55 protein-coding genes and 1 pseudogene (2 of these 56 running past the window's edge) are annotated in these 56,193 nt (G+C 71.8%); 36 read left to right on the plus strand and 20 right to left on the minus strand.

What is annotated here, in order from left to right:
* Positions 1–1,288, minus strand: partial view of a hypothetical protein gene (locus ADK57_RS12930; protein ID WP_053749561.1) — the 5' portion only. It extends 290 nt beyond the left edge of the window; only the first 1,288 of its 1,578 coding nucleotides appear in the window; it begins with the start codon at positions 1,286–1,288; its stop codon lies beyond the left edge, outside the window.
* A 171-nt stretch (positions 1,289–1,459) separates the two neighbouring features.
* Here ADK57_RS12930 and hisD point away from each other — a divergent pair, with 171 nt between their 5' ends.
* From hisD to ADK57_RS12980, 10 genes are all read left to right on the plus strand, one after another.
* On the plus strand, positions 1,460–2,785 hold the full coding sequence (gene hisD / locus ADK57_RS12935) for a histidinol dehydrogenase (protein WP_053749562.1): 1,326 nt from the start codon (positions 1,460–1,462) through the stop codon (positions 2,783–2,785).
* Entirely contained in the window at positions 2,782–3,888 is a 1,107-nt protein-coding gene (locus ADK57_RS12940) for a histidinol-phosphate transaminase (protein ID WP_053749563.1), read from the plus strand. The genes hisD and ADK57_RS12940 overlap by 4 nt, the downstream gene beginning before the upstream one ends.
* Positions 3,885–4,487 (plus strand): imidazoleglycerol-phosphate dehydratase HisB, encoded by a 603-nt coding sequence (gene hisB, locus ADK57_RS12945; protein ID WP_053749564.1) that lies wholly within the window; start codon positions 3,885–3,887, stop codon positions 4,485–4,487. Before ADK57_RS12940 ends, hisB begins: the two co-directional genes overlap by 4 nt.
* Before the next feature lie 2 nt (positions 4,488–4,489).
* The gene (locus ADK57_RS50435) at positions 4,490–4,654 is read left to right on the plus strand and encodes a hypothetical protein (RefSeq protein ID WP_053749565.1); all 165 of its coding nucleotides are present in this window, start codon (positions 4,490–4,492) and stop codon (positions 4,652–4,654) included.
* Entirely contained in the window at positions 4,645–5,301 is a 657-nt protein-coding gene (gene hisH, locus ADK57_RS12955) for an imidazole glycerol phosphate synthase subunit HisH (RefSeq protein WP_053749566.1), read from the plus strand. The genes ADK57_RS50435 and hisH overlap by 10 nt, the downstream gene beginning before the upstream one ends.
* Positions 5,301–6,041 (plus strand): bifunctional 1-(5-phosphoribosyl)-5-((5-phosphoribosylamino)methylideneamino)imidazole-4-carboxamide isomerase/phosphoribosylanthranilate isomerase PriA, encoded by a 741-nt coding sequence (gene priA / locus ADK57_RS12960; RefSeq protein WP_053749567.1) that lies wholly within the window; start codon positions 5,301–5,303, stop codon positions 6,039–6,041. The genes hisH and priA overlap by 1 nt, the downstream gene beginning before the upstream one ends.
* Positions 6,038–6,433 (plus strand): RidA family protein, encoded by a 396-nt coding sequence (locus ADK57_RS12965; RefSeq protein ID WP_053749568.1) that lies wholly within the window; start codon positions 6,038–6,040, stop codon positions 6,431–6,433. The genes priA and ADK57_RS12965 overlap by 4 nt, the downstream gene beginning before the upstream one ends.
* The gene (hisF, locus tag ADK57_RS12970; RefSeq protein ID WP_053749569.1) at positions 6,430–7,185 is read left to right on the plus strand and encodes an imidazole glycerol phosphate synthase subunit HisF; all 756 of its coding nucleotides are present in this window, start codon (positions 6,430–6,432) and stop codon (positions 7,183–7,185) included. Before ADK57_RS12965 ends, hisF begins: the two co-directional genes overlap by 4 nt.
* Before the next feature lie 122 nt (positions 7,186–7,307).
* A complete protein-coding gene (locus ADK57_RS12975) occupies positions 7,308–7,898 on the plus strand; it encodes an ArsR/SmtB family transcription factor (RefSeq protein ID WP_053749570.1) in 591 nt (196 codons plus the stop codon).
* A gap of 18 nt (positions 7,899–7,916) precedes the next feature.
* Positions 7,917–9,167 (plus strand): MFS transporter, encoded by a 1,251-nt coding sequence (locus ADK57_RS12980; protein ID WP_053749571.1) that lies wholly within the window; start codon positions 7,917–7,919, stop codon positions 9,165–9,167.
* 13 nt (positions 9,168–9,180) lie between these two features.
* On the opposite strand, the gene ADK57_RS12985 is transcribed toward ADK57_RS12980, so the two are convergent.
* Both ADK57_RS12985 and ADK57_RS12990 read right to left on the minus strand, forming a co-directional pair.
* Positions 9,181–9,579 carry a glyoxalase/bleomycin resistance/extradiol dioxygenase family protein gene (locus tag ADK57_RS12985; protein WP_053749572.1) on the minus strand — a complete coding sequence of 133 codons (399 nt, stop codon included), beginning with the start codon at positions 9,577–9,579 and terminating at the stop codon, positions 9,181–9,183.
* A gap of 26 nt (positions 9,580–9,605) precedes the next feature.
* Complete coding sequence (locus ADK57_RS12990) at positions 9,606–10,241, minus strand: TIGR03085 family metal-binding protein (RefSeq protein ID WP_053749573.1); 636 nt, start codon at positions 10,239–10,241, stop codon at positions 9,606–9,608.
* Between the two features lie 84 nt (positions 10,242–10,325).
* Between ADK57_RS12990 and hisI the strand changes: the two genes are divergently transcribed.
* From hisI to lgt, 11 genes are all read left to right on the plus strand, one after another.
* Positions 10,326–10,724: a phosphoribosyl-AMP cyclohydrolase gene (hisI, locus tag ADK57_RS12995; protein WP_053749574.1), complete on the plus strand. Its 399-nt coding sequence runs from the start codon at positions 10,326–10,328 to the stop codon at positions 10,722–10,724.
* Between the two features lie 11 nt (positions 10,725–10,735).
* Positions 10,736–12,214 (plus strand): anthranilate synthase component I, encoded by a 1,479-nt coding sequence (locus tag ADK57_RS13000; RefSeq protein ID WP_053749575.1) that lies wholly within the window; start codon positions 10,736–10,738, stop codon positions 12,212–12,214.
* Positions 12,215–12,265: 51 nt separating this feature from the next.
* Positions 12,266–12,907 carry a TIGR02234 family membrane protein gene (locus tag ADK57_RS13005; RefSeq protein ID WP_053749576.1) on the plus strand — a complete coding sequence of 214 codons (642 nt, stop codon included), beginning with the start codon at positions 12,266–12,268 and terminating at the stop codon, positions 12,905–12,907.
* 291 nt (positions 12,908–13,198) lie between these two features.
* Positions 13,199–13,450 (plus strand): HGxxPAAW family protein, encoded by a 252-nt coding sequence (locus tag ADK57_RS13010; RefSeq protein ID WP_053749577.1) that lies wholly within the window; start codon positions 13,199–13,201, stop codon positions 13,448–13,450.
* 91 nt (positions 13,451–13,541) lie between these two features.
* On the plus strand, positions 13,542–13,997 hold the full coding sequence (locus ADK57_RS13015) for a DUF2752 domain-containing protein (RefSeq protein ID WP_078973098.1): 456 nt from the start codon (positions 13,542–13,544) through the stop codon (positions 13,995–13,997).
* A gap of 166 nt (positions 13,998–14,163) precedes the next feature.
* Positions 14,164–14,973, plus strand: coding sequence for an indole-3-glycerol phosphate synthase TrpC (trpC, locus tag ADK57_RS13020; RefSeq protein ID WP_053749578.1), 810 nt, complete (start codon positions 14,164–14,166; stop codon positions 14,971–14,973).
* Between the two features lie 22 nt (positions 14,974–14,995).
* Positions 14,996–15,169 carry a tryptophan biosynthesis modulator TrpM gene (gene trpM / locus ADK57_RS48950; RefSeq protein WP_107091537.1) on the plus strand — a complete coding sequence of 58 codons (174 nt, stop codon included), beginning with the start codon at positions 14,996–14,998 and terminating at the stop codon, positions 15,167–15,169.
* A 134-nt stretch (positions 15,170–15,303) separates the two neighbouring features.
* Entirely contained in the window at positions 15,304–16,590 is a 1,287-nt protein-coding gene (trpB, locus tag ADK57_RS13025; RefSeq protein ID WP_053749579.1) for a tryptophan synthase subunit beta, read from the plus strand.
* The gene (gene trpA, locus ADK57_RS13030; RefSeq protein ID WP_053749580.1) at positions 16,587–17,405 is read left to right on the plus strand and encodes a tryptophan synthase subunit alpha; all 819 of its coding nucleotides are present in this window, start codon (positions 16,587–16,589) and stop codon (positions 17,403–17,405) included. The genes trpB and trpA overlap by 4 nt, the downstream gene beginning before the upstream one ends.
* 89 nt (positions 17,406–17,494) lie before the next feature.
* The gene (locus tag ADK57_RS13035) at positions 17,495–18,268 is read left to right on the plus strand and encodes a DsbA family protein (RefSeq protein ID WP_053749581.1); all 774 of its coding nucleotides are present in this window, start codon (positions 17,495–17,497) and stop codon (positions 18,266–18,268) included.
* A 96-nt stretch (positions 18,269–18,364) separates the two neighbouring features.
* Positions 18,365–19,324 (plus strand): prolipoprotein diacylglyceryl transferase, encoded by a 960-nt coding sequence (gene lgt / locus ADK57_RS13040; RefSeq protein ID WP_053749582.1) that lies wholly within the window; start codon positions 18,365–18,367, stop codon positions 19,322–19,324.
* A gap of 60 nt (positions 19,325–19,384) precedes the next feature.
* Here lgt and ADK57_RS13045 read toward each other — a convergent pair whose 3' ends face one another.
* The 7 genes and pseudogenes from ADK57_RS13045 to ADK57_RS13070 all read right to left on the minus strand — a co-directional run bounded on the left by ADK57_RS13045 (position 19,385) and on the right by ADK57_RS13070 (position 26,644).
* Complete coding sequence (locus ADK57_RS13045) at positions 19,385–20,209, minus strand: HpcH/HpaI aldolase/citrate lyase family protein (protein WP_053749583.1); 825 nt, start codon at positions 20,207–20,209, stop codon at positions 19,385–19,387.
* Positions 20,206–21,432, minus strand: coding sequence for a CaiB/BaiF CoA transferase family protein (locus tag ADK57_RS13050; RefSeq protein WP_053749584.1), 1,227 nt, complete (start codon positions 21,430–21,432; stop codon positions 20,206–20,208). The genes ADK57_RS13045 and ADK57_RS13050 overlap by 4 nt, the downstream gene beginning before the upstream one ends.
* Before the next feature lie 35 nt (positions 21,433–21,467).
* Positions 21,468–21,605: pseudogene (locus ADK57_RS49885) on the minus strand (ribokinase); the annotation flags it as partial.
* Complete coding sequence (locus ADK57_RS13055; protein WP_053749585.1) at positions 21,602–23,080, minus strand: ADP-ribosylglycohydrolase family protein; 1,479 nt, start codon at positions 23,078–23,080, stop codon at positions 21,602–21,604. The pseudogene ADK57_RS49885 and the gene ADK57_RS13055, both read right to left, overlap by 4 nt.
* Positions 23,068–24,246, minus strand: coding sequence for an ADP-ribosylglycohydrolase family protein (locus ADK57_RS13060; protein WP_053749586.1), 1,179 nt, complete (start codon positions 24,244–24,246; stop codon positions 23,068–23,070). Before ADK57_RS13060 ends, ADK57_RS13055 begins: the two co-directional genes overlap by 13 nt.
* A gap of 8 nt (positions 24,247–24,254) precedes the next feature.
* Positions 24,255–25,553, minus strand: a complete 1,299-nt coding sequence (locus ADK57_RS13065) for an ADP-ribosylglycohydrolase family protein (RefSeq protein ID WP_420711855.1) — start codon at positions 25,551–25,553, stop codon at positions 24,255–24,257.
* A complete protein-coding gene (locus ADK57_RS13070) occupies positions 25,550–26,644 on the minus strand; it encodes an ADP-ribosylglycohydrolase family protein (protein WP_053749588.1) in 1,095 nt (364 codons plus the stop codon). The genes ADK57_RS13065 and ADK57_RS13070 overlap by 4 nt, the downstream gene beginning before the upstream one ends.
* A 258-nt stretch (positions 26,645–26,902) precedes the next feature.
* Between ADK57_RS13070 and ADK57_RS13075 the strand changes: the two genes are divergently transcribed.
* The 4 genes from ADK57_RS13075 to ADK57_RS13090 all read left to right on the plus strand — a co-directional run bounded on the left by ADK57_RS13075 (position 26,903) and on the right by ADK57_RS13090 (position 35,916).
* Complete coding sequence (locus tag ADK57_RS13075) at positions 26,903–27,634, plus strand: VIT1/CCC1 transporter family protein (protein ID WP_053749589.1); 732 nt, start codon at positions 26,903–26,905, stop codon at positions 27,632–27,634.
* A gap of 368 nt (positions 27,635–28,002) precedes the next feature.
* Positions 28,003–32,595, plus strand: a complete 4,593-nt coding sequence (gene gltB / locus ADK57_RS13080) for a glutamate synthase large subunit (protein ID WP_078973099.1) — start codon at positions 28,003–28,005, stop codon at positions 32,593–32,595.
* The gene (locus ADK57_RS13085) at positions 32,588–34,051 is read left to right on the plus strand and encodes a glutamate synthase subunit beta (protein WP_053749591.1); all 1,464 of its coding nucleotides are present in this window, start codon (positions 32,588–32,590) and stop codon (positions 34,049–34,051) included. Before gltB ends, ADK57_RS13085 begins: the two co-directional genes overlap by 8 nt.
* 212 nt (positions 34,052–34,263) lie before the next feature.
* Entirely contained in the window at positions 34,264–35,916 is a 1,653-nt protein-coding gene (locus tag ADK57_RS13090; protein ID WP_053749592.1) for a cytochrome b, read from the plus strand.
* Here the strand turns inward: ADK57_RS13090 and ADK57_RS13095 are convergent.
* Both ADK57_RS13095 and ADK57_RS13100 read right to left on the minus strand, forming a co-directional pair.
* Entirely contained in the window at positions 35,894–36,934 is a 1,041-nt protein-coding gene (locus ADK57_RS13095; RefSeq protein ID WP_053749593.1) for an acyl-CoA dehydrogenase family protein, read from the minus strand. The genes ADK57_RS13090 and ADK57_RS13095 overlap by 23 nt on opposite strands.
* On the minus strand, positions 36,934–38,073 hold the full coding sequence (locus ADK57_RS13100) for an acyl-CoA dehydrogenase family protein (RefSeq protein ID WP_053749594.1): 1,140 nt from the start codon (positions 38,071–38,073) through the stop codon (positions 36,934–36,936). Before ADK57_RS13100 ends, ADK57_RS13095 begins: the two co-directional genes overlap by 1 nt.
* 47 nt (positions 38,074–38,120) lie before the next feature.
* On the opposite strand from ADK57_RS13100, the gene ADK57_RS13105 reads away from it, so the two are divergent.
* The 3 genes from ADK57_RS13105 to ADK57_RS13115 are packed head-to-tail and all read left to right on the plus strand — an operon-like array spanning position 38,121 to position 40,746.
* Positions 38,121–38,903: an SDR family oxidoreductase gene (locus ADK57_RS13105; protein ID WP_053749595.1), complete on the plus strand. Its 783-nt coding sequence runs from the start codon at positions 38,121–38,123 to the stop codon at positions 38,901–38,903.
* A 26-nt stretch (positions 38,904–38,929) separates the two neighbouring features.
* Positions 38,930–39,565: a TetR/AcrR family transcriptional regulator gene (locus tag ADK57_RS13110; protein WP_053749596.1), complete on the plus strand. Its 636-nt coding sequence runs from the start codon at positions 38,930–38,932 to the stop codon at positions 39,563–39,565.
* A 23-nt stretch (positions 39,566–39,588) separates the two neighbouring features.
* The gene (locus ADK57_RS13115; protein ID WP_053749597.1) at positions 39,589–40,746 is read left to right on the plus strand and encodes an acetyl-CoA C-acetyltransferase; all 1,158 of its coding nucleotides are present in this window, start codon (positions 39,589–39,591) and stop codon (positions 40,744–40,746) included.
* Positions 40,747–40,917: 171 nt separating this feature from the next.
* Here the strand turns inward: ADK57_RS13115 and ADK57_RS13120 are convergent, their stop codons facing one another.
* Genes ADK57_RS13120 through ADK57_RS13135 form a run of 4 tightly spaced genes read right to left on the minus strand, consistent with a single transcriptional unit; the run spans position 40,918 to position 44,322 of the window.
* Positions 40,918–41,967, minus strand: coding sequence for an NAD(P)H-dependent flavin oxidoreductase (locus ADK57_RS13120; protein WP_053749598.1), 1,050 nt, complete (start codon positions 41,965–41,967; stop codon positions 40,918–40,920).
* Positions 41,967–42,698, minus strand: coding sequence for a CoA-transferase subunit beta (locus tag ADK57_RS13125; RefSeq protein ID WP_053749599.1), 732 nt, complete (start codon positions 42,696–42,698; stop codon positions 41,967–41,969). The genes ADK57_RS13120 and ADK57_RS13125 overlap by 1 nt, the downstream gene beginning before the upstream one ends.
* A complete protein-coding gene (locus ADK57_RS13130) occupies positions 42,695–43,564 on the minus strand; it encodes a CoA transferase subunit A (protein ID WP_053749600.1) in 870 nt (289 codons plus the stop codon). Before ADK57_RS13130 ends, ADK57_RS13125 begins: the two co-directional genes overlap by 4 nt.
* Complete coding sequence (locus ADK57_RS13135) at positions 43,561–44,322, minus strand: enoyl-CoA hydratase family protein (protein WP_053749601.1); 762 nt, start codon at positions 44,320–44,322, stop codon at positions 43,561–43,563. Before ADK57_RS13135 ends, ADK57_RS13130 begins: the two co-directional genes overlap by 4 nt.
* 54 nt (positions 44,323–44,376) lie before the next feature.
* On the opposite strand from ADK57_RS13135, the gene ADK57_RS13140 reads away from it, so the two are divergent.
* Both ADK57_RS13140 and ADK57_RS13145 read left to right on the plus strand, forming a co-directional pair.
* Entirely contained in the window at positions 44,377–45,123 is a 747-nt protein-coding gene (locus ADK57_RS13140; protein ID WP_053749602.1) for an SDR family oxidoreductase, read from the plus strand.
* Between the two features lies 1 nt (position 45,124).
* Positions 45,125–46,033: an SDR family oxidoreductase gene (locus tag ADK57_RS13145; protein ID WP_053749603.1), complete on the plus strand. Its 909-nt coding sequence runs from the start codon at positions 45,125–45,127 to the stop codon at positions 46,031–46,033.
* 6 nt (positions 46,034–46,039) lie between these two features.
* Here the strand turns inward: ADK57_RS13145 and ADK57_RS13150 are convergent, their stop codons facing one another.
* Entirely contained in the window at positions 46,040–46,747 is a 708-nt protein-coding gene (locus tag ADK57_RS13150; RefSeq protein WP_053749604.1) for a response regulator, read from the minus strand.
* Positions 46,732–48,033 (minus strand): sensor histidine kinase, encoded by a 1,302-nt coding sequence (locus tag ADK57_RS13155; protein ID WP_053749605.1) that lies wholly within the window; start codon positions 48,031–48,033, stop codon positions 46,732–46,734. The genes ADK57_RS13150 and ADK57_RS13155 overlap by 16 nt, the downstream gene beginning before the upstream one ends.
* 241 nt (positions 48,034–48,274) lie before the next feature.
* On the opposite strand from ADK57_RS13155, the gene ADK57_RS13160 reads away from it, so the two are divergent.
* Positions 48,275–48,976, plus strand: a complete 702-nt coding sequence (locus ADK57_RS13160) for an ABC transporter ATP-binding protein (RefSeq protein WP_053749606.1) — start codon at positions 48,275–48,277, stop codon at positions 48,974–48,976.
* Complete coding sequence (locus tag ADK57_RS13165; protein WP_053749607.1) at positions 48,973–51,369, plus strand: ABC transporter permease; 2,397 nt, start codon at positions 48,973–48,975, stop codon at positions 51,367–51,369. Before ADK57_RS13160 ends, ADK57_RS13165 begins: the two co-directional genes overlap by 4 nt.
* Positions 51,370–51,396: 27 nt before the next feature.
* Here ADK57_RS13165 and ADK57_RS13170 read toward each other — a convergent pair whose 3' ends face one another.
* A complete protein-coding gene (locus tag ADK57_RS13170) occupies positions 51,397–52,278 on the minus strand; it encodes a hypothetical protein (RefSeq protein ID WP_053749608.1) in 882 nt (293 codons plus the stop codon).
* A 37-nt stretch (positions 52,279–52,315) separates the two neighbouring features.
* Positions 52,316–54,091 (minus strand): glycoside hydrolase family 35 protein, encoded by a 1,776-nt coding sequence (locus ADK57_RS13175; protein WP_053749609.1) that lies wholly within the window; start codon positions 54,089–54,091, stop codon positions 52,316–52,318.
* An 89-nt stretch (positions 54,092–54,180) separates the two neighbouring features.
* On the opposite strand from ADK57_RS13175, the gene ADK57_RS13180 reads away from it, so the two are divergent.
* The 4 genes from ADK57_RS13180 to pepN form a co-directional block, all read left to right on the plus strand.
* A complete protein-coding gene (locus ADK57_RS13180; RefSeq protein WP_053749610.1) occupies positions 54,181–55,071 on the plus strand; it encodes a helix-turn-helix domain-containing protein in 891 nt (296 codons plus the stop codon).
* Positions 55,072–55,082: 11 nt separating this feature from the next.
* Positions 55,083–55,433, plus strand: coding sequence for a chorismate mutase (locus ADK57_RS13185; RefSeq protein ID WP_053749611.1), 351 nt, complete (start codon positions 55,083–55,085; stop codon positions 55,431–55,433).
* A gap of 141 nt (positions 55,434–55,574) precedes the next feature.
* Complete coding sequence (locus ADK57_RS13190) at positions 55,575–56,126, plus strand: response regulator (RefSeq protein WP_053749612.1); 552 nt, start codon at positions 55,575–55,577, stop codon at positions 56,124–56,126.
* Between the two features lie 56 nt (positions 56,127–56,182).
* On the plus strand, positions 56,183–56,193 hold the beginning of the coding sequence (gene pepN / locus ADK57_RS13195) for an aminopeptidase N (RefSeq protein ID WP_053749613.1). The gene runs 2,491 nt beyond the window's last position; 11 of the gene's 2,502 nt are visible here — the first part of the coding sequence; its start codon is at positions 56,183–56,185; the stop codon falls past the right edge of the window.

The following is a 56,193-nucleotide window of genomic DNA, read 5'->3' on the forward strand; positions in this document are numbered from 1 at the left end:
AGGCGACCGTCCAGTCCTGGACGTACCCCCACAGCTTGGCGGCGATCGGCAGGCTCTCGCGTCGGCGGCGCTGTTTGGCGAGCAGCACCTCGCGGGCGTCCTCGTCCTCGCCGCCGGTGCGCAGCACGGCGGCGAGCCGCTCGTACGGCTCCGGGTTGTACTCGGCGGTCGCCGCCGCCACCCACTCCAGCCGCTCGTTCAGCGGGAACGGGCCGCGCGGCACCAGGTTCTCGTAGCTGAAGCCGCCCATGTGCAGCCGGCCCGGACCCGGCCAGGCGTCCGCCTTGTCCATCAGGTTGACGACCCGCGCCCCCGACAGCACGACCATGCCCCGCGTCGGCCGCTCGCCGAGGAAGCGCAGCTCGGGCGTCTGCACGCGGCGCAGCGACAGCTCCTGCTCGTCGGTGAAGGTGAACCGGGCCCCCTCCAGGTCGACCGCGTCCCCGAACCGCCCGTCGTCCAGGCGCAGCCCGCCATGGCACTCGAAGCGCTGGATGCGCGTCCCGCGCGCGGGCGTCGTGCCGCTGAGCAGGAGGCTGCCGACGCCCGCCGGGGTCAGGTACAGCGAGCGCTCCACGGTCAGTTGCGGGGCGTTCAGTGCCAGTCGTGAGTACGGGTTGACCAGCCGTGCGCCGCGCAGGCTCAGCGAGACGCCGATCTTGGCGCTGCGCAGGCTCAGCTCGCCGTGCGACTCCAGCATCTCGGCCTGGAGGTCCTGGCCGACGCTCATGCCGTCCGCGGCGATCGAGCGTCCGCTGCGGTCGCGGTAGACGATCGCCTGGTTGAGCAGCAGGTCGGTGCCGATCTGCGCGTCGGTGAGCCGGATGCCGTTCTGGAAGCGGCAGCGCGGCAGGTGCAGGTCGCCCTCGGTGTGCACCCGGGCCGCCTCCAGGCGCGGCACCGAGCAGTCCACCATCCGCATGGTCGTGAAGTGGGCCTCCGGCAGCAGGACGTCCCGCTCGAAGCGGCAGCCGCGCATCTCGACGTACGGCACCACGGTGCCGCCCGCGAGGTCCAGGGTGTCGCTGATCTGCACCCCGACGAGCTTCAGGGACGACACCCGGCCGGCGAGCGCGGGCGGTCCGTCCAGGAGCAGCCAGCACACGATGCGCGCCCGCACCGTCCGCTCGGGCCCCCACGGGTGCCCGCCGTGCGGATCGTCGACCACTGTGTCGCCGCTGCTCAGGTCGTACACCGTGCCGTTGCGGAAGGCCTGCCACATCCCGGCCTCGGTGGCGGTCAGATCGTCCGGCAGGTCTCCGTCCCGGATGCCGGCCCCTTCGGTCACGTCTCTTCCATCCCCCTCATCCACTCGTAGGTTCATACAACCCGTTCATGCCCGCTGAGTGACGCCCGGAACACTAGACGTGAAGGCGATCTTCCGGGTTCCCTCCGAGGTCTGTATCAGCCATTGATACGCGCGGACGACGCCCGATGCCGGTCTGAGAGAATTGACGACGTGATCTCCCGAATCGATCTGCGCGGCGACGCCCTTCCCGAGGGCCCCGCTCTGCGCGACCTGCTGCCCCGAGCCGACTTCGACGTCTCGGCCGCCCTGGAGAAGGTGCGTCCGATCTGCGAGGCCGTGCATCATCGGGGCGACGCGGCGCTGATCGACTTCGCCGAGAAGTTCGACGGAGTGCGCCTGGAGTCCGTGCGGGTGCCGGCCGAGGCGCTGACCCGGGCCGTTGCGGAGCTGGACCCGGCCGTGCGCGCGGCACTGGAGGAGTCCATCCGCCGCGCCCGTCTCGTCCACCGTGAGCAGCGCCGTACGACGCACACGACCCAGGTCGTGCCCGGCGGCTCGGTGACCGAGAAGTGGGTGCCGGTCGATCGGGTCGGTCTGTACGCGCCCGGCGGGCGGTCCGTCTACCCCTCCTCCGTGATCATGAACGTGGTGCCCGCACAGGAGGCCGGCGTCGAGTCGATCGCCCTCGCCTCCCCGGCGCAGGCCGAGTTCGACGGGCTGCCGCACCCGACGATCCTCGCGGCGTGCGCGCTGCTCGGCGTCGACGAGGTGTACGCGGCCGGTGGCGCGACCGCCGTCGCGATGTTCGCGTACGGCACCGAGTCCTGCCCGCCCGCCGACATGGTCACCGGCCCCGGCAACATCTGGGTCGCCGCCGCCAAGCGCTACTTCACCGGCAAGATCGGCATCGACGCCGAGGCCGGCCCGACCGAGATCGCGATCCTCGCGGACGACACGGCCGACCCGGTGCACGTCGCCTCCGACCTCATCAGCCAGGCCGAGCACGACCCTCTTGCGGCCGCCGTGCTCGTCACCGACTCCGTCGAGCTCGCGGACGCGGTGGAGAAGGAGCTGGAGCCGCAGGTCGCGGCCAGCAAGCACATCGAGGACCGGATCCGTCCGGCCCTCGCCGGCCGGCAGTCCGCGATCGTGCTGGTCGACGGCGTCGACGAGGGACTCCGGGTGGTCGACGCGTACGGCGCCGAGCACCTGGAGATCCACACGGCCGACGCCGCCGTGGTCGGCGATCGCGTCAGGAACGCCGGCGCGATCTTCATCGGCCCCTGGGCGCCCGTGTCGCTGGGCGACTACGCGGCCGGGTCCAACCACGTGCTCCCGACCGGCGGTTGCGCCTGTCACTCCTCCGGGCTGTCCGTGCAGTCCTTCCTCCGGGGCATCCACATCGTCGACTACACGAAGGACGCGCTGGCCGACGTGGCGCATCACGTGGTGACGCTGGCGGAGGCGGAGGACCTGCCGGCGCACGGTGCGGCGATCAAGGCCCGGTTCGGTTGGAAGGTACCCGAGAGCAAGTGACTGGCATCGACGATCTCCCCGTACGGGACGAACTGCGCGGCAAGTCCCCCTACGGCGCGCCCCAGTTGGACGTCCCCGTGCGGCTGAACACCAACGAGAACCCCTACCCGCTGCCCGAGCCGCTGGTCGAGCGGATCGCCGAGCGGGTGCGCGAGGCGGCCCGGAACCTCAACCGCTACCCCGACCGGGACGCCGTGGAGCTGCGCACGCAGCTCGCCAGGTACCTGACCGACACGTCCGGACACGAGGTCGGCCCGGCCAACGTCTGGGCGGCCAACGGCTCCAACGAGGTCCTCCAGCAGCTCCTGCAGACCTTCGGCGGACCGGGCCGTACGGCGATCGGCTTCGAGCCGTCGTACTCGATGCACGCACTCATCGCGCGCGGCACCGGCACGGGCTGGATCTCCGGCCCGCGCAACGAGGACTTCACGATCGACCTCGCCGCCGCCGAGAAGTCCATCGCCGAGAACCGGCCGGACGTCGTCTTCATCACGACCCCCAACAACCCCACGGGCACCGCGGTCCCGCCGGAGACGGTCCTCGCACTCCACGACGCCGCGCAGGCCGCGAAGCCGTCGATGGTCGTGGTCGACGAGGCGTACATCGAGTTCAGCCACGGCGACTCGCTGCTGCCGCTCATCGAGGGGCGGCCGAACCTCGTCGTCTCGCGGACGATGTCGAAGGCGTTCGGCGCGGCGGGCCTGCGCCTCGGCTATCTCGCCGCGCACCCGGCGGTCGTGGACGCCGTTCAGCTCGTACGGCTGCCGTACCACCTGTCGGCGATCACGCAGGCGACCGCGCTGGCCGCCCTGGAGCACACCGGCACGCTGCTGGGATACGTCGAGCAGCTGAAGGCGGAGCGGGACCGGCTGGTCACCGAACTGCTGGCGATCGGCTACGAGGTCACCGCGTCGGACGCCAACTTCGTGCAGTTCGGGCGCTTCGCCGATGCGCACGAGGTGTGGCAGAAGATCCTCGACCGGGGTGTCCTGGTCCGGGACAACGGCGTGCCCGGCTGGCTGCGGGTGACCGCCGGCACCCCCGAAGAGAACGACGCGTTCCTCGACGCGGTCCGTGAACTGAAGAAGGAGCAGTGCGCATGACTCGCGATGGGCGTGTTGGAAGGGTCGAGCGGGTGACGAAGGAGACCTCGGTCCTCGTCGAGATCGATCTCGACGGGTCCGGCAAGGTCGACGTGTCGACAGGGGTCGGTTTCTACGACCACATGCTCGACCAGCTCGGCCGGCACGGTCTGTTCGACCTGACCGTGAAGACCGAGGGCGACCTGCACATCGACTCGCACCACACCATCGAGGACACCGCCCTCGCGCTGGGTGCCGCCTTCAAGCAGGCGCTCGGCGACAAGGTGGGCATCTACCGCTTCGGCAACTGCACGGTCCCGCTGGACGAGTCCCTCGCCCAGGTCACCGTCGACCTGTCCGGCCGCCCCTACCTCGTGCACACCGAGCCCGAGAAGATGGCGCCGATGATCGGCGAGTACGACACCACGATGACCCGGCACATCCTGGAGTCCTTCGTCGCCCAGGCGCAGATCGCCCTGCACGTGCACGTGCCCTACGGGCGCAACGCGCACCACATCGTGGAGTGCCAGTTCAAGGCGCTGGCCCGGGCACTGCGGTACGCGTCCGAGCGCGACCCGCGCGCGGCCGGCATCCTGCCTTCGACGAAGGGCGCGCTCTAGCCATGAACGGCACCTCGACCGTCCTGATCGTCGTCGGCCTCTTCCTCCTCGGCGGCATCTACTCCTTCGTCAAGCAGCAGATGCCGAAGAACCTCATCGTGCTGCTCTCGATAGGCGCCGCGATGTGTCTCGTCGCCGGTGTCATGAGGCTGGAGGTGTGGAATTGAGCAGCTCTGCAAGGAAGCGGCAGGTCGTCGTCTTCGACTACGGCTTCGGCAACGTCCGCTCCGCCGAACGCGCCCTCGCGCGCGCGGGAGCCGACGTCGAGATCACCCGTGACTTCGACAAGGCCATGAACGCGGACGGCCTGCTGGTGCCGGGCGTCGGCGCCTTCGCCGCCTGCATGAAGGGTCTGAAGGAAGCACGCGGCGACTGGGTCGTCGACCGCCGCCTGTCCGGCGGGCGCCCGGTCATGGGCATCTGCGTGGGCATGCAGATCCTCTTCGCGCGCGGCATCGAGCACGGCGTGGAGACCGAGGGCCTCGACGAGTGGCCCGGCTCGGTCGAGCCGCTGCAGGCCGAGATCGTGCCCCACATGGGTTGGAACACCGTCGACGCCCCGGCCGACTCGCAGCTCTTCGCCGGGCTGGACGCGGACGCGCGCTTCTACTTCGTGCACTCCTACGCCGTCCACGACTGGAGCCTGGAGACGCACAACGCGGCGATCCGGGCGCCCAAGGTCACCTGGTCGACCCATGGCAAGCCCTTCGTGGCCGCCGTGGAGAACGGCGCCCTGTGGGCCACGCAGTTCCACCCCGAGAAGTCCGGCGACGCCGGAGCGCAGCTGCTGAACAACTGGATCGGAACCCTGTGATGTCTTCGAACCCCTCAGGACGGCTCGAACTCCTGCCCGCCGTGGACGTCCGTGACGGCCAGGCGGTCCGGCTCGTCCACGGCGAGTCCGGCTCGGAGACCTCGTACGGCTCCCCGCTGGAGGCCGCTCTCGCCTGGCAGCGCTCGGGCGCCGAGTGGCTGCACCTGGTCGACCTGGACGCCGCCTTCGGCACCGGCGACAACCGGGCCGTGATCGGCGAGATCGCCAAGGCGATGGACATCAGGGTGGAGCTCTCCGGCGGCATCCGCGACGACGCCACGCTCGCCGCCGCCCTGGCCACCGGCTGCACCCGGGTGAACCTCGGCACGGCCGCCCTGGAGACCCCTCAGTGGGTCGCCAAGGTCATCGCCGAGCACGGCGACAAGATCGCGGTCGGGCTCGACGTGCGCGGCACGACGCTGCGCGGGCGCGGCTGGACCAGTGACGGCGGCGACCTCTACGAGACGCTGGAGCGCCTCAACAAGGAGGGCTGCGCGCGCTACGTGGTCACGGACATCGCCAAGGACGGCACGCTGCAGGGCCCCAACCTGGAGCTGCTGCGCACTGTGTGTGCGGCGACCGATCGGCCGGTCGTGGCCTCCGGTGGCGTGTCGTCGCTGGACGACCTGCGGGCCATCGCCGAGCTGGTACCCCTCGGTGTCGAGGGCGCCATCGTCGGGAAGGCCCTGTACGCGAAGGCGTTCACCCTTGAAGAGGCCTTGGAGGCGGTAGCCCAGTGAGCGATGTGCGACGCGTCACGACCGGCGCGCTCTGGGAGGAGACCTTCGGGTACTCCCGGGCGGTGGAACTGCCGAACGGCCTGGTACTGGTCTCCGGCTGCACGTCGATAGTGGACGGCGAGATCGCCGGAGGCGGTCCGTACGAGCAGACGGTCAACGCCTTCAACGTCGCGTTCGCGGCGCTCGGGCAGCTGGGTCTCGGCCGTGAGGACGTCGTGCGGACACGCATGTACATCACCCACGCCCGGGACGTGGACGACGTCGGACGCGCTCACAAGGAGCTGTTCGACGACGTCCGGCCCGCCGCATCCATGATCATCGTCTCCGGCTTCGTGGACCCCAGCCTGGTGGTCGAGGTCGAGGTGGAGGCGTTCCGAGGAGTACCCGCATGACCTTGGCCGTACGAGTGATCCCCTGCCTGGACGTGGACAACGGCCGGGTCGTCAAGGGCGTCAACTTCCAGAACCTGCGCGACGCGGGCGACCCCGTCGAGATGGCCAAGGTGTACGACGCCGAGGGCGCCGACGAGCTGACGTTCCTGGACATCACCGCCTCGTCGGGCAACCGCGAGACGACGTACGACGTGGTGCGCCGCACCGCCGAGCAGGTCTTCATCCCGCTGACGGTGGGCGGCGGCGTGCGCACGGCAGAGGACGTGGACAAGCTGCTGCGGGCGGGCGCCGACAAGGTGGGCGTCAACACGGCCGCGATCGCGCGTCCCGACCTCATCCGTGAGATCGCCGAGCGCTTCGGCCGGCAGGTGCTGGTGCTCTCGGTCGACGCCCGTCGCACGGAGTCCGGGTCCTTCGAGGTCACCACGCACGGCGGTCGTAAGGGCACCGGCATCGACGCCGTCGAGTGGGCGCACCGGGCCGCCGAGCTGGGCGCGGGGGAGATCCTGCTCAACTCGATGGACGCGGACGGGACGAAGGACGGCTACGACCTGGAGATGATCGCCGCCGTCCGGGGTCACGTGACGGTCCCGGTGATCGCCTCCGGCGGCGCGGGCAAGCTGGCCGACTTCCCGCCGGCGGTCGCGGCGGGCGCGGACGCGGTGCTCGCGGCGTCCGTCTTCCACTTCGGTGATCTGCGGATCGGACAGGTGAAGGACGCGCTGCGGGAGGCCGGGCACCCGGTGCGGTGACGCTTCGCTCGGCTTGAACCCCGGTCGCCTGGTGGTGGCCGGGGTCTTCTTCCGGCAGATACGAAAGAGAAGTTGCGCAAAATATATTGCGCAACTTCTCTTTCGTATTTACGGTGAGGCGCATGGCAAGCAAGGAGAGAGACCTCCCGATCACCGACCTGGGCACGCTCAAGGCTCTCGCCCATCCGCTGCGGATGAAGCTCTACCGGTGTCTGGTCGTGGCCAGGGTCGCCACCGCCTCGCAGCTGGCCGACCAGATCGACGAGGCCGTCTCGCTGGTCAGCTATCACCTGCGCAAGCTGGCCGAGCACGGGCTCATCGAGGAGGCGGAGCCGCAGAGCGCGGACGGCAGGGAGCGCTGGTGGCAGCCCGCCTCGGACGGCGTGAGCATCCGCGACAAGGACTTCCGGGACGCCCCCGAGCGGGCCGCCGCGCACCTGTCGGCCACCCGGCTCTTCCACGAGCAGCGCGCCGACATGTACCGCCGCTACCTCGACGAGCGTCCCACCTGGGGTCCTGAGTGGAACTCCGCCGCCCCCGACAACGAGGCCCTCCTGCGCCTGACCCCGGCCGAACTGGCCGAGCTGGGCGAGGAGTTGCTCGCCCTCGCCAAGAAGTACGACGAGAAGGGCCGGGCCGCCGAAGCGGCCGGCGACACCGAAGGGCGCGAGAACGTCGCGCTGCACGTGTACGGCTTCCCGTTCCGGATCTGAGCCCGAGAGGAACCTCCCGTGAGCGCCACACTCACCGCTCCCGCCGCCGTCACCGGCAGACCGGCCCACCGCGACGGCAACGTCCTGCGCTGGCTAGCCGCCTACACCTCCTCGATGGTCGGCGACAGCGTGTACTACATCGCCCTTTCCTGGGCGGCCGTACAGGCCGGGACGCCCTCGCAGGCCGGAGTCGTCATGGCGGTGAGCGCAGTGCCGCGGGCCCTGCTGATGCTGGGCGGGGGCGTGATCGCCGACCGGTTCGGGCCGCGCAGGGTCGTCATCGGCAGCGACGTGGTGCGCTGCACGGCCGGGCTCGCGGTGGCCGCGCTGCTCTTCCTCACCAGCCCCGGACTGTGGCCCCTGGCCCTGCTCGCCCTGGTCTTCGGCACCGTCGACGCCGTGTTCATGCCCGCCGTGGGGGCCCTGCCCGCGCGCGTGACGAGCCGCGACCAGCTCGCACGCGTGCAGGGCATGCGGGGCCTGGGGATCCGCTTCGCGAGCGTCGTCGGCGCCCCGCTGGGCGGCCTCGCGGTGGCGGTCGGCGGTGCGGCGGCGGCGTTCGGGCTGGCGGGCCTGCTGATAGCGGTGTCCGTACCCCTGCTGGTCTCCGTACGGCTGCGGGACCTGCCCCCCGACGACAAGGCGGCTGCCCGCGGGGACACCGCCTGGCGCGACCTGGTGGCCGGGCTGCGCCACATCCGCCGCCACCGCGTGCTCGCCCCGCTGATGCTGGCCATCGCCCTCGGCGACCTCGGCTTCGTCGGCCCCCTCAACGTGGGCCTGACCCTGCTCGCCGACGAGCGCGGCTGGGGCGCCTTTGGCATGGGCTGGGTGCTCGCCGGGTTCGGCACCGGCGCGGGCGCCGCCTCCCTGCTGCTGACCGTGCGCGGGCGCCTGCCGCACGCCGGGCAGGTCGCGGCGTACGCCATCCTCGCGGGCTCGGTCGCGATCGGCGCCCTCGCCTTCGTCCCGGGCGTCCTCGCGGCCGTCGGAGTGGCCCTGCTCATCGGGCTGCTCGCCGGGCTCAGCGGCGCCATGTGCGGCGCCCTGCTCCAGACCCAGGCGGACCCCGCCTACCTGGGGCGTGTCACCGCCGTCTCCGGCCTGGTGAGCCTCGGTTTCGCCCCGCTGAGCATGCCGCTGTCCGCCGCGGCCATCGGCGCCTGGGGGACCGGCCCGGTCTTCGTCGTCAGCGCCGTGGTCTGCGGGCTGGGCGGGGTCGTCGCCCTGTGCGCAGGGGACCTGCGGCGCGCGGAACTGCCCCGCTGAGGCCCCGTCCGCCTCACTCCTTCGGCTGCGCCAGCTGCACCAGATTGCCCACCGTGTCGTCCAGAACGGCCGTGACGACCGGCCCCTGCTCCTGCGGGCCCTGGGTGAAGCGGACCCCGAGCTTCTGCAGCCGCTCGTACTCGGCCCCGATGTCGTCGACCGAGAAGACGATGCAGGGCAGGCCCGCCTCGCGCACCGCCTTGCGGTACGGGTCCGCGATGGGGCCCTGGCCGGGTTCCAGCAGCAGCTGGAGGTCCTGCTGGGCTCCCTCGGGCGCGCCCACGGTGACGAACAGCGTGCCGCCGCCCAGATCCATGTGGATGCGGGTCTCGAAGCCGAGGACGTCCGTGTAGAAGGCGTGGGCCTTCGCGACGTCGTCCACGTACACGCTGGTCATGGCGACCTTGATCATTTGCGGGGCCTCTCGGATCAGGGCCTTCAGATGCCGAGCTGCTTCGAACCGTGCAACCTGTCGATCGCCTCCTTGTCGCCGTCCAGCTCGACCTTGGCCTCGTTCTGGCGGCCGTACAGGAACAGCAGCAGCTCCGACGGCTCGCCGGTGACCGTCACCACCGGCGTGCCCCGGTGGGCGACCGCCGTCTGGCCGTCCGGGCGGCGCAGCACCAGGCCGGTCGGAACGCCGCGGCCCATCAGGCGGGCGGTGCGCTCCAGGCGGGACCACAGGGCGTCCTGGAAGACCGGGTCGAGCTCGCGCTGGGACCAGTCGGGCTGGGCGCGGCGGACGTCCTCGGTGTGGACGTAGAACTCGATGGTGTTGGACGCCTCGTCGATCTGCTTGAGGGAGAAGGGCGAGAACCGGGGCGGGCCGGTCCGGATGAGCTGGATCAGTTCCTCGTACGGTTTGGCCGTGAACTCGTCCATCACCCTCTCCAGGCGTGGTCCGAGCTGCTTGATCAGCATCCCGCCGGCCGCGTCGGGGCGGCGCTCGCGCACCACCACGTGCGCGGCCAGGTCACGGGTCAGCCAGTCCTCACAGAGGGTCGGGGCCTCCGGGCCCGCGGCCTCCAACAGGTCGGCGAGGAGAAGTCGTTCACGCTTGGCGAAAGTCGACATGACAGTCAGCCTACGACCGTCCCCGCGGTCCGCACAGTGGACACCCCACGGTGACTGTCAGTGGCGGGCGGCACAATGGCATCCATGACCAGCAGCACGCCTCGCCGGCCCAGTCCGCTCGACCCCGGGATCGCCGCGCGCCTCAAGCGCAGCGCCGACGGGCTCCTGCCCGCCATCGCCCAGCAGTACGACACCGGAGAGGTGCTCATGCTCGGCTGGATGGACGACGAGGCGCTGCACCGCACCCTGACCACCGGCCGCTGCACCTACTGGTCGCGCAGCCGCCGGGAGTACTGGGTCAAGGGCGACACCTCCGGCCACTTCCAGTGGGTCAAGTCCGTCGCCCTGGACTGCGACGCGGACACCGTGCTGGTCAAGGTCGACCAGGTCGGCGCCGCCTGCCACACCGGCGCGCGCACCTGCTTCGACGCCGACGTGCTGGTCAAGGACGCCGATTCCGGCGTACCGGCCGCGGATCAGTAGGGTCAGCCGCCATGGACCTCGAGACCTTCCGCAAGCTGGCCACCGACCGGCGCGTCATCCCCGTCACCCGCAAGCTCCTCGCCGACGGCGACACCCCGGTCGCGCTCTACCGCAAGCTCGCCGCCGAGCGCCCCGGCACCTTCCTGCTGGAGTCCGCGGAGAACGGCCGTTCGTGGTCCCGGTACTCCTTCGTCGGCGTCCGCTCCGCGGCAACCCTCACCGCGCGCGACGGGCAGGCCCACTGGCTCGGCGCCCCGCCCGTCGGCGTCCCGGCCGACGGCGACCCGCTCGCCGCCCTGCGCGCCACCATCGAGGCCCTGCACACCCCCCACCAGGAGGGCCTGCCGCCCTTCACCGGCGGCATGGTCGGCTATCTCGGCTACGACATCGTGCGGCGCCTGGAGAAGATCGGCCCCGGCGAGCGCGACGACCTGCAGCTCCCCGAGCTGACCATGCTCCTCACCAGCGACCTCGCCGTGATGGACCACTGGGAGGGCTCGGTCCTGCTGATCGCCAACGCGATCAACCACAACGACCTGGACACGGGCGTCGACGAGGCCCACGCGGACGCGATGGCCCGACTCGACGCCATGGAGGCGGACCTCTCGCGCGCGGTGGCCCAGCCGCCCGCCGTCCTCCCGCCCTCCGAACTCCCCAAGTACACGGCCCTGTGGGGCGGCCCCGACTTCCAGGAGGCCGTGGAGGACGTCAAGGAGCGCATCCGCGCGGGCGAGGCCTTCCAGGTCGTCCCCTCCCAGCGCTTCGAAACGCCGTGCACGGCAAGCGCGTTGGACGTCTACCGGGTCCTCAGGGCGACCAACCCCTCCCCGTACATGTACCTGTTCCGCTTCGACGGCTTCGACGTCGTCGGCTCGTCCCCCGAGGCCCTGGTCAAGGTCGAGGACGGGCAGGCCATGGTGCACCCCATCGCCGGCACCCGGCACCGCGGGGCCACCCCGCAGGAGGACCAGGCCCTCGCCGACGAACTGCTCGCCGACCCCAAGGAGCGCGCCGAGCACCTCATGCTGGTCGACCTGGGCCGCAACGACCTGGGACGGGTCTGCGAGCCGGGCTCGGTCGAGGTCGTCGACTTCATGTCCGTCGAGCGGTACTCGCACGTCATGCACATCGTCTCGACGGTCACCGGCAAGGTCGCCGCGGGCCGTACGGCGTTCGACGTCCTGACGGCCTGCTTCCCGGCGGGCACCCTCTCCGGTGCCCCCAAGCCCCGCGCCATGCAGATCATCGACGAACTGGAGCCGTCCCGACGCGGCCTGTACGGCGGCTGTGTGGGCTACCTGGACTTCGCCGGCGACTCCGACACCGCCATCGCCATCCGCACCGCCCTGCTGCGGGGCGGCACGGCATACGTCCAGGCGGGTGCCGGCATCGTCGCCGACTCCGACCCGGTCGCCGAGGACCAGGAGTGCCGCAACAAGGCGGCCGCGGTCCTGCGCGCGGTCCACACGGCCAACCGGCTCGCAAAATAGGACGGTTCTCACGGAGCCCCGGGTGACGGTTCGCCCGGGGTTCAGGCGATAGTGGAGTACGTGACAGCCGTACCTCACCCTCGTTCCGAAGCCGCACGACCCGCCCGGGCCGGCCGCCGGAGTCTTGCCGTCGCCCTGCTCAGCGGGGCCCTCGGCGCGGCCGTGGCGTTGCTCGCCACCCGGCAGCAGTGGTCGCAGGGCACCGCGACGGTGGCCGGCGGCGACTTCCCGCTGACCGCCAAGGGCAGCGACGTCACGGGCGTGCCCGCGTCCCTCGCCATAGTGGGCCTCGCCGCGCTCGTCGCCGTCTTCGCCGTCCGCCGGGCCGGCCGCTTCCTGGTCGCCGCCGTGCTCGCGCTCTCCGGCGCCGGCACCGTCGCGGCGGCCCTCCTCGGCGTCAACGACAGCTCCGCGCTCGACGAACAGGCCGCGAAGGCCTCCGGCGACACCTCGGCCACCGTCGACGCCCTCTCCCACACCGCCTGGCCGTACGTCGCTGCCGTCGGCGGTCTCCTGCTCCTCCTGGCCGGCCTGCTCGCCCTGCGCTACGGCCGCCTGTGGCCCGCGATGTCCGGCCGCTACGAGCGCTCCGGCGCCCCCCGTCCCCGCCGCCAGGCGCCCGCCGTCGACCCCGACCGCCCCGAGGACATCTGGAAGGCCCTCGACCGGGGCGAGGATCCGACCGGCGCGTAGGCCTCCGGCGGTGGCGCGGTCAAGGCGGCCACGGGGTGGGGGGTTCGGTGATGTGCCGGTTGCGGGTGTGTGGGGGCTGGTCGCGCAGTTCCCCGCGCCCCTGGGTTGCGGCCGACGTCCCCTGTGTCAGGACCCTTCCCCCGGCACGGACAGCCCCCGCCGCCGCCCGTTCGGCCTCCGACGCGCGAGGGACGACCCCCGGACACCCGGCACGTGCGCGTGCGGAACAATGGACCATGAGCGTCCGGCTCAGACACGTACACACACGTACACAGCAACGAGGAGCAAGTCATGGCGGGCAGCAGCCACGGTCACACCCCGGCCGCCTGGACCGGTGTCATCATCGCCTTCATCGGTTTCACCGTCGCCGGCGCCTTCATGGTGCTGGCCTATCCGGCGGGCTTCTGGGGCGGCATGGCAATCGTGGTCCTCGGTGGCGTGGTCGGCTGGATCATGCGGGCGATGGGCCTGGGCCAGCCGAAGAACGCCCACCCGACGCACCAGGTCGCGGACAAGCGCGAGCCCGCGAGCGTCGAGGGCTGATCGCTCACGACTTCGTGGAGGGGCGGCCCGGCGTGATGCCGGTGCCGCCCCTCACGCGCGTGTCGTGAGCCGCGCAGGGCACAATGCGAGCGTGAACGCCGACAGTCAGGGGACCTCGACCACCCCGGGGACGCAGCCCTCCGACGCCGGGTCCGTGCTCGGGCGGCTGGCCGTGCCCGCGGGAGTGCTCGCGGCGGTCGCCGGGGCCTTCGCGTACGTGGGGACCGTCGACCCCAACCAGCCCGGTCACTACCCCGTCTGCCCGCTCCTGCGCCTCACCGGCATCTACTGCCCCGGCTGCGGCGGGCTGCGCAGCGCGCACGCCTTCATTCACGGGGACTTCGTCACGGCGCTCGGCGACAACGCCCTGGCAGTCGTCGGCTACTTCGCCTTCGCGGTGGTGTGGACCGTCTGGGTGGTCCGTGCGGTGCGCGGGCGGCCGACGAGGATCGTTCTCGGGACCGTGCAGCTGTGGAGTCTCGGAGTATTGGTGCTGGTCTTCACGGTTGTCCGGAACCTGCCGTTCGGTGGCTGGCTACATCCTTGATCAATCCGCAAAGGTCCAGGTAGTGGGACCGGCGTCAACCGGATGCGAGGCCTACGCCTTCCTCCGGATACCATCAAGGTGACCATCGGTTTTCGTCCGCTGAGGCGGGCCGGTGGCGGAAGCAGAACCGCTTGAACAGTCAACCGTCTGGAAGGGGGCCGCTCGCGTGAGTGTGCTCGACGAGATCATCGACGGAGTCCGTGCCGACCTCGCGGAACGGCAGGCGCGCGTCAGCCTCGACGAGCTCAAGGAGCGCGCGGCGAAGGCTCCCGCGGCCAAGGACGGACTGGCCGCCCTGCGGGGCGACGGCGTCAAGGTCATCTGCGAGGTCAAGCGCTCCAGCCCGTCCAAGGGCGCGCTGGCCGCGATCGCCGACCCGGCCGGCCTCGCCGCGGACTACGAGGCGGGCGGCGCGGCCGTCATCTCCGTACTGACCGAGGAGCGCCGCTTCGGCGGCTCGCTGGCCGACCTCGAGGCGGTCCGCGCGCGCGTGGACATCCCCGTGCTGCGCAAGGACTTCATCGTCACCTCGTACCAGCTGTGGGAGGCCCGTGCCTACGGCGCCGACCTCGTGCTGCTCATCGTGGCCGCCCTGGACCAGCCCGCCCTCGAGTCCCTCATCGAGCGCGCCGAGTCCATCGGGCTCACCCCGCTCGTCGAGGTGCACGACGAGGACGAGGTGGAGCGCGCGGTGGACGCGGGCGCCAAGGTGATCGGCGTCAACGCGCGCAACCTGAAGACGCTGGAGGTCGACCGCGGAACGTTCGAGCGGGTGGCCCCGGAGATCCCCGCGGCCCTCGTCAAGATCGCCGAGTCCGGCGTCCGCGGTCCGCACGACCTCATCGCGTACGCCAACGCCGGCGCCGACGCGGTCCTGGTGGGCGAGTCCCTGGTGACCGGCAAGGACCCCAAGACGGCGGTCGCCGACCTGGTGGCGGCGGGCGAACACCCCGCACTCCGGCACGGCCGGGGCTGACGGCTCGGTAGAGTTGGCCCCGATGACGCTCCCGATCACCCTGACGACCCCGGACCGGTACGCCCGCCTGGCGCGCGGCTGCCGGCCCCGAGGCTGCCGCGCGCCCGCCCGCCGGGTGCACGGACGCCGGGTGCGGTACGTCATCGGTGACGAGCCGGGCCAGGTGAACGGCATGCGATGGCAGCGCCCCTCTTAGGGGCGCGGGGCTGTGCCCGAAAATGCGGCTGTGCCGCATGGGCGCGACAAGCCGCGGACGACCCGCGGCCGCCCGACCATCCCCGCCCCCACGGCGATCAGTGTCTTTCCCAACACTCACCGTGAGGCTCAAGCATGCCCAGCGAGTTCTTCATCCCCGACCCCGAGGGTCAGATCCCCAGCGCCGATGGCTACTTCGGCGCGTTCGGCGGCAAGTTCATCCCGGAGGCGCTCGTCGCCGCCGTGGACGAGGTGGCCGTCGAGTACGACAAGGCGAAGCACGACCCCGAGTTCGCGCGCGAGCTCGACGACCTCCTCGTCCACTACACCGGTCGGCCCAGCTCCCTCACCGAGGTGCCGCGGTTCGCCGAACACGCCGGTGGCGCCCGGGTGTTCCTCAAGCGCGAGGACCTCAACCACACCGGCTCGCACAAGATCAACAACGTGCTCGGCCAGGCGCTGCTCACCAAGCGCATGGGCAAGACGCGTGTGATCGCGGAGACCGGCGCCGGTCAGCACGGCGTCGCGACCGCCACCGCCTGCGCGCTCTTCGGGCTCGAGTGCACCATCTACATGGGCGAGATCGACACCAAGCGCCAGGCACTCAACGTGGCCCGCATGCGCATGCTCGGTGCCGAGGTCATCGCCGTGAAGTCCGGCAGCCGCACCTTGAAGGACGCCATCAACGAGGCGTTCCGCGACTGGGTCGCCAACGTCGACCACACCCACTACCTGTTCGGGACCGTGGCCGGACCGCACCCCTTCCCGGCCATGGTGCGCGACTTCCACCGGGTGATCGGCGTCGAGGCCCGCCGCCAGCTCCTGGAGCGCGTCGGCCGTCTCCCCGACGCGGCCGTCGCCTGCGTCGGCGGCGGTTCCAACGCCATCGGTCTCTTCCACGCCTTCATCCCCGACACGGCCGTACGCCTCATCGGCTGCGAGCCCGCCGGGCACGGCGTGGAGACCGGCGAGCATGCGGCGACCCTGACGGCCGGCGAACCCGGCATCCTGCACGGGTCGCGGTCGTACGTCCTCCAGGACGAGGAGGGCCAGATCACCGAGCCCTACTCGATCTCGGCCGGGCTCGACTACCCCGGCATCGGCCCCGAGCACTCCTACCTCAAGGACAGCGGCCGCGGCGAATACCGCGCGGTCACCGACGACGCGGCCATGCAGGCCCTGCTTCTGCTGTCGCGCACCGAGGGCATCATCCCGGCCATCGAGAGCGCCCATGCGCTGGCCGGTGCCCTGGAGGTCGGCAAGGAGCTGGGCAAGGACGGGCTGATCGTGATCAACCTCTCCGGCCGCGGCGACAAGGACATGGACACGGCCGCCCGCTACTTCGACCTGTACGACACCGACGCCGAGGTCGCCGCCGACCAGGACACCGACACCGCCGAGATCGAGGGGGACGCCAAGTGAGCGGGAACATTCAGCTGCTGTCCGACACCCTCGCCGCCGCCAAGGAGGAGGGGCGTTCCGCGCTCATCGCCTACCTCCCGGCCGGCTTCCCGACCGTGGACGGCGGTATCGAGGCGATCAAGGCCGTCTTCGACGGCGGCGCCGACATCGTCGAGGTGGGCCTGCCGCACAGCGACCCGGTGCTCGACGGACCGGTCATCCAGACCGCCGACGACATCGCCCTGCGCGGCGGCGTCAGGATCGCGGACGTCATGCGGACGGTCCGAGAGGCCCACGAGGCGACCGGGAAGCCGGTGCTCGTGATGACGTACTGGAACCCGATCGACCGCTACGGCGTCGAGCGCTTCACCGCCGAGCTCGCCGAGGCGGGCGGCGCCGGGTGCATCCTGCCCGACCTGCCCGTGCAGGAGTCGGCGCTGTGGAGGGAGCACGCGGAGAAGCACGGCCTCGCGACCGTCTTCGTCGTGGCGCCCAGCAGCAAGGACGAGCGGCTCGCCAAGATCACCGCGGCGGGCAGCGGCTTCGTCTACGCCGCCTCGCTCATGGGCGTCACCGGCACCCGCGAGTCCGTCGGCGCGCAGGCCCAGGACCTGGTCGAGCGCACCCGCGCCGCCGGCACCGAGCTGCCGGTCTGCGTCGGGCTCGGCGTCTCCAACGCCCAGCAGGCCGCCGAGGTCGCCGGCTTCGCCGACGGCGTGATCGTCGGCTCGGCCTTCGTCAAGCGGATGCTGGACGCACCGGACGACGCGGCCGGGGTCGAGGCGGTCCGCGCGCTCGCCGGTGAGCTCGCGAAGGGCGTGCGCGGAAAGGCGTAACAAGGCGGGACATTTCGTAGGGGTCACTCGAACGGGTGGACCTGGGACCGGGGAGGCGCGGTGCGCCTCCCCGGTTCGTTCTGCGGGATGTGAGCGAGAAGAATCGAGACGGAAAGCGCACCGCCCGGGAGCGGCTGGCGGAAGAGCGCGAGAAGCAGAAGTCCGCGGACAAGCGGCGCCGGGTGCTGATCGTGGGCGTGAGCCTGGTCTGCGTCCTGGGCCTCGCCGCGGTGATCGGCGTGATCGCGGCGAACGCGGGCAAGGACGACGGCGACTCCGCGGGCCCGGTCGTGGTGCCCTCGGGGGCGAAGGGCAAGGACAGCCTCGCCATCCCGGTCGGCAAGGAGAGCGCCAAGTCGACGCTGACGGTCTGGGAGGACTTCCGCTGTCCGGCCTGCAAGGCCTTCGAGACGGCATACCGGCCGGTGATCCACGAGCTGACGGACTCCGGCCGGCTGAAGGTCGAGTACCACCTGGCCACCATCATCGACGGCAACATGGGCGGCACCGGCTCCCGCAACGCGGCCAACGCGGCGGCCTGCGCCCAGGACATCGGCAAGTTCACCGCGTACCACGACGTGCTGTACGACAACCAGCCCGCAGAGACCGACGACACCTTCGCCGAGACCGGCAAGCTCATCGAGCTGGCCGGCAAGGTCGACGGACTGGACACGGCCGCGTTCCGTACCTGTGCCGAGAAGGGCACGCACAACAGCTGGGTGGACAAGTCCGCGGCGGCCTTCCGCAACGGCGGCTTCAGCGGCACACCGACCGTGATCCTCAACGGCAAGAACATCTACCAGGACCGGACGATGACCCCGGCGAAGCTGAAGCAGCTGGTGCAGGAGGCCGACAAGGCGTGACCAGCGGGTGAGAAGCCCTTCACACCAGCCCGTTATGGACCCGTAGCCGGGCTGCCTGCCGTGGGCCCGGTCCGGCACGGTAGCGTCGACCTTGCCATGGAACTTGCCTACATTCCCAGCCCGTCGCGCGGGGTGCTGTACCTCGGCCCCATTCCGCTGCGCGGCTACGCGTTCTGCATCATCATCGGCGTCTTCGTAGCCGTCTGGCTCGGCAACAAGCGCTGGCTCGCCCGGGGAGGGCGGGCCGGCACGGTGGCCGACATCGCGGTCTGGGCCGTGCCCTTCGGCCTGGTCGGCGGTCGGCTCTACCACGTGATCACGGACTACGAGCTGTACTTCAGCGAGGGCCGCGACTGGGTGGACGCCTTCAAGATCTGGGAGGGCGGCCTCGGCATCTGGGGCGCGATCGCGCTCGGTGCGGTGGGCGCGTGGATCGGCTGCCGGCGCCGGGGCATCCCGCTGCCCGCTTGGGCCGACGCCCTCGCCCCCGGTATCGCCCTCGCGCAGGCGATCGGCCGCTGGGGCAACTGGTTCAACCAGGAGCTTTACGGCAAGGAGACCGACCTCCCCTGGGCCCTGCACATCACGTCGTCCGCGGACGGCCGGGTGCCCGGCTACTACCACCCGACGTTCCTGTACGAGTCGCTGTGGTGCATCGGCGTCGCCCTCCTCGTCATCTGGGCGGACCGCCGCTTCAAGCTGGGGCACGGGCGGGCGTTCGCGCTGTACGTCGCCGCGTACTGCGCGGGCCGGTTCTGGATCGAGTACATGCGCGTCGACGACGCCCACCACATCCTGGGCCTGCGCCTGAACAACTGGACCGCGATGGTCGTGTTCGTGCTCGCGGTGGTCTACCTCGTGGTGTCGGCGAAGAAGCGGCCGGGGCGGGAGACCGTGGTCGAGCCGGGTGTCCCCGACGACGGGACCGAGGGCGACAGCGAGGCCAAGCCGGAGAGCGACGCGGATACGGACGCGGACGCGGATGCCGATGCCCACACGGACGGTGACGCGAAGGACGCCGCGAAGGACGAGGCCGGGTCGGCGAAGAAGACCTGACGGTCGGTCGTATGCCGATGAGGGCGCCCTGGCCGCGGGAAACGGTCCGGGCGCCCTCGGTCATTTCCGGCGGGCGAGTGACAGGGTGCGTCGCGCTGCCGCCACCACCGCCGCGTCGATGAATCTTCCGTCCGGCAGCGCCTGGGCGCCCTGGTCTGTCGTCGCCGCCTTGACGATCGTTTCCGCTTCCTCGATCTCCTCCCCCGTGGGGAGGTAGGCGCGTTCGATGACCGGGAGCTGGCGGGGATGGATGGCGGCGCGGCCGAGGAAGCCCAGGGCACGGCCGTGGGCGCAGGAGGCGGCGAGGGCGTCCAGGTCGCGGATGTCGGGGTGCACGGACTGGGCCGGCGGGGCGAGGCCCGCCGCACGGGCGGCGACGATCACGCGGGAGCGGGACCAGTCGAGGCCCGCGTCGTCGCGTACGCCCAGGTCGGCCCGGAGGTCCGCCTCACCGAGGGCGATGCTGCGCAGGGCCGCGTGGGCGGAGGCGATGGCGTGGGCGCGTTCGATGCCGAGGGCCGTTTCCAGGAGGGCGTGGAGCACAGGCGCGCCGCCGTCGGCGGGGGCGGTTTCCTCGGCGACGCGGACGACCTGCTCGGGGGACGTCACCTTCGGGAGGCGGATACCGGAGACGCCCGGGAGGGACGCCACCGCCGTCAGGTCCGCCGCCGCCGACGGGCCGTCCAGCGCGTTCACCCGGACGTGGACCGGTACCGGCTGCGGCTCGGCGAGGAGTTCGGCGGTGGCCTCGCGGGCGTACTCCTTGCGGTCGGGGGCGACCGCGTCCTCCAGGTCGATCACCACGACGTCGGCGCCGACGGTCAGGGCCTTCGCGACGACGTGCGGGCGGTCGCCGGGAACGTACAGCCAGGTGAGTGGAGTCATACCGTGCCCTCCCTGCGCAGGTCCTCCAAGTCGGCCGGGGTCAGGCCCAGTTCGGTCAGCACCTGCGCCGTGTCCGCGCCGTGCGGACGGCCCGTCCAGCGGATCGCGCCGGGGGTGGCGGAGAGGCGGAAGAGGACGTTCTGCATACGCAGGGGGCCCAGCTCGGGGTCGTCGACCGTGGTGACGGTGTCGAGCGCCTGGTACTGCGGGTCGGCCATCACGTCCCGTACGTCCTGGATCGGGGCGACGGCCGCCTCCGCCTTCTCGAAGGCCGCGAGGACCTCGGTACGGGTGCGCCCGGCGATCCAGGTGCCGACCGCCTCGTCGAGGACGTCGGAGTGGGCGGCCCGCTCGGCGCCCGTGGCGAACCACGGCTCGTCGATCAGCTCCGGGCGGCCGACCAGCCGCATCACCCGCTCGGCGATCGACTGGGCGGAGGTGGAGACGGCGACCCAGGTGCCGTCCGCCGTGCGGTAGGTGTTGCGCGGGGCGTTGTTGGCGGATCGGTTGCCGGTGCGTTCCTGCACGTATCCCAGCTGGTCGTACCAGGTCGGCTGCGGGCCCAGCGCCGTCAGGATCGGTTCGATGAGGGCCATGTCGACGACCTGGCCCTCGCCGGTGCGGTCGCGGGCGGCGAGCGCCGTCATGACGGCGTAGGCCGTGGCGAGGCCCGCGATGGAGTCGGCCAGGCCGAAGGGCGGAAGCGTCGGGGGTGCGTCCGGTTCACCGGTGATCGCGGCGAAGCCGCTCATCGCCTCGGCGAGGGTGCCGAAGCCGGGGCGGTGGGCGTAGGGGCCGAACTGGCCGAAGCCGGTGACGCGGGTGAGGACCAGGCGGGGGTTGGCGGCCGACAGTTCCTCCCAGCCGAGGTCCCATTTCTCCAAGGTGCCGGGGCGGAAGTTCTCGATGACGACGTCGGCGGTGGCGGCGAGGCGGAGGAGGGTGGTGCGGCCGCCGGGTGTGGAGAGGTCCAGCGTGATCGTGCGCTTGTTGCGGCCGAGGAGCTTCCACCACAGGCCCACGCCGTTCTTCGACGGGCCGTGGCCGCGGGAGGGGTCCGGTTTCGTGGGGTGCTCGACCTTGATGACCTCCGCGCCGAAGTCCCCGAGCATCGTGGCGGCGAGGGGGCCGGCGAAGAGGGTGGCGAGGTCGAGGACGCGCAGGCCGGTGAGGGGGGCGGTGGGAGTGCGGTGATCGGTGGGGGTGGGGTGGTCCGTCGTCATGCCGAGTACCGCGCTTCGGTCTCGGAGCGGTACGGCATCGACGCCGAGGCGCCCGTGCCGCCGGGGAGCGTACGGAACTCCCGTCCCGCCACGGTCTCCCCGCGCTGGGGGGCCTTCTCGACGCAGGCGACGAGATCCCTGTTCGTGTTGCCGAGCACGGCGATGTGGGTCATGGGCGGGGTGCCTCCAGGGGGGTGAGCGCGTGGGTGAGGTGGGCGAGCGTGTCGAAGCCGGTGCCGTTGAAGTCGCCGATGGTGGTGGACAGGCGGTTCTTCAGCGGGGTCGTCCAGCGGTCGGGGAGGGCGCCGGGCGTGCCGGCGAGGAGGCCGGCGATGCTGCCGGCGGTGGCGCCGTTGGAGTCGGTGTCCCAGCCTCCCGAGACGGCACGGCAGATGGAGCCGGTGAAGTCGCCGTTCGCGTGGGTGAGGGCGGCGGCGATCAGGGCGGTGTTGGGGACGGCGTGGACCCAGTGGTGGGCCTGCGCGTGGGTGGCGTGGAGTTCGTCGACGACCATGTCGAAGTCGTCGTGCGCTCGGGCCAGTCGGATGGCGTGGGTGACGGCCTGTGCCAGCCGGGAGGCCGGGGGGACCACTGCCAGGCCCGTGCGGAGTGCGGTGTGGATGTCGGAGGTGCCGGTGGCTGCCTGCGCGATGGCGGCCGCCGTGAACATCGCCGCGTAGACGCCGTTGGCGGTATGGGTGAGGGTGGCGTCGCGGTGGGCCTGCGCCGCGGCGGCCGCGGGGTCGCCGGGGTTGGTCCAGCCGTGGACGTCGGCTCGGATGAGGGCGCCGATCCATTCGCGGAAGGGGTTGCGGTGCCGGGCCGTGTGCGGGGGTTCCAGGCCGGTGAGGAGGTTGCGGTAGGCGATGCGTTCCGCGGTGAACGTGCGGCCGGCCGGGAGCTCGTCGAGCCAGAGGGTTGCCACGTCCGTGGTGGTGAAGGTTCTGCCGTGGCGTTGGAGCAGGAGGAGGTTGAGGAGGGGGTAGTTGAGGTCGTCGTCCTCTGGCATGCCGTCGATGTTCTCGGCGAGGGAGGTGTTCGCCGAGCGGCGGTTCCAGGGGTGCTGCGTCAGGAGTTCTGCCGGGACTCCTCGGGCTGTGAAGTACGTGTTCAGGGGCCAGTTGCCGGTGGACTCGGCGAGTTGGCGGATGGCGTCCAAGGGGAGCTTTTCGACGGGCTTGCCCAAAAGGCAGCCGACGGCTCGGCCCAGCCAGGCGGCTTCCAGGCGGGCCTCGGCGGGGGCCGGGCGAGTGGGGGATGCGCATCCCGGCGCCGGGATGCCGCCGCCTTTCTCCGGGGCGGGCGCCGCCCCAGCGGCACGACTGCCCGCAGCCGGGCGGATTCGGCTGCCCGCGGGGTGGGGCGGCGGCCAATTCGGGCACAGGGCCTTGATTTTTTCGAGGTCCGTGGGCTCCTTGTCCGCCAACCTGCTCGGCAGGTCCGCCAGTTCGTCCAGCAGGTCCTCGGCGAGTTGCCGTCGATACCTTGAGGCCGGCTCCGGCGAGGCGCCCGCGCGCAGGGGGGCCTCCGGGCCGCCGGCCGCTCGCCATCTCGCCGCGATCGCCTGCGGCTGCCGACCGTCCTGTTTCGCCTGGCGCAGTTCGTGGCCGATCAGGTCCTCCGGCTGGACCCAGGTCAGTCGGAGCATCTCGGGCCTCCGAGGTCGGTGAACGCCGCCTCGTGGGTACGGCGTTGGCGTACGTCCCGGTCGAAGATCTCCCGGGTCACGGCGGTGAGCGTGGTTGCCGGTTCCCACAGGTCCAGGCGGCTGGCCTCGGAGACCTGTTTCGCCCAGTCCTCCGGGGCCGGGGAGCCGAGGGCGCCTGCCATCGCGCCCGCCATCGTGGCGATGGAGTCGCAGTCGCGGCCGTAGTTCACCGCGCCGAGGACCGCGTGGCGGTAGTCGCCGTCGGCCACGAGCAACATGCCCAGCGCCACCGGGAGTTCCTCGATCGTGTGCAGGCGGGAGGGGCGGCGGGCGCCGAGGGAGGGTTGTCGGTAGTCGGGGCCGACCGTGTCGTAGGGGGCCACGGCCTGACGGAGAGGGGTCAGCGCGGACTCGAAGTCCGTGTACCGGGAGGCCGTTTCGCAGACCTGCTCGATGGCCGCCCGGGTGCCGTCCTTCGCCAGGGAGAGGCAGGCGGAGACGACCGAGTCCGGGGTCGCGCCGGGGGTGCTCGCGGCCGCGACCGCCGCCGCGAAGACGGCCGCCGCCTCACGGCCGTACGAGGACTGGTGGGCGCCCGCGATGTCCAGTGCCTCGGCGTACGCGCCCGCCGGGTTGGCCGCGTTGACCAGGCCGACCGGGGCCATGTACATCGTGGCGCCGCAGTTGACGATGTTGCCGACGCCGGCCTCGCGGGGGTCGACGTGGCCGTAGTGGAGGCGGGCCACCAGCCACTTCTCCGCCAGGAAGACGCGCTGGAGGGGCAGGGCCTTAGCCTCCAACTCCGGGATCCAGCGCGGGTTCGTCATCAGGTCCGGGACCAGGTGGTCGGCGATCGCGTACGCGTCCAGGTGGTCGCGGACCTGCGCGTACACCCGTACCAGCGCATGGGTCATCAAGGTGTCGTCGGTGACGTGGCCGTCGCCCTTGTGGTACGGCGCGATGGGGCGGGCCGTGCGCCAGGCGTCGCCGTTCCAGGGGCCGACGATGCCGTGGACGCGGCCGGCGTGGCGCTGGAGGATCTGCTCGGGGGAGTAGCCCTCGACGGGGCCGCCCAGCGCGTCGCCGACGGCCGCGCCTACGAGGGCACCGGTGATGCGTTCGTCCAGACTTGAAGCGTGACTGCTTTTTGCTCCTTTGGGTGTCATGCCCGGAATCATCCCCCTGGCGGGGCCGGTTGTGCGGCTTCCAGGAGTTCGGCGAGTTCCACCAGGTCCGTGTCGGTGAGGCGGGGGAGTACGCAGCCGGAGAGGGTGCGGCAGGTGTCGCGCCAGGAGACGGGGATGGACTCGCCGCCGCCCAGGGCGCCGGTGAGGGCGCCCGCGAGGGCGGGGGCGGAGTCGGCGACCCGGGAGAGGCAGGCCGCGGCCGGTACCGCTTCCGCGATCCGGCCGTTTGCCGCACTGGCCAGGGCCAGGGCGACCGGGACCGTCTCGGCGGCGGCGATGCCGTAGCTGTAGACGTGGTCGACGATCTGGTGTTCCAGCAGGGGGATCAGGGCGAAGGCGCTCTCGGTGTCCTGGGCGAGTGCGAGGGCGTGGCGGGCGTTGCGGCCGATCTCGGTGGACTCGGGGAGTTCGGCGAGCGCGGCGGTGACGCATGCCTGTACGTCTGCTCCGGCCAGCGCTAGGGCGAGTGCCGCCGCCATCGCGCGGGCGCCGTGCACTCCGTCGCCGTCCTGGGTGTAGCGGGCGTCGAACTCGGCCAGCTCCGCGGCGAGTCGGGGGTCGCCGGGGTGGGCCACGGCCAGTACGCAGGCCCGTACGCAGGCGGCGTCGTCGAAGTAGTGCGGGTTGTCGTGGCCGGTGGCGGGTGGGCGGAGGCCGGTGGCGAGGTTGCCGAGGCCGGCGCGGACGGAGATGCGGGCGCGGAGGGGGATCACCGCGGACTCGACCTCGGGGGCGCGGTCCGCTGCGGCGGCGACTTCGCTCGCCAGGGCGTTCCAGGTGAGGTCGATGGCGGCGCGGGTGCGGCGTTCTCGGCTCAGGTCGCCGAGGACGGTGTCCTCGCCGGCCCTCAGGACGGCCTCGGCTGCGAACACCGCCCACTCGGCGTCGTCGGACGGGCCCAGGCGGAGGGGCTCGGGGGGTTGGTTCAGGGCGATGGGGACGGGGAGGGTCGTCGTCGCGTTCTGTTCGGCGAAAGTGTCGAGTTCGCGGGTGAGGCGGCGGGTCCAGTCGGGCATGCGGGCGGCTCGGTGGCGGGCGGCGGGCCAGCCGGCGGCGTCGCCTGCGGCCAGGCCCAGGAGGAGGCCTTCGATGCGGTTTGCCTGCGCCGGCGGTGCGGTGTCAACGGCCTCGGCTTCGCCTTCGGCCTTGGTGTTCCCACCCGCACCACCGGTGCTGCTTTCGTTGTCGGGTGCGGGCGGCCCCTGTGGGGCTTCCTCGCCGTCGGCGGCCGCGAGTTCGATCGACATCGCTGTGGCCGTCTCGTCCCATGGGCTGGGCGGCGTCATGAGGGGACCTCCGTCTCGTCGTCCGCTGCCAGGGTGAAGGAGGCCGGGGCCGGAAGCTCGCTCGGTACGAAGCCCCCCTCGCCCCACCTTCCGTCCTCGCCCGGCGTCAGCAACTCCGCCACGTCCAGGACGTGGTGGCCCGCCATGGAGGGCAGGCAGCTGCCGCGCGCCGGGCCGATCGCCGCCGCCCAGTCGGCCGGGATCGAGGAGGCGCCGTGGGTCGCGCCGGCCAGGGCGCCGGCGACCGCCGCCGTGGTGTCGGCGTCGCGGCCCATGTTGACGGCTGTCAGTACCGCCTGGACGAAGTCGCCGTCGGCGGCCGCGTAGGCGCCGAAGGCGAGGGCGACCGCTTCGGGGGCGAGGTCGGTCCAGGGGTAGCCGCCGATGACGACCGCCGAGCGGACCGCGCGTTCGCCGCGGTGGGCGACCGCCACCGCACGGCGCAGCGAGCGGGCCGTCCAGGAGTCCTCGGGGACGACCGCCAGAGCGGAGGCGACCACGGCGATGGTGGGGGCCCCTGCCATCGCCGCCGCGACGCCCGCCGCCACCGCCTGGCCGCCGTAGATGCCCTCGCCTTCGTGGCTCACCGAGCCGTCGATCGCCACCAGGCGGGCCGCTTCGGCGGGGCGGCCGGACGCGAAGACGCCGAAGGGGGCCGCGCGCATGGCCAGGCCGTCGCTCCAGGCATGGCGGTGCTGGGCGGAGATGGGGGCCGCGAGGCCGCGGCGCAGGTTCTCCAGCGTGCCGCGTTCGCTGAAGCCCGCGCCCCGGAAGGGACCCTCGTGGCGGTCCGCGATCCACTGGTGCCAGGCCGCCTCGACGTGGGCCGGGGTGAGGGCCGAGCCGTGCCGGGCCAGCAGGAGGCCCGAGAAGATCGCGTACTCGGTGTCGTCCGTGCCGGACGGGCGGTCCGCGACGTAGCCGGTGATACGGCCCCAGCGGGCGCGGATCTCGGAGGGCTTCAGGTTCTCCGCCGGAGCTCCGAGGGCGTCTCCCACGGCCAGGCCGAGCAGGGCGCCGCGGGCCCGCTCACGGAGTTCGGCGGCGTTCCCGGGCGCCGGGACCGGGGGAATGCAGGCGATCGATGCCATACGCGGCCTCTCCTCCGGGGGCTGCGCGCAGGGGGCGGAGCCCTTTGCGGATGTGTCCCACCGGAGCGGTTCCCCAGAGCCTCGGGGGCCTCAGCATCACCCGGTCGACATCTGTGCGGCACCTGCTTCGAATGAGCGTCCGACGGTAAAACCGCAGGTTAGCCGAGCCTTTCCTTGCTGGCGGATGGGAATTCGGCGGCGTAGTCTCAGCGTTGTCGAAAAGTGGAACCAGTCCAAACAAGCTCCCTGGGGGGACGTATGGCCATCATCGAAACCGAGGCGCCACTGCACGAGGCGCACCGCGACAACCACACGCACCGCGATGTGAACGGCGGCTGGCTGCGGCCCGCCGTCTTCGGAGCGATGGACGGCCTCGTCTCCAACCTCGCCCTGATGACCGGTGTCGCGGGCGGTTCGGTCGGTCAGCAGACCATCGTCATCACCGGGCTCGCGGGGCTCGCCGCCGGTGCGTTCTCCATGGCGGCCGGCGAGTACACCTCCGTCGCCTCGCAGCGCGAACTCGTCGAGGCCGAACTGGACGTGGAGCGCAGGGAGCTGAGAAAGCACCCGCAGGACGAAGAGGCCGAACTCGCGGCCCTGTACGCAGGGCGAGGGGTCGAGCCGGAGCTGGCCCGCGAAGTGGCCCGGCAGCTGTCCCGCGATCCCGAGCAGGCGCTGGAGATACACGCCCGCGAGGAACTCGGCATCGACCCCGGTGATCTGCCGTCGCCGCTGGTCGCCGCCGTGTCCTCCTTCGGGGCGTTCGCGCTGGGTGCCCTGCTCCCCGTACTGCCGTATCTGCTCGGCGCCGACGACCTGTGGCCCGCCCTGCTGCTCGCGCTCTTCGGGCTGTTCGCGTGCGGTGCGATCGTGGCCAAGGTGACGGCACGGACCTGGTGGTTCAGCGGACTGCGGCAGCTCGCCCTGGGGGGTGCGGCGGCCGGTGTGACGTACGCCCTGGGCAGCTTGTTCGGAACGGCCGTAGGATAGCTCGGATGCAACTTATGCGTTGGGCCGCATAAGTAGCCGTTACTCGCTGGTTTCGAATGCTTAACCACCGGGCATGAGCCGTAAGCGCTGCGGGCAAGGGAGCCTGCGGCGCACTCGCGGGGCGGGCGACGACGCCTGCTCCGCCTCCGGGTCGACGGACACCGATCTGTCCTGTTCGGTCCCACATACTTCAAGCCACGGCGCGGTACCCCCGCCGCAACCCCGTGGCGTCCGCATGCTGGAACGGAGTATCCGGTTCCCGAGAACCGCTCCATCATGTAACCTGCACGAAATTTTGCACTCACGCAGAGGGCCAACGTCGTCCCTCGGCAATCTGCATATGCCACTTGACGACGACGGGAGAGCCGATGCGTACGCCGCGCCAGCCGTCCCAGCACTCCACGAATGGCCAGAACTGGTCGTTCATGGATGCTCGCCCTGCTGCGCAGGGTATGTACGACCCCCGCAACGAGCACGACGCCTGTGGCGTCGGTTTCGTGGCCACCCTCACCGGCGAGGCGAGCCATGCGCTGGTCGAGCAGGCGCTCACGGTTCTGCGCAACCTGGAGCACCGCGGTGCCACCGGCTCCGAGCCCGACTCGGGCGACGGCGCGGGCATCCTGTCCCAGGTGCCGGACGCCTTCTTCCGTGAGGTGGCCGAGTTCGAGCTGCCCGCGGCCGGTGCGTACGCGGTCGGTACCGCCTTCCTGCCCGAGGACCGGCTCGAGGACGCCGTCTCACGTATCGAGACGATCGCCGCGGAAGAGGGCCTGACGGTCCTCGGTTGGCGCGAGGTGCCGGTCGCCCCCGGACTGCTCGGCGCCACCGCCCGTTCGACGATGCCCGCCTTCCGGCAGATCTTCGTCGCCGACGGCGTCTCGGAGGACATCGAGCTCGACCGCAAGGCCTTCGTGCTGCGCAAGCGCGCCGAGCGCGAGGTCGACGTCTACTTCCCGTCGCTGTCCGCGCGGACCATCGTCTACAAGGGCATGCTGACCACCGGCCAGCTCGAGCCCTTCTTCCCGGACCTGTCCGACCGCCGTTTCGCTTCCGCGATCGCGCTCGTGCACTCCCGGTTCTCCACGAACACCTTCCCGTCGTGGCCGCTGGCGCACCCGTACCGCTTCGTCGCGCACAACGGTGAGATCAACACCGTCAAGGGCAACCGCAACTGGATGGTCGCCCGCGAGTCGCAGCTGGTCTCGGACCTCTTCGGTGACAAGGGCCTGGACCGGGTCTTCCCGATCTGCACGCCCGACGCCTCCGACTCGGCGTCCTTCGACGAGGTGCTCGAACTCCTGCACCTGGGCGGCCGTTCGCTGCCGCACTCCGTGCTGATGATGATCCCGGAGGCGTGGGAGAACCACGACTCCATGGACCCGGCCCGGCGCGCCTTCTACCAGTTCCACTCCACGATGATGGAGCCCTGGGACGGCCCGGCCTGTGTCACCTTCACCGACGGCAAGCAGGTCGGCGCGGTCCTCGACCGCAACGGACTGCGCCCCGGCCGCTACTGGGTCACCGACGACGGCCTCGTCGTCCTCGGCTCCGAGGTCGGCGTCCTCGACATCGAGCCCTCCAGGGTCGTCCGCAAGGGCCGCCTGCAGCCCGGCCGGATGTTCCTCGTCGACACCGTCGAGCACCGCATCATCGAGGACGACGAGATCAAGGCGCAGCTCGCCACCGAGGCGCCGTACGCCGAGTGGCTGGAAGCCGGCGAGATCGAGCTGTCCGACCTGCCCGAGCGCGAGCACATCGTGCACACGCACGCCTCGGTCACCCGCCGCCAGCAGACCTTCGGTTACACCGAGGAGGAGCTGCGCGTCATCCTGGCGCCGATGGCCAAGGCCGGTGCCGAACCGATCGGTTCGATGGGCACCGACTCGCCGATCGCCGCGCTGAGCGAGCGTCCGCGACTGCTCTTCGACTACTTCACCCAGCTGTTCGCGCAGGTCACCAACCCGCCGCTGGACGCGATCCGTGAAGAGCTCGTCACCTCCCTGCGCTCGTCGCTGGGCCCGGCGGGCAACCTGCTCGACCCGAACGCGGCCTCCTGCCGCAGCGTCGTCCTGCCCTTCCCGGTCATCGACAACGACGAGCTGGCCAAGCTCATCCACATCAACGCCGACGGCGACATGCCCGGCATGAAGGCCGCGACCCTGTCCGGCCTGTACCGGGTCTCCGGTGGCGGTGACGCCCTCGCCGCGCGCCTCGAGGAGATCTGCGCCGAGGCCGACGCCGCCATCGAGAACGGCGCCCGGCTGATCGTCCTGTCGGACCGCCACTCGGATGCCGAGCACGCGCCGATCCCGTCGCTGCTGCTCACCGCGGCCGTCCACCACCACCTCATCGGCACCAAGCAGCGCACCCAGGTGGGCCTGCTGGTCGAGGCCGGCGACGTCCGCGAGGTCCACCACGTCGCCCTGCTCATCGGCTTCGGCGCCGCCGCCGTGAACCCGTACCTGGCCATGGAGTCCGTCGAGGACCTGGTCCGCGCGGGCACCTTCCTGTCGGACATCGAGGCCGAGAAGGCCATCCGCAACCTGATCTACGCCCTCGGCAAGGGCGTCCTGAAGGTCATGTCCAAGATGGGCATCTCGACCGTCGCGTCCTACCGCGGCGCCCAGGTCTTCGAAGCGGTCGGCCTGGACGAGCAGTTCGTCGCCAAGTACTTCCGCGGTACGGCCACCAAGATCGGCGGCGTCGGCATCGACGTCATCGCCAAGGAGGTCGCCGCCCGCCACGCCAAGGCGTACCCGGCGAGCGGCATCGCGCCCGCGCACCGCGCCCTCGACATAGGCGGCGAGTACCAGTGGCGCCGCGAGGGCGAGCCGCACCTGTTCGACCCGGAGACGGTCTTCCGCCTCCAGCACTCCGCGCGCAGCGGCCGGTACGACATCTTCAAGAAGTACACCGAGCGCGTGAACGAGCAGTCCGAGCGTCTGATGACGCTGCGCGGCCTGTTCGGCTTCACGTCGGACCGGCAGCCGATCTCCATCGACGAGGTCGAGCCGGTCAGCGAGATCGTCAAGCGTTTCTCGACGGGCGCCATGTCGTACGGCTCCATCTCGAAGGAAGCCCACGAGACGCTCGCCATCGCCATGAACCAGCTGGGCGGCAAGTCCAACACCGGTGAGGGCGGCGAGGACGCGGACCGTCTGTACGACCCGGCGCGCCGTTCGTCGATCAAGCAGGTCGCCTCCGGCCGCTTCGGAGTCACCTCCGAGTACCTGGTCAACGCGGACGACATCCAGATCAAGATGGCCCAGGGCGCCAAGCCCGGCGAGGGCGGCCAGCTGCCCGGCCACAAGGTGTACCCGTGGGTCGCCAAGACGCGTCACTCGACGCCGGGCGTGGGCCTCATCTCCCCGCCGCCGCACCACGACATCTACTCCATCGAGGACCTGGCCCAGCTGATCCACGACCTGAAGAACGCGAACCCGCAGGCGCGGATTCACGTGAAGCTGGTCTCCGAGGTCGGCGTCGGCACGGTCGCCGCGGGTGTGTCGAAGGCGCACGCGGACGTGGTGCTCATCTCCGGCCACGACGGCGGCACGGGTGCCTCCCCGCTCACCTCGCTCAAGCACGCCGGTGGTCCCTGGGAGCTCGGCCTCGCCGAGACCCAGCAGACCCTGCTGCTCAACGGCCTGCGCGACCGCATCGTCGTGCAGACCGACGGCCAGCTGAAGACCGGCCGTGACGTCGTCATCGCCGCGCTGCTCGGCGCCGAGGAGTTCGGTTTCGCGACCGCGCCGCTCGTCGTCTCCGGCTGCGTCATGATGCGCGTCTGCCACCTCGACACCTGCCCGGTCGGCATCGCCACCCAGAACCCGGTCCTGCGCGACCGGTTCACCGGCAAGGCCGAGTACATCGTGAACTTCTTCCGGTTCATCGCCGAGGAGGTCCGCGAGATCCTCGCCGAGCTGGGCTTCCGCTCCATCGAGGAGGCCGTCGGCCACGCCGAGACGCTCGACGTCACGCGTGCTGTGGAGCACTGGAAGGCACAGGGCCTTGACCTGTCCCCGCTCTTCTACGTGCCCGAGCTGCCCGAGGGCGCCCCGCTGCACCAGGTCATCCAGCAGGACCACGGTCTGGAGAAGGCGCTCGACAACGAGCTGATCAAGCTCGCCGGCGACGCCCTGGCCGCGGACTCCGCGACCGACGCCCAGCCGGTGCGCGCCCAGGTCGCCATCCGCAACATCAACCGCACGGTCGGCACCATGCTCGGCCACGAGGTGACGAAGAAGTTCGGTGGCGCGGGCCTGCCCGACGACACCATCGACATCACCTTCACCGGCTCCGCGGGCCAGTCGTTCGGTGCCTTCCTGCCGCGTGGTGTCACGCTGCGCCTGGAGGGCGACGCCAACGACTACGTCGGCAAGGGCCTCTCCGGCGGCCGGGTGATCGTCCGTCCCGACCGCGGCGCCGACCATCTCGCCGAGTTCTCGACGATCGCGGGCAACACCATCGCCTACGGCGCCACCGGCGGCGAGCTGTTCCTGCGCGGCCGTACCGGCGAGCGGTTCTGCGTCCGCAACTCCGGCGCGACGGTCGTCTCCGAGGGCGTGGGCGACCACGGCTGCGAGTACATGACCGGCGGTCACGCGGTGGTCCTCGGCGAGACGGGCCGCAACTTCGCGGCCGGCATGTCCGGCGGTGTCGCGTACGTCATCGACCTGAACCGCGACAACGTCAACATCGGCAACGTCGACGCGGTCGAGGCGCTGGACGACACCGACAGGCAGTGGCTGCACGACGTGGTGCGCCGCCACGCCGAGGAGACCGGTTCGACGGTCGCCGGGAAGCTGCTCGCCGACTGGGACGCCTCCGTGGAGCGCTTCAGCAAGATCATCCCCAGCACGTACAAGGCAGTGCTCGCCGCCAAGGACGCCGCCGAGCGAGCGGGTCTCACCGAGACCGAGATCACCGAGAAGATGATGGAGGCGGCGATCAATGGCTGACCCGAAGGGCTTTCTGAACCACGGCCGCGAGGTCGCCAGGTCCCGCCCCGTCGACGTACGTCTGAAGGACTGGAACGAGGTCTACGTTCCCGGTTCGCTGCTGCCGATCATCAGCAAGCAGGCCAGCCGGTGCATGGACTGCGGCATCCCGTTCTGTCACAACGGCTGTCCGCTGGGGAACCTGATCCCCGAGTGGAACGACTACGCCTACCGCGAGGACTGGGCGGCCGCGTCGGAGCGTCTGCACGCCACGAACAACTTCCCGGAGTTCACGGGCCGGCTGTGCCCCGCTCCCTGCGAGTCGGCGTGTGTGCTGGGCATCAACCAGCCGCCGGTGACCATCAAGAACGTCGAGGTCTCGATCATCGACAAGGCGTGGGAGACCGGTGACGTCGCCCCGCAGGCGCCCGAGCGTCTGTCGGGCAAGACGGTCGCGGTCATCGGCTCGGGCCCGGCGGGCCTGGCCGCCGCGCAGCAGCTGACCCGGGCCGGTCACACCGTCGCCGTCTACGAGCGCGCGGACCGCATCGGAGGCCTCCTCCGGTACGGCATCCCCGAGTTCAAGATGGAGAAGCGGCACATCAACCGCCGTATCGAGCAGATGCGCGCGGAGGGCACCCGCTTCCGTACGGGCATCGAGATCGGCCGCGACCTCAAGGCGACGGACCTGAAGAAGCGGTACGACGCGATCGTCATCGCCGCCGGTGCGACGACCGCGCGTGACCTTCCGGTCCCGGGCCGCGAGCTCAAGGGCATCTACCAGGCCATGGAGTACCTGCCCCTGGCCAACAAGGTGCAGGAGGGCGACTTCGTGGCGCCCCCGATCTCGGCCGAGGGCAAGCACGTGGTCGTGATCGGCGGTGGCGACACCGGCGCCGACTGCGTGGGCACCGCCCACCGCCAGGGCGCGGCCTCCGTCACGCAGCTGGAGATCATGCCCCGCCCGAACGACGAGCGGAACCCGGTCTCCCAGCCGTGGCCGACCTTCCCGATGCTGTACAAGGTCACCTCCGCGCACGAGGAGGGCGGCGAGCGGGTCTACTCCGTCTCCACCACCCACTTCGAGGGCGACGAGGACGGCAACGTCCAGTGGCTGCACCTCACCGAGGTCGAGTTCGTCGAGGGCAAGCTGACGCAGAAGCCGGGCACGGAGCGCAAGATCCCCGCCCAGCTGGTCACCCTCGCGATGGGCTTCACCGGCACCGACCGCGAGAACGGCCTCGTGGACCAGTTCGGCCTGGAGCTCGACGAGCGCGGCAACATCGCCCGCGACGCCGACTTCCAGACCAACGTGCCGGGCGTCTACGTCGCCGGTGACGCCGGCCGCGGCCAGTCGCTCATCGTGTGGGCGATCGCGGAGGGCCGCTCGGCCGCGCGCGGCGTCGACAGCTTCCTGACCGGTGGCAGCGAACTGCACGCCCCGATCCGCCCGACGGACCGCTCGCTGATGGTCTGACCGTTCCGGTTCCGGAGCGGATACCTCAATAGACGTCCCGTACAAAGGCGTACGGAACACCAGACGGCGCCTGCCCCAGTCCCCGACCGGACATGGGCAGGCGCCGCCGCATGGGCGGGTGCCGTTGCCCGCTCACCCGTCTGCTCGCACTGTTGGCCCAGCTGTGACCGCCGTGCCACCCTGAGTTGGATCCGACGGGGAGGCGACGACGCATGGACGGCGCACGATCGGTGGACGAGACGAGGGGTTCCGCCCGCTCCCGCCGGGAGGCTCCCGGCAAGGGCGAGAAGCTGGCCGACTGGGCCGACGGGCGGTTCGGGATCTACGCGCTGGCCAAGGTCAACATGCGCAAGCTCTTCCCGGACCACCCTTCCTTCCTGCTGGGCGAGATCGCCCTCTACAGCTTCATCGTCCTGATCCTCACCGGCGTCTACCTCACCCTGTTCTTCGAGCCGAGCGGCGTCGAGGTCGTCTACCACGGCTCCTACGAGCCCCTCAACGGCGTGATCATGACCAGGGCCTACGAGTCCACACTCGACATCAGCTTCGATGTGCGCGGCGGGCTGCTGATCCGGCAGATCCACCACTGGGCGGCGCTGGTCTTCGTCGCCGGCATGTTCGTGCACATGATGCGGGTGTTCTTCACCGGCGCGTTCCGCAAGCCGCGCGAGCTCAACTGGCTGTTCGGCTGGACGCTGCTGATGCTCGGCATCATCACCGGCCTGACCGGCTACTCGCTCCCCGACGACCTGCTGTCCGGCACCGGCATCCGCTTCGCCCAGGGCGCGATCCTGTCCATCCCGATCGTCGGGACGTATCTGTCGTTCTTCCTCTTCGGCGGGGAGTTCCCGGGCCATGACATCATCCCGAGGCTCTTCCCGGTCCACGTCCTGCTGCTGCCCGGGATCATGCTGGGCCTGGTCGTCGCCCACCTGACGCTGGTCTTCTACCACAAGCACACGCAGTATCCGGGGCCCGGCAGGGACAACAAGTCGGTGGTCGGCATGCCCTTCCTGCCGGTCTACATGGCCAAGGCGGGCGGCTTCTTCTTCCTCGTCTTCGGCATGCTGACCATCCTGGGCGGCATCGCCAGCATCAACCCCGTGTGGGCCTTCGGGCCGTATCGCCCGGACCTGGTGACCACAGGTGCTCAGCCCGACTGGTACCTGGGTTTCTCCGAGGGGCTGATCCGGGTGATGCCGGGATGGGAGATCAACTTCTGGGGCCACACGCTGGTGCTGGGCGTGTTCATCCCCTTCGCGCTGTTCCCGCTGGTCATGCTCGCCATCGGGGTGTATCCCTTCATCGAGGCGTGGATCACCGGCGACAAGCGCGAGCACCACATCCTGGACCGGCCGCGCAACGCACCCGTGCGCACCGGACTCGGCGTGGCCTGGCTCAGCCTGTACGTGGTGCTGCTGATCGGCGGCGGCAACGACATCGTGGCCACCCACCTGCATCTGTCCATCAACGACATCACCTGGTTCGTACGGATCGCCGCCTTCGTGGTGCCGGTCCTCGCGTTCACCGTCACCAAGCGGATCTGTCTCGGCCTCCAGCGCCGCGACCGGAACAAGGTGCTGCACGGCAGGGAGACGGGCACCGTCAAACGGCTGCACAACGGCGAGTTCATCGAGGTCCACGAACCCATCTCGCAGATGGAGTTGTTCACGCTCACCCAGCATGAGCAGGACCCGCCGTACGAGGTCGGCCCGGTCGTCGACGCGGGCGGTGTGCGGCGCCGGGTGAAGCGGTCCCAGCGGCTGCGGGCCCGGCTGTCCCGGGCCATGTTCGGGCCCCGGGCGCGGATCGAGAAGCCGACGAGGGAGGAGTACCGGGAGCTCACCGGCGGCGATCACCACTGAGGACGGCGGCCCGGCATTCGTCCGGGCTGCCCCAGGCGGTGCGCAGGGCACGGGCCTTGGTGAGCCAGAGGGACAGGTCGTACTCCGCGGTGTAGCCGATCGCGCCGTGCAGTTGGAGGGCCGTGCGAGCGGTGGTGTACGCGGCCTCGCAGGCCGTGACCTTCGCCGCGGCGACGTCCCGCCCGGTCATCGTCAGGGCGGCACCGAGGAGCAGCGGACGCGCGAACTCCAACGCGATCTTCGCGTCGGCCAGACGGTGCTTGACCGCCTGGAACGAGCCTGTGGGCACACCGAATTGGGTGCGCTGCTTGACGTAGGCGACAGTTCTGTCGAGGAGGGCGAGGCCGACGCCGAGGGCCTGGGCGGCGGTGGCGAGGCGGGCCCAGGTGAGGGCGAGGGCGGTGGCGGTGGTGACCTGCGGGCCGGTGGCGAGGAGCTCCCCTCCGGGTGGCAGCGCGAAGAGCCGGCGGGCGGGGTCGAGGGAGGAGTGCGGGGCGCCGGGCGCGGGGGCCAGACGCAGGCCGGTCGCGCGGGCCGCCTCGGTCGGGCCGGGCGCCCCGGCCGCTCGGGTGGGCTCCTCCGGCCCCTGTGCGGCCGACACCACCAGCCGCACGTCAGCCATGTCCGCGTCCAGCGCGTACGGCCCCACGGCCAGGGTTGCCGTCGACTCGCCCGAAGCCAGCGCGGGCAGCAGGCGTTCGGCCGGGCCCGCGTCGTCCAGCCCGGCGAGCAGCGCGGCCGCGGCGACCGTCTCCACCAAGGGGCCGGGCACCGCGTGCCGCCCCAACTCCACGAAGGCGACGGCGAGTTCCACCGGCAGGGGACCCATCCCCTCGTACGCCTCCGGCACCGCCGGCGCGAACACGCCCGCCTCGGCGACGCGGCGCCACAGCGCACGGCCGCTCGTGTGCTCGCCCCGGCTCCAGTCCCGTACCACCGCGGGTGTGTCCGCGGCCGTCAGCATGGCGTCCAGGGTGTCGGCGAACGCGCGTTGTTCGGGGTCCAGGAGGAAGCGCATCAGCGGCGTCCCTTCGGCAGGCCCAGCAGGCGCTCGGCGATGATGTCGCGCTGGATCTCGTTGGTGCCGGCGTAGATGGGCCCGGCGAGGGAGAAGACGTAGCCCTCGGACCAGTCGGTGTCGGCGGACTCGCCCTCCGGGCCGAGGAGGTCGAGCGCCGTCTCGTGCAGCGCGATGTCGTACTCGGACCAGAAGACCTTGTTCAGGCTGGACTCGGGGCCGATCGACTCGCCGTCGAGGAAGCGGGAGGCGGCGGCGTAGGTGAAGAGCTGGTAGGCGCGGGCGCCGATGAGGGCGTCGGCCACGCCCTTGCCCGCGCTCCGCGGGCTGCCCTGTGCCTGCCAGAGCTCGGACAGCCGGGCGGCGCTCGCGAGGAAACGGCCGGGGGAGCGGAGGGTCAGGCCGCGTTCGTTGCCCGCTGTCGACATGGCGACTCGCCAGCCCTGCCCGGGCTCGCCGATCACGTCCTCGTCGGGCACGAACACCTCGTCCAGGAAGAGCTCCGCGAAGGCCGGCTTCCCGTCGAGGCGGCCGATCGGGCGGACCGTGACGCCCGGGGCGCGCAGGTCGAACATCAGGTAGGTGAGCCCCTGGTGCGGCTTCGGGGTGTCGGGCTCGCTGCGGAACAGGCCGAACGCGCGATCCGCGAAGGCCGCGCGCGAGGACCAGGTCTTCTGGCCGCTCAGCAGCCAGCCGCCGTCCCTGCGGACCGCCCTCGACCTCAGGGACGCCAGGTCCGACCCCGCCTCCGGTTCGGACCAGGCCTGCGCCCAGATCACCTCGCCGGTCGCCATCGGCGGCAGCACGCGCGCGCGTTGCTCCTGAGTGCCGTGCTCGAAGAGGGTCGGCGCGAGCAGGCCGACGCCGTTCTGGCCGACCCGGCCGGGTGCGCCCGCCGCGTAGTACTCCTCCTCGAAGAGCAGCCAGCGGATCAGGCCCGCGTCCCGTCCGCCGTAGGCCGTAGGCCAGTTCACCACCGACCAGCGGTCCGCGGCGAGTTCGGCCTCCCAGGCGCGGTGCGCCGCGAAGCCCTCCTCGGTCTCCAGGGAGGGGAGGGGTGCGGGCGGCACATGCGTGTGCAGCCAGGCCCGGGCCTCGGCGCGGAACGCCTCGTCGGCGGGGGAGTGGGCCAGGTCCACGGTCACCCTCCTTCCCTAACAAGTGTTTGGTAGGTTAGCGTGCTGTCATGACGAACGTCGAGGCACCGGCCTACGTTCCCGGGCACGGACTGCTCGGCGGACGCACGGCGGTCATCACCGCGGCGGCCGGCGCGGGGATCGGCGGGGCGACCGCCCGCCGCTTCCTGGAGGAGGGGGCGCGCGTGCTCATCAGCGACGCGCACCCGCGGCGGCTGAAGGAGCACGAGGCCGAGCTGAGCCGGGAGTTCCCGGGGGCGGTGGCTGCGGTCCCCTGTGACGTCACCGACGAGGCGCAGGTGCGGGCGCTGTTCGACGCCGCGGTACGGGAGCACGGACGACTGGACGTCGTCGTCAACAACGCGGGTCTCGGCGGGACTTCGACGCTCGTCGACATGACCGACGAGCAGTGGTCGAAGGTGCTGGACGTGACACTGAACGGCACTTTCCGGTGCCTGCGGGCCGCCCTTCGCCTGATGCGGGACACCGGCGGCGTGATCGTCAACAACGCCTCCGTCGTGGGCTGGCGCGCCCAGGCCGGGCAGGCGCACTACGCCGCCGCGAAGGCGGGCGTGATGGCGCTGACCCGGTGCGCGGCGATGGAGGCGGCCGAGTACGGCGTGCGGGTCAACGCCGTGTCGCCGAGCCTCGCCATGCATCCGCATCTGGTGAAGGTGACTTCGGCACAACTGCTGGAGGAGCTGACCTCGCGCGAGGCCTTCGGGCGGTACGCCGAGCCGTGGGAGGTGGCCAACGTGATCGTGTTCCTGGCGTCCGGCTACTCCTCGTACATGACCGGCGAGGTCGTCGCCGTCAGCAGCCGGCACCCCTGAGGAGCGGAGCAGCCCACAATGGATCTGTGCCTACGAAGAAGAACCCCCAGGTGACCGCCACAGAGCCCGCCGCGGCCGGCGCCGCCCGCGACCGCCGTCGCGAACTCCTCGACACGGCTGCCGAGGTCTTCGCCGAGCAGGGCTACAACGCCACCACCGTCCGCAAGATCGCGGACCACGCGGGCATGCTCGCGGGCAGCCTCTACTACCACTTCGACTCCAAGGAGTCGATGCTCGAAGAGATCCTGCGGACCTTCCTCGACGAGCTCTGGGACGGCTACGACACCGTCCTCGGCGGCGAGTTCGGGCCGCGCGAAACCCTTGAAGCACTGGTCACCGAGTCGTTCCGGGAGATCGACCGGCACCGCGCCGCCGTCGCGATCTACCAGAAGGAGAGCAGGCAGCTCGTGGCGCAGGAGCGGTTCGTGTTCCTCGCCGAGTCGCAACGCAGGTTCGAGAAGGTGTGGCTGTCCACGCTGGAGCGCGGGGTCGCCGCCGAGGTGTTCCGGGCCGACCTCGACGTCCGGCTCACCTACCGGTTCGTGCGCGACACGGTGTGGGTCGCCGCGTCCTGGTACCGGCCCGGCGGACAGCACAGCCCGGAGGAGATCGCCCGGCAGTACCTGTCGATGGTGCTGGACGGGATCGCCGTACGCGAATAGCCCTTTGATGTGAGGGAGTTGCCATGGCCGAGGCCTACATCGTCGAAGCGGTCCGTACGCCCGTAGGGCGGCGCGGGGGAGGACTCGGCGGGGTCCACCCGGCCGACCTCGGTGCGCATGTGCTGAAGGAACTGGTCGCGCGCTGCGGTGTCGACCCGGCCGCCGTCGAGGACGTCGTCTTCGGCTGCCTGGACACCGTGGGGCCGCAGGCCGGGGACATCGCGCGGACCTGCTGGCTGGCGGCCGGGCTGCCCGAGGAGGTGCCGGGCGTGACGGTGGACCGCCAGTGCGGCTCCTCCCAGCAGGCCGTGCACTTCGCGGCGCAGGGCGTGCTGTCCGGGACACAGGACCTGGTCGTCGCCGGCGGCGTGCAGAACATGTCGCAGATCCCGATCGCCTTCGCGACCCGGCAGGCCGCCGAGCCCCTCGGCTTCACGGAGGGGCCCTTCGCGGGCAGCGAGGGCTGGCGTGCACGGTACGGGGACCGGGCGGTGAACCAGTTCGTCGGCGCCGAGATGATCGCCGCCAAGTGGGGCATCAGCAGGCAGGACCAGGAGGAGTTCGCGCTGCGGTCGCACCGGCGGGCACTGCGCGCCATCGACGAGGGGCGCTTCGAGCGGGAGATCGTGCCCTACGGCCAGGCCGCCGTCGACGAAGGGCCGCGCCGGGACACCTCGCTGGAGAAGATGGCCGCGCTGAAGCCGGTCATCGACGGCGGCACCGTCACCGCGGCCTGCTCCTCGCAGGTCTCCGACGGGGCGGCGGCCATGCTGCTCGCCTCGGAGCGGGCGGTGCACGAGCACGGGCTGCGGCCACGCGCGCGCGTGCATCATCTCTCCGTGCGCGGAGAGGACCCCATCCGCATGCTGACCGCGCCCATCCCGGCCACCGCACACGCCCTGAAGAAGACCGGTCTGTCCCTCGACGACATCGACCTCGTCGAGATCAACGAGGCCTTCGCCCCGGTCGTCCTGGCCTGGCTGAAGGAGACCGGCGCGGACCCCGACAAGGTCAACGTCAACGGCGGTGCGATCGCTCTCGGGCATCCGCTGGGCGCCACCGGCGTCAAGCTCATGACGACCCTGCTGCACGAACTGGAGCGCACCGGCGGGCGGTTCGGGCTCCAGACGATGTGCGAGGGCGGCGGTCAGGCGAATGTCACGATCATCGAGCGGCTCTGAGGGGAACGGCGGGAGACCGGTCGCCCGTTTCGGCGGACGGGGTCCGGCGCAGGCTCCCGAAGCCTGGGAGGCCCGCTGGGGCCGAGGAGTGCGAGGGGGCCGTGGGGGATGGTGCCGATGTGCGAGGGCGGCGGTCGGGCCAACGTGACGATCATCGAGAGGCTGTGACCCTCAAGGGGAGACGCCGAGCCGCTCCCGTACCTCCTCCGCCTCCTTCATGATCCGCTCCACCAGCTCCGCGCACGACGGCAGGTCGTCGATCACCCCGGCGACCTGCCCGGAGGCCATGACGCCGAGATCCGTACGGCCGTCCACCATCGCCGACTTCAGCAGCATCGGGGTGTTCGCGGCGAGGAGGACCTGGCTCCACGTCAGGTCCTTGCCGTGTTTCACGGCGAGTCCGTCGCGGACCAGCCGGCGCCAGGTCAGCCCGGACAGCTTGCGGAAGCCCGCCGCTCTTCTCACGGCCTGGAGCAGGGCCCTCGTGCGACCGGCGCGCTCCAGGGCGTCGACCAGTTCCGTGCGGAGCATGCGGTGCGGCAGGCCGTCGACCGCCCGGGTCACCGTCACGTCCCGCACCGTCGCCGCCAGATAGCGCGCCTTCACCGCGTCCGGCACCGTCGAGTCGGAGGTGAGCAGGAACCGGGTGCCCATGGCGACGCCCGCCGCCCCGTACGCCAGCGCCGCGACCAGTCCCCGCCCGTCGTGGAAGCCGCCCGCCGCCACGACCGGTATGCCGACGGCGTCCACCACCTGGGGCAGCAGCACGGTCGTCGCCACCTCGCCGGTGTGCCCGCCGCCCTCGCCGCCCTGCACGATCACCGCGTCCGCGCCCCACGCCGCGACCTTCTCGGCATGCCGCCGGGCCCCCACGGAGGGGATGACCACGACACCCGCCTCCTTGAGCCCGGCGATCAGCTCCGGGGAGGGGGCGAGGGCGAAGGACGCGACCCGTACACCCTCGTCGATGATGATCCGCACCCGCTCGCCCGCGTCCCCGGCGTCCGCGCGCAGATTCACCCCGAACGGCTCATCGGTACGGGACTTGACCTCCCTTACGGCGTCCCGCAGCCGGTCGAGCGTCATCGTCGCGGAGGCCAGGATGCCCAGCGCGCCCGCGTCGGCCGACGCGGAGACCAGACGCGGGCCCGCCACCCAGCCCATGCCGGTCTGCACGATCGGGTGGCGGACCCCGACGAGCCTGGTCAGCGCGGTCTCCATCAGTCCCTGACCTCGCGGTACCTGGTGCCCTTCGGGTCGATGACCTCGCGGATCAACTCCAGCTCCTGGTCGGTCGGTTCACGGGTGTACGGCACCTCGCCCGGGACGCAAAGCCCGAAGCCCGTCGCCTCCCGCACCTGCTCGACGGTGACGCCCGGATGGAGGGAGGCGAGACGCATCGCGTGGTCGGGCGTAGCGAAGTCGAAGACGCCCAGGTCGCTCACCACGCGCGGGATGCGGTGGAAGCGGGTGGCGCTCGGGCCCGCGGCGGCGGCACGGTCGTAGCCCACTCCGCACACCATGTCGACCTTCTCGACGAAGACACGCGGGGAGTGCTTGGGGACCCAGTAACTGGTCGGGTTGTTCAGGGTGTTGACCGGGGCCCCACGTACGCCCAGAAGCTGCCGCTTCGGTTTGCCCCAGTCGCCGATGCACGAGATGTTCTGGTTGCCGAAGCGGTCGATCTGGCTCGCGCCCATCATCACGTGCCGGCGCCCGCCGGTGACCATGGCCAGATGCTGCCGGTACGGCAGCCAGCCCTCCGGCGTGCCGTCGAGACCGACGAGCATCGCCTCGCCGTCGGTCAGCAGCAGGTCGGGGGAGAAGGTGCGCTTGGCGAGGCGGGCGCCGACGGACGGGATCAGGCCCATGGGGCTGGCGAGCACCTCTCCGTCGTCCCGCCAGGCCTCGGCGCAGGCGATCACGCAGTACTCGGCACGGGTGACGGTCACGGGGACTGCTCCTTCCGTTCCCCCCGCCAGTCCTGCACGGCGCGTTGGTAGTCCTGCTCGTCACCGCCGAGGAACCGCTCGGCGAACTCCTCGTACGGCGTGGTGGCGTACAGCTTCTGAAAGGCCTCGTCCCGGCCGTGGTCGGGGGCGCAGGAGGTGAAGTGGGCGCCGTTCGGCGTCTCGACCACGCCCGTGACGCTCGACCGCTTGAGGAGCAGTGTCTGCGGCGCGGCCTCCTTGGCCGGCTCGGCGGTGCCGATGTTCTCGACGAGCTGCTCGCACGACACGTACGCCGCCTCGGCCGCCTCGCAGAACAGGTCGTCGAAGTACGGGTCCGGGCCCAGGTACCGGCCGTTGCCCAGCCGGTCCGCGCGGTTCATGTGGACGAGGGCCGCGTCCAGACGCAGGGCGGGCATGGCCACGAACGTCTCCGCGTCCTCGTACGGGGAAGTGACCGTCCGCAGAGCGGGGTTGACCCGCATCACGTCCGAGCCGAGGCCGGCCCGCACCGGCATGAAGGACAGGCGGTTGGCGGCCGCGTGCAGCCCCCACATGAACATCGCCTCGTCGACCTCCACGAGTTCGAGGGCGCCGCGCTCGCGTGCCGCGCGGTAGTGCGGTTCGAGGGGGATCGAGTCGAGGGTCGCGAAGGCGGTGACGAGCTTGCGGATCCGTCCGGCGGCAGCCAGCAGGCCGACGTCCGGGCCGCCGTACGAGACGACGGTGAGGTCGGTGATCTCGGTGCGGAGCAGGGCTCGCACCAGTGCCATCGGCTTGCGGCGCGAGCCCCAGCCGCCGATGCCGAGCGTCATGCCGCTCTCCAGGCGGCCGACGGCGTCCTCGGCCGACATGGTCTTGTCGCTCACTGGGCGGCCTCCTTGCCGAAGGTGTCCCGGACCCGGCCCGCGACGCCGCCGAGGTTGGCCTCGAAGGTGAAGCCCTGCTCGAAGCGGTAGCTGCGGCGCACGTCGACGGGGTCGATGCCGTTGATGGCGGCCTTGGCCAGCCGGATGAGGTGGCCGTCCTTGGCGGCGATCTCGCGGGCCAACTCCAGGGCGGCCGCGCACAGTTCCGCGCGCGGGACGACCCGCCACACCGAGCCGTGTGCGTGCAGCTCGGCCGCGGTCGCGGTGCGCGAGGTGTAGTACAGGGCCCGCATCAGGTGCTGCGGGACCAGACGGGCCAGGTGGGTGGCCGCGCCGAGCGCGCCGCGGTCCAGCTCGGGCAGGCCGAAGGTCGCGTCCTCGCTCGCCACGATCGCGTCCGCGTTCCCCACCAGGCCTATGCCGCCGCCCAGACAGAAGCCCTGCACGGCCGCGACGACGGGCACCTCGCACTCGTACACCGCCGCGAACGCCTCGAAGCAGCCGCGGTTCGCGCCGATCAGCGCCTGCTGCCCCTGGGCCTGTATCTCCTTGATGTCCACGCCCGCGTTGAACCCGCGCCCCTCGGCTGCCAGCACCACGCACCGGACCCCGGAGTCCCGGCCGGCCGCGCGCACCGCGTCGGCCAGCGCGAACCAGCCGTGCACCGGCAGGGCGTTCACCGGCGGGAAGTCGACCGTGACGACGGCGATGCCATTTTTTCCGGGCCCCTTTTCCGGGGTCGAGGTGGAGACACCCATGGGCGCATCAGCTACCTTTCCACCAAACGTTTGTTAGGTGGAGGGTAGCGGCGAATGGAGCTGAACGGAAAGGTCGCGGTCGTCACCGGCGGTACCCGCGGCGTCGGCGCCGGGATCGCGCGGGCCTTCGTGGAGGCGGGTGCCGAGGTCGTGGTCTGTGCCCGGCGGCCGCCACAAGTCCCGGTGCCGAAGACCGAGTTCGTGCCGCTGGACGTACGGGACCCCGAAGCCGTACGGCGCTGCTTCGCCGGCCTGCCCCGCCTCGACGTCCTCGTCAACAACGCGGGCGGCGCCCCGTACCGTCCGCTCACCGAGGCCGAGGCCGAGGCCGAACGGCACGTCCGCGTCCTGGAGCTGAACCTCCTCGCACCGTTGACCGTGTCCCTCGCCGCGTACGACCACCTCAAGCGTGCCAACGGCTCGATCGTGATGATCGGCAGCGTCAGCGGCAGCCGCCCCTCGCCCGGCACCGCCGCCTACGGGGCGGCCAAGGCCGGCCTTGAGCACCTGGCCCGCTCGATGGCCGTCGAGTGGGCGCCGGAGGTCCGCGTCAACACCCTCGTCGTCGGCATGGTCCGTACCGAGCTGTCCCACCTCCACTACGGCGGCCCGGACGGCCTCGCCGCCGTCGCCCGCACCGTCCCCCTGGGGCGGCTGGCCGAGCCGTCCGACATCGGCGCGGCCGCGGTCTTCCTCGCCTCCGACGCCGCGGCCTACGTCACCGGCGCGAGCCTGCTCGTGCACGGCGGAGGCGACCGGCCCGCGTTCCTGGATGCGGCAACTGCCAACAAGGAGAAGTGAGATGAGCGGAATCTGCGAGGGCCGGGTCGTCGTCGTCACCGGCGCCGGCCGCGGGCTCGGCCGCGCCCACGCGCTCGCGTTCGCCGCCGAGGGCGCCCGGCTCGTGATCAACGACCTGGGCGTGGGCCTCGACGGCAGGCCGGACGACGACGGCCCGGCCGAGCGGGTCGCCGCGGAGATCCGCGCCGCGGGCGGCGAGGCCGTGGCCCACGGCGGCGACATCGCGACGACCGAGGGCGCCGCCTCCCTCGTACGCACCGCCCTGCAGACGTACGGCCGCCTCGACACCCTCGTCAACAACGCCGGATTCCTGCGCGACCGCATGCTCGTCAACCTCGACGAGGACGACTGGGACGCGGTCGTGCGGGTCCACCTGAAGGGGCACTTCCTGCCGCTGAAGCACGCGGCGGCGCACTGGCGGGCGGAGGCGAAGGCGGGACGGATGCCCGTGGCCCGGGTCGTCAACACCAGCAGCGGGGCAGGGCTTGCGGGGTCGGTCGGGCAGGGGAACTACAGCGCCGCGAAGGCCGGGATCGTCGGGCTGACGCTCGTCGCGGCGGCCGAGACGGGGCGGTACGGGGTCCAGGTCAACGCGATCGCCCCGGCCGCCCGGACCCGGATGACGGAGGAGACCTTCCAGCAGACGATGGCGGCGCCCGCGGGGGGCTTCGACGCCATGGCGCCCGAGAACGTGTCGCCGCTGGTGGTGTGGCTGGGCTCGGCCGCGAGCGCGGGCGTCACCGGGCGGGTCTTCGAGGCCGAGGGCGGCCGGATCACCGTGATGGAAGGGTGGCGGCCGGGGCCGAGCGCCGACAAGGGCGCGCGGTGGACGCCTGCGGAGGCCGGGGACGTGACGCTGAATCTGCTGACGGAGGCGGCGGAACCGAGGGCGGTGTACGGGGCGCAATAGCGGCGTTCAGCCGTTCCCCGTGGGATCTCCCGGCGCGACCAGCCCCGATTCGTACGCGAGGACCACGGCCTGGACCCGGTCGCGGAGGTCCAGCTTCGACAGGATGCGGCCGATGTGGGTCTTGACCGTGGTCGGGCTGAGGAACAGCCGGTCCGCGAGCTCGGCGTTGCTCAGCCCCGTCGCGAGCAGCCGCAGCACCTCCAGTTCGCGCGGGGTGAGGTCGGACAGGTCGCGGTGGAGGGCGGCCGGCCGGGCCTCCTCGCGGTGGGCGAAGCGCTCGATCAGGCGGCGGGTGATGGCGGGCGCGAGCAGGGCGTCGCCGGACTGCACGAGGTGTACGGCGGCCACCAGATGCTCGGGGGTGACGTCCTTGAGCAGGAAGCCGCTGGCCCCGGCGGTGAGCGCGGCGTAGACGTAGTGGTCGAGGTCGTACGTGGTCAGGATGACGACGCGCAGGCCGGTCGTCGGGTCGCTGTCGGCGAGGATCCGCCGGGTGGCCTCGATGCCGTCCATCCGCGGCATCCGGATGTCCATGAGAACCACGTCGGGCCGGGTGCGCCGGACCGCGGCGACCGCCTCCGCCCCGTCGGCCGCCTCGGCCGTCACCTCGATGCCGTCCGCGGCCAGGATCATCCCGAAGCCGGTCCGTACGAGGGCCTGGTCGTCGGCGATGACGGCGCGCAGCGCCGGCGGCCGGTTCACGCCGCCCGCCACGGGACCCGGGCGCGGACCCGGTAGCCGCCGGCGAGGGTCGGACCGGCCGTCAGCTCACCGCCGTAGACCGCGAGGCGCTCACGCAGCCCGATCAGTCCGCGGCCGTTGCCGTCCGCCGGTACGCAGTCGCGGACGGCGCCGGTGTCGCCGACCTCGATCTCCAGCCGGTTCTCGGCGTAGCCGATCGTGACGTGGGCGTCGGCGCCCGGCGCGTGCCTGATCGTGTTGGTCAGCGCCTCCTGCACCACGCGGTACGCCGTCAGGTCCACCCCGGGCGGCAGCGGCTGGGGCGGCAGCGACACCGCGACGCCGACCGGGGTCCCGGCGGCGCGCACCCGCTCGATCAGCGCGTCGAGCTGTCCCAGGCCGGGCTGCGGCTCCAGGCCGTCGGCGGGGCTGTCGGCGCCGCCGGTGTCCGGGGCCGCCAACAGGCCCATCACATGGCGCAGTTCGGCCATCGCGGCCCGGCCCCCGGCCTCCACGGCCAGCAGCGCCTCCTTCGACCGCTCCGGCGCCGCGTCCATCACCTTGCGGGCCGCGCCCGCCTGGATGACCATCACGCTCACATTGTGGGTCACGACGTCGTGCAACTCGGCGGCTATCCGGGCCCGTTCCTCCTCGACCGCCCGCCGCAGGCCCTCCTCCTGCGCCCGCTGCAACGCGGCGAACCGGTCCCGGCCGGCCGCCAGGCGCCGCTGCCAGAACCGGACCGTCCCGGCCAGCACCCCGGCGACCAGCAGCACGACCATGGGACTCGACCACCCCGGCAGGATGGGATCCGTCTGCCGGAACGCCAGGCCGGCCGGCACGGCGGCGACGACCAGACAGACCGGCGCCAGCACCCGGTACCGACTGTGCTTCACCGCGCTGTAGGCGCCGATGACGCAGGTCAGCACAGTGATCCAGGTGGCCCGGTCGCCGATGCCCAGCGCCGCGGCCAGCACCACCCCGAACGCGGCCAGCGGATACCGGCGCCGGGCCGCGAGCGGCAGCGCCGACAGCAGCACGAGGGGCCAGGGCGGCGCCGCGACCGGGTCCTCCACGACCCGTGCGCCCGGCATCGGGGGCGAGGGAGGGACAGGCACCCCGTACTCGTCCCTCGGCACGACGAACGCCGGCCCGTCACCGGGATACCGCGCCGCCACCACCAGCGCCACCACGGTCAGGACGACCGCCAGCACCACGTCGGCGCGCACCGCCCGCCGCGACAGCGGCGCGCCCTTCGCCTCCGGCCGCACCGCGTCCCGCAGTTGGGCACGCCATCCGGGCCGCTCCTCCGTCTCCATCGGCTCATTGTGTGGCCCGTACGCCCCGGCCGCGTCCGCCTGGACGACCAGGGCGACCGGGACACCGTCCCGCAGGCGTACTTCGCAGGGATGACCCCGCGGCCGGGTCCTCCGCGGGGAGGGCCGCATGTCGGTGCCCCGGGCGACGCGCCCGGCGAGCCCCCGCCCCTACCTTCACCGGGACCCGGCACCTCGCCGGGACCCGGCCAGGCACGAGCGACCGTAAGGACGGACGACTCCCATGACCCCCTTCACTCACGTGATCGAACTGGCGGGCGTGGCCAAGCGCTACGACAGCGCCGGCGCTCCCGCGCTCGGGCCGCTCGACCTCGCCGTCGCGCAGGGCGAGGCGCTCGCCGTCACGGGCCCCTCCGGCAGCGGCAAGTCCACGCTGCTGAACCTCGTCGCCGGCCTGGACCGGCCGACCGAGGGCACGGTGACGGTCGCCGGGCAGCGGGTCGACCGGCTCAGCGAGCACGCGCTGGCCCGGTTCCGCCGCGACCGGATCGGCATGGTCTTCCAGTTCTTCAACCTGCTCGACGACCTCACCGTCGCCGACAACATCCAGCTCCCCGCCCAGCTGACCGGCACCGCGCGACGTCAGGCCGCGGCCCGCGCCGGCGAACTCATGGAGGTGCTCGGCATCCAGAAGCACGCCCGCGCCTACCCCGGCCGTCTCTCCGGCGGCGAACGCCAGCGGGTCGCGGTCGCCCGCGCCCTGGTCAACCGGCCCGCGCTGCTGCTCGCCGACGAACCGACCGGCGCGCTCGACACCGCGTCGGGCCAGGACGTACGGGAACTGCTGGTCGATCTGCACCGCGGCGGCCAGACCATCGTGCTGGTCACCCATGACCTCGCGCTGGCCGCGGCCTGCGCGAGCCGCACGATCCACCTGGTGGACGGTCATCTCGCCCTCGACACAGCGGTGGAGGCCGTCCGATGAGCGGCACGGACCGCCTGAGGCGCTTCGGCACCGGCGCCCTCGGCCGGGTCGTCCGCTCCGGCGTGGGCCGGCGGCGGGTGCAGACCGTGGTGATCGCCGTGGCCGTGATGATGGCCGTGGCCTCGGCGGTGGTGGCCGGCTCGCTGATGGTCGCCGCGGACGCGCCCTTCGACCACGCCTTCGCCGAGCAGAACGGGGCCCACATCACCGCGGAGTTCGACCCGGCCAAGGCGAGCACGCAGGAGGTGCGGGCCACCGGCCGGCTGGACGGCGTCACCGCGACCGCGGGACCGTACCCCGTCACGTCGGTCCGCCCGGTGGACGCGGGCGGCGGCCACCTGCGGCCCGTCACCCTGGCCGGGCGGTCCACCGCGCACGCCGAGGTGGACGACCTGGACCTGACGTCCGGCCGCTGGCCGACGAAGCCGGGCGAGATGGTGCTCACCCCGCAGGTCGCCGGCCCCGCCTTCGAGCTCGGTTCCACGCTGAGGACTTCGGACGCCGCCGATGCCCCGACCCTGACCGTCGTCGGCATCGCCGTCTCGGCCAGCCGGACCGCCGACGCCTGGGCAACCCCCGCACAGGTCACGGCCCTTGCCTCGGAGGACACCCCGGTCACCAGCCAGATGCTCTACCGCTTCGACTCCGCGGACACCGGCGGTCAGATCACCGCCGCCCGCAAGCGGCTCACCGCCGCCGTGCCCTCCGGGGCGCTCCTGGGCACCCGGTCCTACCTGGACACCAAGCGCGCCGCCGACTCGGGCGCGGCACCCACCATTCCGTTCCTGATCGCCTTCGGCGTGCTCGGCATCGCGATGTCGCTGATCATCGTCGGCAGTGTGGTCAGCGGCGCGGTCGGCACCAGCCTGCGCAGGATCGGCATCCTCAAGGCCATCGGCTTCACCCCGCGCGAGGTCGTCCGCGCCTACGTCGCCCAGGCACTCATCCCGGCAGGCGTCGGCATCGCCCTGGGCGTCGTCCTCGGAAACCTGCTGGCCGTACCGCTGTTGGACGACACCGAGCAGGCGTACGGCACCGCGTCGCTGACGGTGGCCTGGTGGGTGGACGTCGTCGTACCGGCCGCCGCGCTGCTCGTCGTGGGGATCGCGGCGCTGGTGCCCGCACTGCGGGCCGGGCGCCTGCGCACCGTCGAGGCCATCGCCGTCGGCCGTGCGCCCCGCACCGGACGCGGCCAGTGGGCGCACCGGGCGGCGGGCCGACTGCCGCTGCCGCGCGCGGTGACCTACGGCCTCGCCGCCCCCTTCGCTCACCCGGTCCGCACGGCCGCGATGCTGCTCGCGGTGGCCTTCGGCACGGTCGCGGCGACCTTCGCGGTGGGCCTGACCTCGTCCCTGCACGCGGTCGGCGAGGCCCAGGACCCCGAGAACCGCGCCGCGGTCAGCGTCTTCACCGGCGCCGCACCGGCCGGCGGCCCCGGCCCCGGCCGCGCCCCCGCGCCGGCCACGGCGGAGTCCCCGGCCGCCGACCCGGCACGCGTACGTGCCGCCATCGCGGCACAGGACGGCACCGCCTCGTACTACGGCAAGACCCAGGTGGACGTCACCGTCGCAGGGTACTCCGGCGCCGCCCGGGCCACCCTCTACCAGGGCGACTCCCGCTCCGGCGCCTACGCGATGCTCTCCGGTCACTGGCTCACCGGCCCCGGGCAGATCGTCGTGCCCTCGGGCTTCCTGAAGAAGACCGGCACCGAGCTCGGCGACACGCTCCAGGTCATCCACGACAAGCGGAAGCAGAACCTGCGCATCGTCGGCGAGGCCTTCGACGGCTCGGACGACGAACTGGAGCTCCACGCCGACATGGCCGACTTCCCGACAGCCGAACCCGGCGTGTTCCTCGTCGACGTGAAACCCGGCGTCTCCGCCACCGAGTACGCCCGCGAACTCGCCGCGGCGGTACAGCCCCTGGGCGGCGACGCGAGCGCCAACCCCCCGTCCGAGCAGGACAACTTCATCCTCATCCTGGACGCGATGGCCGCGCTGCTCACGCTCATGCTGGTCTCCGTGGCCGGCCTCGGAGTGCTCAACTCCGTGGTCCTCGACACCCGCGAGCGCGTCCACGACCTCGGCGTGTGCAAGGCGCTCGGCATGTCGCCGCGGCAGACCGTGAGCCTTGTCCTCGCCTCGGTGGCCGGGATCGGCCTCCTCGGCGGGCTGGCGGGCGTACCCGCCGGATTCGCGCTGCACGCCTACGTGGTGCCGGTGATGGGCCACGCGGCGGGCACCGACCTGCCGTCGTCGGTCCTCGACGTGTACGACACTCCGCGGCTGATGCTGCTGGGGCTGGCCGGCCTCACCATCGCCCTGCTGGGCGCGCTGCTCCCGGCCGGGTGGGCGGCCAAGGCCCGTACGGCGACGGCACTGCGCACGGAGTAGGGGCCCGTGTCCGAAGGCTCCTCCCCGCTATGTGTCGCACTCCAGCACCGTCCTGCACAACGAACACCGCGCCCGCATCCTCCCCCGCACCGGCACCCTGATCCGCTGGTGGCAGGTCGGGCAGGGGAAGGAGACGCGCAGGCGGCCGCCGCTGTCCGGGGTGAAGGTGTAGGGGACGCCCGGCTGAGGTCCGTGCGCGTGCCGCCGGTCACGGGCGTAACGGCGACGCCCCGCCCAGCCGGCCGCCGTGAGCGGGGGCTGCTGCTCGTCCTGGCGGGCCCGGTCCATGCCCTTGACGTACGCCGTGTAGGCCTGCGGGCTGGTGAACCACACCGACGGGTCCTCACCGAAGACCAGGGCCCGCTTGGCCAGGACGTAACCGAACTCCTCCGGCGTGAGATAGCCGAGCTTCTGGGAGGATGCCGCGTCCTCCCGGTACGCGTCGAGGAGCAGCCAGCCGGCCCCGAGGTAGGTCGTCGCGGTGTCGGTGAGGATCTCGTTGTCCCGGGTGCCGGGGAACGTCAGGTCCAGGCGGTGCAGATAGACGTGCATCACCTCGTGGGCGAGGGCCGCGCCGATGTCCCGCCGGTGGGTGCGGAAGCGGTCGTTCAGCTCGACGAAGTACTCGGGGCCGGCGGTGAGTTCGACGTTCGCCGCATGGATCATCTCCCGGAAGCTCACGACCATCCGGGCGTCCGGCAGCCGGTAGTGCCGCACCAGCTCACGGGCCACCCGCTGCGCCCCCAGATACAGGTCGTCGGTGTCGCAGAACGCCACGTCGGCGGGGGCCATGCTGGCCCCGAACGTCTGGATGGTGTCGTACGACAGCCGCTTGTACAGCGCGGTGACGGCGGCCCGCACCGTCTCCAGATGCGGGTAACCGTGCTCGACCGGTCCGTCGTTCGCCACGCCCGTACCCCCAAGAGGCCGTGAACCCGGTTCCACTCTACGGGGAGGCGGGTGGATTTCCGCTGGTCGGATTCGCCGGTACGGGCCGGAGCGCGGGCCGGGTCGCCGCCGCCTGCTCGAACTCCAGTACCCACACTTCGTTGATCCCCTCCCGCAGTACCGGACCGGGCACGTACAGTGACCGCTGCGGCCCCGCGGACCAGTAACGGCCCAGGTTGAAGCCGTTGATCCACACGAAGCCGCGGGTCCAGCCCGGCAGGTCCAGGCAGGCGTCCCCGGCGCCGCGGACCGTGACGGTGGCCCGGTACAGGCCGGGGGCGGCGTCGCCGTCAAGGTCCTGGAAGACGATGCCCTCGATGTCGTCCAGGGCGTCCAGGCGCAGCCCGCGCGCGCGTACGCCGTGCAGGAACTGGCGCTCGTGCAGGAGGCCGCCGGTGATGCCCTTGGGCTCGCCGGACCGCGGACCGTAGTTGACCCTCCCCAGGGACTCCACCCACAGCTGCACGCGCGCGTGCCCGGCGACGGGGTCCTTGAGGCGGTCGTCGTCCTCGGTGAGCACTCCGGCCCGCTCCCCGTCGACGTACACCACCGCCAGGTCCCGCAGCCCGCGCGCGGTCAGCGGGTAGGGCTGCCGCGGTCCCGGCACGGTCACCTCGTAGCGGACCAGTCCCCGGTCGACGTCCAGTTCCTCGAAGGTGGGCGGTACGGGATACGTGCTCTCCGGGCCCCCGCGGGCGTCGAGTACCGCGGACAGCGGCGCCCAGCCGTCCACGCGCACCTCGGCCGGCCCACCCAACCGCGGGGGCGCGGGCGGGAGTTCGGGCAGCGGGCCGTCGGCGTACCCGGCGAGGACCTCGCGCAGGCGCCGGAACTTCTCCGTGGGCCTGCCGTACTCGTCGACGGGCGCGTCGTAGTCGTACGACGTCACGTCCGGCTGAAGCGGCCCGTCGTGCATCCGGCCGCCGCCCCGGTTGGCGCCCGCCCAGCCCGCGAAACTGGTGCCGCCGTGCGCCATGTAGAGGTTGACCGAGGCACCGCACTCCAGGATCTCCCGCAGCGTCGCCGCCGCCTCGGCCGGATCCCGTACGACATGCTCGCCGCCCCAGTGGTCGAACCACCCGCACCAGAACTCCATGCACATCAGCGGCCCCTCGGGGCGGTGTCGGCGCAGCGCTTCGAACGCCCCGCGCGCGTGGGAGCCGAAGTTCACCGTGGCGAGCACACCGGGGACCGAGCCGCCGGTGAGCATGTGGTCCTCCGGGCCGTCCGAGGTGAACAGCGGCACCGTGACGCCCTGGGACCGCAGCAGGTCCGCGAGCCGGTCCAGGTACTCCGCGTCCGAGCCGTAGCTGCCGTACTCGTTCTCGACCTGCACCATGATCACCGGGCCGCCCCGGTCGGCCTGCCGGGACACCACCTCCGGCAGCAGCCGGCGAAACCAGTCCTCCACAGGTCGTAGAAAACGCTCGTCACGCGTGCGCGTGTGCCCCGTCAGCCAGTGCGGCAGCCCGCCGTTCTCCCACTCGGCACAGATGTACGGCCCCGGCCGCACGATCGCCCACAGCCCCGCCTCCCGCACCGCGTCCAGGAACCGGCCCAGCGCTTCCACGTCCCGGAAATCGCCCGGCCGCGGCTCGTGCAGGTTCCACGGCACATACGTCTCCACGCAGTTGAGGCCCATCGCCCGCAGCATCGCCAGCCGGTGCCCCCACTGCGCCTCGTGCACCCGGAAGTAGTGCAGCGCACCGGACAGCAGCCGCACCGGCCGCCCGTCCAGCAGGAAATCCGTGTCCCCCACCGTGAACTCGCTCATGCGCCCACCCTCACCCCCTGGCGTCGATCACGTCCATGGACAAAGATCGGCGCTGCTTGGACACAAGTACGACCTCCGGAGGACCGCGGATGTACCACACCTGGATGCGGTTCTTCACACCCCGCCCCGCCCACCACCGGCTCGGCCTCGTCTGCCTCGGCGTCGGCCTCCAGTACGGCCCGCTGCCCACCGTCGGCCCGCGCACCCTCGACAGCCACGTCGCCGTCGTCATCAGCACCGGCAGCGGCTGGTACCTGGCCCCCGACGGCCGCCGTACCACCGTCACCGCGCCCGCCCTGCTGTGGCTCACCCCCGGTGTCCCGCACCACTACGCGCCCGACCCCGGCGCCGGCTGGGACGAGGGCTTCGTCGGCTTCAGCGGACCCGCCACCGCCACGTACACCGAACTCGGCTACATCGAACCCGACCGGCCCGTCGTGCCTCTCTCGGACGCCACCGGCCCGCGTGCGGTCGTCGCCCGCATCGCGCGGGCCGCCCGCCGCGACAACCCCCTCCTGGAAGTGGAGACCGGCGCCGCCGTCCACGAACTCCTCGTCGCCCTGCGCCGCGCCCGCGCCGACCTCGCCCCCGACGGCGACCCGGTCCTCAAGGCCCTCGCCGGCGACGCCTTCAAACCGCTGTCCGTCGCCGACCACGCCGCCCGGCACGGTATGACCACCGCCGAACTGCGCACCGCCGTCCGCCGGGGGGCGGGCTGCAGCCCCAAGGAATACCTCCTCGGCATCCGCCTGGGCCGCGCCAAGGAACTCCTCGCCGCCACCGAACTGCCCGTCGCCGCCGTCGCCCGCCGCGTCGGCTACGACGACCCCGCCTACTTCTCCCGCCTGTTCACCCGCCGCGTCGGCATGGCCCCCGTCCGCTTCCGCGCCCAGGAGAGCCGCGTGGTTCCCGGCGGCTGGAGCAACCAGGTACCGGATCCGGACGATCCGCCCATGATCGAGAGCACGCCCGCCCCGTAATGTGGACGCCCATGACCACCAGCAACAACGGAACCGGCGACGTCGACCCCGCCGTCCGCGAGGAACTCGCCCGGCTCCGCGACAGCATCGACAACATCGACGCGGCCGTCGTCCACATGCTCGCCGAACGCTTCAAATGCACCCAGCAGGTCGGCCACCTCAAGGCCCGGCACCAACTGCCGCCCGCCGACGCGGCCCGCGAGGCCCGGCAGATCGAACGCCTGCGCACCCTCGCCGAGAACGCCAAACTCGACCCGGCCTTCGCCGAGAAGTTCCTCAACTTCATCATCGCCGAAGTGATCAGACACCACGAACGCATCGCCGACGACACGGTCAACGGCTCGACGCATTTGGCGAATTGACCTCGCCCGACGCCCCCGCAGTCGTGACACGGGGGCCCGCGAGAGGCATGCTGCGCTGTGCACTCCTTGTCAGCTGACGAGCACACCCCGTCAGCTCCTCGGACATAAGCTGGACTGTCCACGAGGGAGGGACGTCGGGCCATGCCGTCGGATGCCAGGATCCTCATCGTCGACGACCACGAGGACACGCTGTACGCCCTGGAGAGCGCCCTGGCCCCGCTGGGCTACCGGCTGGGCCGCGCCACCAACGGCGACGAAGCCCTCAAGCAGGTGCTGCGCGGCCAGGTCGGCCTCCTCCTGCTCGACGTGCGCATGCCCGGCGTCAGCGGCCTCGACGTGGTGCGCTACATGCGCCGCGTGGAGCAGACCCAGCACATACCCGTCATCCTCCTCACCGGCTTCGGCGCCGACCACGAACTGACCTCCACCGCCTTCGGACTCGGCGTCGCCGACCTCGTGATGAAACCCATCGACCCCTGGGCCCTGCGCACCAAGGTCCGCTACCTCTTCGACGCCCACCAGCGCCACCTCGCCCTCGAACACGAGGTCCGGGAACTACGCGCCCTCGTCAAGGACCACGCCGAAGCCGAGGAACACCCCCCGCGCCCCGCCCTGCCCCACCCGGACACCCGGGTCCCCATCCAGCGCGGACAGGGGGCGCACACCGGGGAGCTCGAACAGGACCGGACATAGGCCGCGTACCGATCCGCCTCTGTGCCATGTCAGCGGCATCAGGCAGCATGTCCTGCATGTCCGTACT

Source organism: Streptomyces sp. MMG1533 (genome assembly GCF_001279775.1).
Lineage (GTDB): Bacteria > Actinomycetota > Actinomycetes > Streptomycetales > Streptomycetaceae > Streptomyces.

Coding starts and splice junctions, on each gene's coding strand:
- hisB (WP_053749564.1), top strand. CDS start 3,885: ATGACTCGCGATGGGCGTGTTGGAAGGGTCGAGCGGGTGACGAAGGAG.
- ADK57_RS50435 (WP_053749565.1), top strand. CDS start 4,490: ATGAACGGCACCTCGACCGTCCTGATCGTCGTCGGCCTCTTCCTCCTC.
- priA (WP_053749567.1), top strand. CDS start 5,301: ATGTCTTCGAACCCCTCAGGACGGCTCGAACTCCTGCCCGCCGTGGAC.
- hisF (WP_053749569.1), top strand. CDS start 6,430: ATGACCTTGGCCGTACGAGTGATCCCCTGCCTGGACGTGGACAACGGC.
- ADK57_RS12975 (WP_053749570.1), top strand. CDS start 7,308: ATGGCAAGCAAGGAGAGAGACCTCCCGATCACCGACCTGGGCACGCTC.
- ADK57_RS12985 (WP_053749572.1), bottom strand. CDS start 9,579: ATGATCAAGGTCGCCATGACCAGCGTGTACGTGGACGACGTCGCGAAG.
- ADK57_RS12990 (WP_053749573.1), bottom strand. CDS start 10,241: ATGTCGACTTTCGCCAAGCGTGAACGACTTCTCCTCGCCGACCTGTTG.
- hisI (WP_053749574.1), top strand. CDS start 10,326: ATGACCAGCAGCACGCCTCGCCGGCCCAGTCCGCTCGACCCCGGGATC.
- ADK57_RS13000 (WP_053749575.1), top strand. CDS start 10,736: ATGGACCTCGAGACCTTCCGCAAGCTGGCCACCGACCGGCGCGTCATC.
- ADK57_RS13010 (WP_053749577.1), top strand. CDS start 13,199: ATGGCGGGCAGCAGCCACGGTCACACCCCGGCCGCCTGGACCGGTGTC.
- trpM (WP_107091537.1), top strand. CDS start 14,996: ATGACGCTCCCGATCACCCTGACGACCCCGGACCGGTACGCCCGCCTG.
- trpB (WP_053749579.1), top strand. CDS start 15,304: ATGCCCAGCGAGTTCTTCATCCCCGACCCCGAGGGTCAGATCCCCAGC.
- lgt (WP_053749582.1), top strand. CDS start 18,365: ATGGAACTTGCCTACATTCCCAGCCCGTCGCGCGGGGTGCTGTACCTC.
- ADK57_RS13045 (WP_053749583.1), bottom strand. CDS start 20,209: ATGACTCCACTCACCTGGCTGTACGTTCCCGGCGACCGCCCGCACGTC.
- ADK57_RS13050 (WP_053749584.1), bottom strand. CDS start 21,432: ATGACGACGGACCACCCCACCCCCACCGATCACCGCACTCCCACCGCC.
- ADK57_RS13055 (WP_053749585.1), bottom strand. CDS start 23,080: ATGCTCCGACTGACCTGGGTCCAGCCGGAGGACCTGATCGGCCACGAA.
- ADK57_RS13060 (WP_053749586.1), bottom strand. CDS start 24,246: ATGACACCCAAAGGAGCAAAAAGCAGTCACGCTTCAAGTCTGGACGAA.
- ADK57_RS13065 (WP_420711855.1), bottom strand. CDS start 25,553: ATGACGCCGCCCAGCCCATGGGACGAGACGGCCACAGCGATGTCGATC.
- ADK57_RS13070 (WP_053749588.1), bottom strand. CDS start 26,644: ATGGCATCGATCGCCTGCATTCCCCCGGTCCCGGCGCCCGGGAACGCC.
- ADK57_RS13075 (WP_053749589.1), top strand. CDS start 26,903: ATGGCCATCATCGAAACCGAGGCGCCACTGCACGAGGCGCACCGCGAC.
- gltB (WP_078973099.1), top strand. CDS start 28,003: ATGCGTACGCCGCGCCAGCCGTCCCAGCACTCCACGAATGGCCAGAAC.
- ADK57_RS13085 (WP_053749591.1), top strand. CDS start 32,588: ATGGCTGACCCGAAGGGCTTTCTGAACCACGGCCGCGAGGTCGCCAGG.
- ADK57_RS13090 (WP_053749592.1), top strand. CDS start 34,264: ATGGACGGCGCACGATCGGTGGACGAGACGAGGGGTTCCGCCCGCTCC.
- ADK57_RS13095 (WP_053749593.1), bottom strand. CDS start 36,934: ATGCGCTTCCTCCTGGACCCCGAACAACGCGCGTTCGCCGACACCCTG.
- ADK57_RS13105 (WP_053749595.1), top strand. CDS start 38,121: ATGACGAACGTCGAGGCACCGGCCTACGTTCCCGGGCACGGACTGCTC.
- ADK57_RS13115 (WP_053749597.1), top strand. CDS start 39,589: ATGGCCGAGGCCTACATCGTCGAAGCGGTCCGTACGCCCGTAGGGCGG.
- ADK57_RS13120 (WP_053749598.1), bottom strand. CDS start 41,967: ATGGAGACCGCGCTGACCAGGCTCGTCGGGGTCCGCCACCCGATCGTG.
- ADK57_RS13135 (WP_053749601.1), bottom strand. CDS start 44,322: ATGGGTGTCTCCACCTCGACCCCGGAAAAGGGGCCCGGAAAAAATGGC.
- ADK57_RS13140 (WP_053749602.1), top strand. CDS start 44,377: ATGGAGCTGAACGGAAAGGTCGCGGTCGTCACCGGCGGTACCCGCGGC.
- ADK57_RS13145 (WP_053749603.1), top strand. CDS start 45,125: ATGAGCGGAATCTGCGAGGGCCGGGTCGTCGTCGTCACCGGCGCCGGC.
- ADK57_RS13155 (WP_053749605.1), bottom strand. CDS start 48,033: ATGGAGACGGAGGAGCGGCCCGGATGGCGTGCCCAACTGCGGGACGCG.
- ADK57_RS13160 (WP_053749606.1), top strand. CDS start 48,275: ATGACCCCCTTCACTCACGTGATCGAACTGGCGGGCGTGGCCAAGCGC.
- ADK57_RS13165 (WP_053749607.1), top strand. CDS start 48,973: ATGAGCGGCACGGACCGCCTGAGGCGCTTCGGCACCGGCGCCCTCGGC.
- ADK57_RS13175 (WP_053749609.1), bottom strand. CDS start 54,091: ATGAGCGAGTTCACGGTGGGGGACACGGATTTCCTGCTGGACGGGCGG.
- ADK57_RS13180 (WP_053749610.1), top strand. CDS start 54,181: ATGTACCACACCTGGATGCGGTTCTTCACACCCCGCCCCGCCCACCAC.
- ADK57_RS13185 (WP_053749611.1), top strand. CDS start 55,083: ATGACCACCAGCAACAACGGAACCGGCGACGTCGACCCCGCCGTCCGC.
- ADK57_RS13190 (WP_053749612.1), top strand. CDS start 55,575: ATGCCGTCGGATGCCAGGATCCTCATCGTCGACGACCACGAGGACACG.